This is a genomic window from Sorangium sp. So ce204, from assembly GCF_051526795.1.
Lineage (GTDB): Bacteria > Myxococcota_A > Polyangia > Polyangiales > Polyangiaceae > Sorangium > Sorangium cellulosum_B.
This window is the reverse complement of the sequence record NZ_CP150317.1, coordinates 11032072-11089742: the sequence shown is the minus strand read 5'-3', so window position 1 is coordinate 11089742 and position 57671 is coordinate 11032072. Positions and strand designations below refer to the sequence as shown.

Sequence of the window (57671 nt, the reverse complement as noted above, 5' to 3'; positions counted from 1 at the left end):
GTGGGTGCGGCCCTCGTGGAGCGGACACTTCTGGCAGGTGCGGACCTCCTCCGCGAGGAGCGAGAGCCGCGCCGCGCGCTCCTCCTTCGTGTCCGGCAGCGCTGCGCTCGCGCGTACGGCCGTCTCCGCGCGCTGTGCCGGTGCGGCGCTCACGGCAGGCCGGGGCGACGGCTCGGGACCTCGCTGCGCCTGCGTCGGCGACCACGCGCCCTGCGACTCGAAGCCGCCGCGCTGCTCCGGCCGCGGGGAAACGCCCGCGGCGCTCACGCGCTGCTCCGGATGCGGCAGGGAGGCGCTCGCGGCGCCACCGCGCGGCGGCGGCGGCGAGAACGCCGCGCCGCTGCCCCCTCGCGCCACCGGCGGTGAGGGCGCATCCTGCCCGGAGAAGCCGCGCTCCGGCCGCCGAAGCGCCGGCGTAGCGCCCTCCGACGAAGCCGCGCCCAGCGCCTCGTGGAGCGCTGCAGGGTGGCCCGGCATTCCGTCCGCGCCGGTCATTGCGTGCCATTCCAGGAACGCCCGGACCGAGGCGGTCAGATCGGCGAGCTCTTCGCGCAGCGCTTCGACCATGGTCGTCCTCTCAGTGGCCGCCCTGCTGCGCGAGCCAGCGCTCCGCGTCGAGGGCCGCCATGCAGCCCGTGCCAGCGGCCGTGACGGCCTGGCGGTAGTTCCAGTCCTGCACGTCGCCCGCGGCGAAGACGCCCGGGATGTTGGTGCGCGTCGAGCCCGGCACCGTCTTCAGGTAGCCGTTCGGGTGCGTGTCGAGCTGCCCGACGAAGAGATCGGTCATCGGCGTGTGGCCGATCGCGACGAACATCGCCGCCGCCGGCACGAGGTGGCTGTCGCCCGTCTTCGTGCTCTTCACGCGGACGCCCGTCACCGTGTCGGCCTTCACGTCGAGCACCTCCTCCACCACGTGGCTGTAGAGGATCTTGATCTTCGGGTTCTCGACCACGCGCTGGATCATCGCCTTCGACGCCCGGAACTCGTCGCGGCGGTGCACCAGCGTGACGCTGCTGCAGAGCCCGGACAGGTAGGTGGCCTCCTCCATCGCCGTGTCGCCGCCGCCGACGACCACGACGTCCTGGCCGCGGAAGAGCGCGCCGTCGCAGACGGCGCAGGCGCTGACGCCCTTGTTCTTGAGCTTGTCCTCGCTCTCGAGGCCGAGGTAGTTGGCGCGCGCGCCCGTCGCGATCACCACCGCCTTCGCCAGGTAGAGCGTGTCCTCCACCCACACCTTGAAGGGGTGGCCCGTCAGCTCGACCTTGGTCACGTCCGCCGTCACGATCTCCGTGCCCTGATGGGCGGCCTGATCGCGAAACCGCTGCATCAGCTCCTGGCCGGTGATCTTCTCGGGGAAGCCCGGGTAGTTCTCGACGTCGGTCGTGAACATGAGCTGGCCCCCCGGGATCAGGCCGCCGGCGCTGAAGCCCTCGATGAGGAGCGGCTTCAGGTTGGCGCGCGCCGCGTAGATGGCAGCGGTGAGCCCGGCGGGGCCGGAGCCGATGATGACCAGGTTGCGGACGTTCGATTCACTCATGGTGGAGGCATCTTATAGGCGCGACCGCCTTCCGCGTCGACCGCCCCGGCGGTCCGGCGCGCCTCCGCTGCGTTGCGCGTGCTGCGCTCCGCGCGTCCTGCGCTCCGCTCCACTACGCCGGAGGCACGCCGGAGACACGCCCGAGCAGCCGCCCGCTCAGAAGCGCATGGTTCCGCTCAGACCGAACTCGTCCAGGCTGCTCTCGAAGCGGCCGCCGTTGACGCTCTGGATGCTGCGGTAGCCGCTCAGCGCAGCGCCGGAGACGGCCTTGAGGCGCCCGTTTCCGCCGTTGTCCAGCGCACCGAAGGACGTGTGCTGAAACGCGGCTGAAATGTCGACCGGGCCGACGCGCGCGGTCACGCCGGCCCCGACGCCGATCCGGTAGCCGAGGTGGAAGTCGAGGTTCAGATCGGCGTCGTCCTGCCCCTTGTTCTCGAAGAAGCCGCCGGCGCGCAGCGCGAGGAGGCTCGGGAGCACGACGAAATCGCCGCCGAGCCGGACTCCCAGGACGTCTCGCCAGCGGTGCGGGACGTCGGCGTTGGGCGGCACCGTGCCCACGCTCGTGCCGCGCACGGGGATGCCCTCGCGGAACCGGACCTCGATCGCGTCGACCGCGCTGTTGTTCGCCCAGGTGAAGTCGAGCTCCACGTCGAAGAGGTCATCCGCCATCGGGTCGCGGACGCGGGGCTCGGCGGCGGAGGCGCGGCGCGCGCTCGCCGCGCGCCGCGCGCCGGCGCCGGCGCCGGCGCGGGGCATGTGGTACCGGAGGCCGAGCTTCGCCTCCATGGGGATCCGCATCGTGAGATCGCCGGCGCCCTGCTCCTCGGTGACGTTGCACTCCGGCGCCTCGCCCCTGCACGGCGCCTCGTCCTTCGCCCCTGCCGGCGTCCAGTAGCGGGACTCGATGGTGAGATCGGTCTTCGCGCGCACGGCGTCCTGCCACTTGAACCATGCGCCCAGGTCGAGGTGAGCCGCCGCCGCCCAGCGCGCGCCGAGGACGAAGCCCGGGACGAAGAGGTCGGTCGCCTCCGCGCGCGTGCGCAGATCGCCGTGCGCCTTGAAGTCGTCGCCCCCTTCGCCCGAGAGCGCCTCGCTGAAGTTGACGAAATCGATCGTCGCCGTGCCCCAGATGAAGCCGGCGCCGAGCGAGACCCCCTCCGCGGGGGTGAAGCCGACCGAGAGCGTCGGCATCAACATCAGGGCGTCGAGCGACGTGAGCAGGTACCGCTGGGGCGACGGCTGCGTCATGTCGCCGAAGCTCGGGTGCGTGTACCGGAGCGACTCGGGCCATGCCCGCTCGCCGACGCCGTGCGGGCCGAGCACCGCGACGCCAAGGGCGAGCGCGTCGCTCACGCGCAGGGTCGCCGCGAGCTGCGGGTTCGGGAACAGGCCGCCCTCGGCGCACACCTCGGGGTCGGGGCCCCCGTCGCTGCCGGGCGCCGGGATCGCCGTCGTGGCGCTCGGCGGGACGGGGCGGCCGCCGGGGCCGAGCCTCGTGAAGCACTGGGCCAGCTGGATGAAGTGGACGCCGCCGTGGGCGCCGCTCCGCTGCGAGGCGAGCCCCGCCGGGTTGAAGTAGGCGGCGAGCGGATCGTCCGCCCGCGCGATCCACGCCCCGCCGCGGCCGAGCTGGAGCACCCCGATGTCGGGCGAGTCGAGCCCCGACGACGCGCGCGCGGCGCCGGCGGCCACCATCGCAGCGAACGCGGCGCCCGCGGCGCCGGCAGATCCTCGTCTCATGACCCCCCCGTCCCGGCCGCGCGGCGATCCCCGCCGCTCGGCCTCACTTCACCGGAGACGCCTTCAGCGCCGCCTTGCCGTCCTTCACGTAGACCGTGAAGCGAACACGCGAGCAGTTGTGGCGAGCCACGAGCGCGTCCTTGTTGCGCTGCAGGGTCCCCTTGAACTTCTCGAAGGTGAGCGCGTTCGTGGGCTCCCCGCACTGCTGCTTGACCGACAGGAACTCCTCGTAGACGGCGTTCCACTCGGTGAGCTCGTCCGGATCTCCCGCGCCGTCCTGCGGCGCGGCCGGCGCGGCCGGCGCGCTCATCGGCTCGGGGAGCGGGTTCGGCGCGGCGGGCGCCCCCGGCGCCCTGGGCGGCGGCGGCGGCGGCGGGCGCCGCGGCGGCGGGCGCCCGGGAGCGCCCGCGGGCTCGAGGGCGGAGATCGCCATCCCCGCCGCGTCCGAGACCTCCTCGATCGCCTCGACAGGCTCCACGGAGTCGCGGGCCGGCGGCGGGCCGCTGAGCGGGTGCGAGCCGGGCCGCCGCGTGGGGCCGCGCGGGCTCACCATGGGCTTCGGGTACGAGGGGCGCGAGTCGGGGCGCGGCTCGCCGGGGCCGAGCGGCACCGAGAACGCGCTCATCGCCGGCTGCGTCGGGATCGGGCCGAGCACCTGCTCGAGGTCGGCGGCCTTCCGGGGCGCGCCGCCCTTCGCGGCCACCTTCTCGACGCCGTCGTTGATGTCGGCCGCGATCTTCCTGTAGGCGCCGCGGAAGCGGCTCGGCGCCAGCACGTCGACCTCGCCCTTGGAGAAGCGCGTCGCCTCGCCGCGGAAGACATGGAGCGGCCGCGTGTGCTCCAGGAACGAGAGCACCAGCCCGATCGCGGCCATGGCGAGGACGCCGACCAGGATCAGCGCCGTGGGCACCTCGCTCTTGTCGTCGTTGTTCGCCTTGTCGAGGAAGTTGAGCGGCGAGTCGACCGACGCCGCGAGGCGGCCGACCGCGTAGCCGGCGCCGAGCTCCCACGCCTCGCCGGGCAGCCGCGCGTAGACCACGCCGAGGTGCTGGCCGATGACGCGGACCTCCGAGCGCCCCTTCTCGATGTAGTCCTTGTTGTCGTCGAGCAGCTTCAGATCCTGCGTGATCTGGTCGAGGTTCGCCTTGTCGAACCCCTCGGGCGCGCCGGAGGCGACGCGCGCCCCCTCGGCGTAGAAGCCGACGGCGGCGCCGGTGCGCTTCGTGACGGCGCGGGCGAAGGTGTCGTCGATGATCTTGGCGCCGATCACGGCGCCGACCGGCTCGCCGTTGACGTCCTGCTCGACGGGGCGCGCCACGACGCGGAGGATGCGGCCCTTCCAGACCCACGCGTCATCGCGGATCCAGCCGTGGAGGGCGTCGGCGACCAGCGGGTAGCCGCCGAGCTCCCAGTCCTCGCGGTGCTCGAAGTCCACCGACGCCACCACCCGCCCCGCCGCGTCGACGGCCCACACGTGATCGAACTTGAGCTCCGGGGGCACCTCCGCGGCCGCGGTGCGCAGCGCGGTGCGGGCCTTCTCGCGCACCTCGGCGCCGGGCTTGGCCTCGGCCGACGACTTGGCGAGCGCGGTCCGCAGGGCCGGGTTCAACGCGACCCGGATGAGCGCGCTCGAGCGCTTCCGGGCGTCGTCGTTGAGGAACCACTCGACAGCGCTGGAGTCGGCGCTGAGCGCCTCGCTCATCGCGCGGTGGCTCGAGCGGTTGTAGAGCTGCGCGGCGACGAAGAGGACGAAGACCGCGGCGCCGAGCGCGAGCGCCAGCACCCCGTACCAGAAACGCGACAGCAGCATGGCCTACTTTCCAGCCTCCGCGCTCGGTCCGCCGGCCTGACCCACGACGACCGGCTCCCTGATGAACTGCTCGTCCGGCCCGGGCTTCACGATCGCCTCGATGGCCTTCCCGACCGGCTCGCCGTTGAAGTAGCCCTGCAGCGTGTACGTGCCGGCCTCGATCTCCATGGCGAAGTTGCCCTGACGATCCGGGTAGGCGACGGCCACCGCCCTCGGCTCGACGACGATCCACGACCGGACGCTCGGGGCGAGCTGGTCGCGGAGCTCGTACTTGCCGGGGCCTGGCGGTGTCCAGGCGCGGGTCTTGGCCGCGGCGATCTCGACCGGCTGGAGCCCTTTGTTGCCGACGTCGTAGATCTTGTGCGGGAACGGGTCCTGGTTCTCGAACTGGATCTGCTGGCCCTCGGCGACGACGATCGTCACCGGGGAGGTGCGGCCGCCCGCGATGACGATCGAGCGCGGCGTCTTCTGCGGCGCGCCCTTCTCGCCGAGCGCGGCGATGCACAGCTCCTTCGGCGCGTAGCCGAAGAGCGCGCGGACATCGGCGCGGACGGTCGGGGACGGCTCGCGGAAGGTGTACCGGTTCGCCTTCGGGTCCTTGGCCTCGTTCCAGACCGGGTTCAGGAGCTTGGGCATGCCCGTGGCCCGGCCCTTGATCGTCACCGCCGCCAGGGCGGCCCCGGGCACGGTGAGGATCGCGAGCGTCAAGGCCAGGCGCCGGACGAAGCGCGAGCTGCCGGGGAGGCGGCGCGCGAGGAGGCTTGACGACCCAAACCGCGCTGCGCCGACGAGCGGGCGCTGCTCGTCGTGCTGCGCACCTGCAGATCGAGGGGATCTCGTATCCATCGCAGGCCCGAAGCTACCGGAAGGGGGATGAGAACGGAAACAAAAGCCGGGCCGTGCGCCGCGTGCCCCGCCTGCGCCGCCCTGCGGGCTCCCCGTTCCTCGTGCGGTGTGCTTGGCCTTGTCCGGTGCCGCGAGCGCCGCGGCGCTCGCGGCACCGGACAAGGCGGGGGTAGCCCCGCCGTCAGGTGATGCCGCGGTGCGCCGGTCGCCGCGCGCATGTCGAGGGCATCAAAAAACTGCGGGCCGCTTGGACGGCCCGCAGGGGAGAGATGTTCCGTACCGCCGAGGACGTGGGCCGAAGGACTTGAACCCCTAGCATAGCTGCTAGGTGGGAGCCTAAGTACCGCTTCAGGCTTCCCGGTGAATGGTTCCGGGCCTAGCTCACCACGGTATCGTTGCTGGCTCCCTGGTTCTTGCTTACTCGGGATTCAATTGTCCAGCGCCTCACGAAGTCGGCAGAGGGAACAACCATAGGATAGTTCACTGGGCGGCTCCGTCAACAGCTCTTCCGCACGTTTTCCGTACGTTCTCGTGTTTTGCTCATGTTTTGATGGTCGCGTTCGTTTGATGGTCGCGTTCGCTGGTCGCCGGCGCCTAGCAGGTCGGCGAGCCCGGGTGAGAGAACAGCGCGACGATGGAGGCATGGACGAGGCCGTTCGACGCCATGATGTTGCCTGTGTGGTAGTTCGGTGGACCGCCGTCGAGCGCGGTGATGACGCCGCCCGCGGCGCGTACGATCGCGCTTCCGGCGGCGACGTCCCATGCATGCAGCCGGCGCTCCCAGTACGCATCGTAGGTTCCGTCCGCGACCATGCAGAGATCGATGGCCGCGCTGCCGCAACGACGCACGGCCTGCGCATTGCGCTTGACGGTCATGAAGGCGTCGAAGTTGTTGTCCGGCGCCCTGTCGCGGATCGGCGGGAAGCCGGTCGCCACCATCGCGCGCTCCAGCGACGCCGTTGCGCTGACCGCGCATCGCTCGCCGTTGCGGCGCGCCTCTCCGTCGATCACCGGCGCGCGAACGGCGCCGCGCGGCCGGAAGCCCGTCCAGCGGAGCCCGAGCGCGGGCGCGACGACGGCGCCGGCGACGGGCACGTCGTCCTCCATCAGGCCGACGGACACGCACCAGAACGGATGGCCGTGGACGAAGTTCGTCGTGCCGTCGAGCGGATCCAGGTACCAGACGAGCCCGCCGCGCGGCTCCGCGCGGCGGGCGGCGCTCTGCTCCTCACCGACGACGGCGACGCCGGGCGTGAGCGCGTCGAGCCGCGCGACGAGCAGGTCCTCGCTCGCCCGGTCGAACTCGGTCACGAGATCGTGCGGCCCCTTCTCCTCCACGCGCAGGCCGCGCGGCCCTGCCCGGAACCCGGCCAGGACGAGCGCCGCCGCCTCCTCGGCGACGCGCAGCGCGATCCCGGAGAGCTCGAGCAGCTCGGCGGATCCGCGCGCGCTCATCGCGCCCCCGCCGACAGCGCGCCGCGGAGCTTCTCGTAGATGCCGCCGAACGCCCCGTTGGACAGGAGCGCGATCGTGTCGCCCTCCCGCGCGTCGCGCGCGATGGCGGCGACGATCGCGTCCACCGAGGCCGCCGCCTCCGCGCGCTTGCCCCCGCGCTCGATGTCGCGCACCAGCCTGTCGAGATCGAGCCGCTCGCCGGCGGCGATGTCCGGCCGCCCGAGCGGCGCCAGCACGACGCGGTCGGCCGCCTCGAACGCGCGCGCGTAAGGCTCCTGGTGGAGGGCGCGGCACGCGGTCGCGCTGCGCGGCTCGAACACCGCCCACAGCGCGCCTGCCGGGTGCCTGGACCGGAGCGCGCGCAGCGTCTCGTCCACCGCGGTCGGGTGGTGCGCGAAGTCGTCGTAGACGCGGACCCCGCGCGCCTCGAAGAGGAGGTCCTGCCGGCGCCGGACGCCCGCGAAGCCGGCGAGCGCCGTGGTCGCGGTCGAGAGCGGCACGCCGAATCCCTGCGCCGCGGCCGCGATCGCGGCGATGGCGTTGCGCACGTTGTGGTGCCCCGGCATCTGCAGGGCGAAGCGCCCGGCCAGGACGCCGCCGGCGTACAGATCGAACGACTGGCCGCTCTCGCCGGCCTCCGCGGGCGCGGCGAGCCAGTGCGGCGGCCGCCCGTGCGTGTCGTCGCCCTCGAGCGCGAACCACGCGACCTCTGCGCGCGCCGATCGCGACACGAGCTCGACGACCCGCGGATCGTGCGCGGCCGCCACGACGAGCCCGGTCTCCGGGATCCGCTCGACGAACCCGCGGAACGCCGCCTCGTAGGACGCGGCGTCGGGGTAGATGTCGATGTGATCGTGCTCCATCGACGTGACGACGCCCACCTCGGGCTGGTAGTGCCAGAACTTCGGCGTCTTCTCGAAGAAGGCGGTGTCGTACTCGTCGCCTTCGACGACGAACGGCGTCCTGCGGCGCCCGGCGCCCGCCTCGCCGAGCAGCGGCAGGCCGCGGCGGTCGCTCGCCGAGGAGGCGCTCCGGGGCAGGCGGAAGCTCGCCTCGAAGTTCTTCGGCAGGCCGCCGATGAGGAAGCCAGGGTCCCTGCCCGCCTCGTGGAGGATCCACGCGCACATCGAGCTCGTCGTCGTCTTGCCGTGTGTGCCGGCCACGACGAGCGGGGAGCGGCCGGCGAGCATGTGATCCGCGAGCGCGTGCGCCATCGTGGTCACCCGCATGCCTCCGTCGATCGCGGCGCGGGCCTCGGGGTTCGTCGGGCGGCAGACGTTGCCGATCACGACGAGATCGGGCCGGGGGTCGAGGTGCGCGGGATCGAACCCGGTCAGGAGCCGGACGCCCCACCGCTCGAGGGCCGGCCCCATCGGCGGGTAGAACGAGACGTCGGAGCCCGAGACGTCGTGCCCCGCGGCCTTGAAGAGCCCCGCCAGCGCACCCATGCCGGTGCCCGCGACGGCGACGAAGTGGACGTGCATCGCGGCGCAGTGTGCCCGAGCGCCCCGGGGGGGCAAGGGGGCATCCGCGCGAGAGCTCGCCAGACCGCGCCGATCCCAGCGAGTCGCCGCGCGCCGCGTCCGCGATGTCTGGCGTCGCGCGCGCGATCTCGTCGCGGGGATACCGAAGAGAACGAGCGCGCCTCGACTCGACATCTCACGCGCCGCGCGTTGACCGGTCCTGGCAGACTCCCTGTCTGGACGGCTCGACCGAGGCGGCGAGCTGGCGCTGCGGCTCGCGTCCAGCGTCAAGGCGGATCGACGAGCACGAGCGGCCTCAGCCGCTTCAGCGACCGCCGGCCCAGCCCCTTGACCCGGAGCAGGTCATCGACCTTCCGGAAGCGCTTGAGCTTGGCTCGCAGCGCCAGGATCGCGGCCGCCTTCGCCGGGCCGACGCCGGGGAGGCGCCGGAGGTCCGCCTCGGTCGCGAGGTTCAGCACGACCTTTCCGTCTGCGGTCACGCCGCCGCCCGCGGGCGCGCCCGTCCCGCCATCGCTGGGCGGCGGCGGCTCTACCGCTGCAGCCCCCGCGTCGGCGCCGGGCTCGGAGGTGGCCTGGGGCGGCGGGCTTCCGGCCTGCGGCGGCGGGCTTCCGGCGGAGCCGAGCGGCGCTGGATCGCCGGCGACCATCGCCAGCTCCGCGGTCGGGTCTGTCGGGCGGGCCGGGGTTGCCGGGAGCAGGCTCAGCGCGTGGCCGGAGCCCACGAGCGCCAGCGCGAAGAACCCCGCAATGTAGGCCGCGACCTTGCCGCCCAGCGCGGTCCAGGCCGAGTCCCTCAGCGCCGCCAGCGCCCGCTCTCGCCACGGGCGAATCACCTCGTCGTCCTGCGCCGCATCGGCCGGCCCGGCGGGCGAGCCTGTCCCCTTCGATGTCGCTTGCATCGTGCCGCGTCTCCTTCCGGTCTTCCGGTCTTCCGGTCTCGTGCCAGGGACGTCGCCCTCCGCGCACCCGCGCGCGGCGTTCGTCTCCTCGGCGTCGCCGCCACCGCCAAGCGAGCGGCGTGCCGGCGCGCGTTTGCCTGGAAACCCGAGCAAATCCCGGATGGGAGGCGCTCCGGGGCCTGGCGCCGCCATGGCGGAGGCGCGCGGCGCGGCCGGCGCGGCGCGGTCGACCGCGCCGCCGGGCGACCGAGCGCCGTGTCTCGAGCGAGAAGCTCGGCTACCATCAGCGCCCCGGGCGCCCCGCGACCGGCGGCATCCACCACCGCCGCGAGGCGCTCACCACGAGGTCTTATGCCCCACGATCCCCGTCGCTTCGTTGATCCCGGCCCCGCGGGGCGCTCGCGCCGAGGCTTCCTTGGCGGGCTCGTCGCCGGCGCCGCGGGCGCCGCGCTCCTCGGCCCGCGCGCGGCGTTCGCGGAGGCGCCCCTGAGCCTCGCGGCCTCGCCGCCCCCCGGCTTCACGCCGCTCTCCATTCCGGGGAAGATCGTGAAGGTCACGAAGTCGAACTCGATGCAGCCGAACGGCCTCTGGCCCGACGCGTCCGCGGCGAAGGTGATGCTCGAGCGGGCGATGGCCGAGCTCACCGGGAAGGCCGACCTCGGGGCCGCCTTCGCGCGGTTCGTCCACAAGGACGACCGCGTGGCGATCAAGACCAACGGGATCGCCGGCCAGAAGGGGGCGACCATGGCCACCAACAAGGAGCTCGTGCTCGAGATCGTGCGCGGGGTGATCGCGGCCGGCGTCCCCGCGGAGAACGTGGAGATCTTCGAGCAGTACCCGTCCTTCCTCGCCGGCACCCGCTGCGCCGACCGCAGCGCCAAGCCGGCGGCCGAGTTCCCGGCCGGGATCCGCGCCGCGGTTCACGAGAACAAGGACGCGGTGATGCCGAGCATCTCGGTCTGCGGCATCCCCACCAAGTTCGTGCGCCCGTTCACCCAGGCGACGGCGGTGATCAACGTCTCGCTGATCAAGGACCACTCGATCTGCGGCTATACCGGCTGCCTCAAGAACATCACCCACGGCGCGACCATCAACCCGCACTCCTTCCACGAGCACACCGCGAGCCCGCAGATCGCGGAGCTCTACGGGCAGGACGTCGTGAAGAGCCGTGTCCGCCTGCACATCACGGACGGCTTCAAGCTCATCTACGACCAGGGCCCGCTCGACAAGAACCCGAAGCGGCGCGTCCTCCACGAGTCGGTCTACGCCACGACCGATCCGGTCGCGATGGACGTGATCGGCTGGGGCGTCGTCGAGACGTGGCGCAAGGAGAACGGGCTGCCCACGCTGAAAGAGGCGAGCCGTGAACCTTCGTACATCCGCATCGCGGGCGAGCTCGGTCTTGGCGTCTTCGACAAGAATAAAATCGCGATGCGCGAGGTCGGATTGTAGCGGCGCCGCGGGATCCGCCCGCGTGGCCGCCGCCGATGAGGCCGCTCGCCGAGGCTCGTGTTGCTCATGTCCTGCTCCAGGTCGACTGCGCGCTCGTCCACACGCCGGGGGGCCGCGCCGGTGGTCCCGGTGCTCGCGTCCCTCGCGCTCGTCGCCTGCAGCAGCACCCCCCCGACGAGGCCGCCGGGGTTGCCTCCGACGCCGGCGTCGGTCACCCGCGAGAACCCGGGGGGCGACGCGGCGGACCCCGAGCGGGCCGCGCTGGAGCGGCTGCTGGCCGAGCCGTGGGGGAGGCGGCAGGACCGGTTCAAGACGCTCGACGTACCCCTGGTCGACTGGAAGAGCTGGCGCAGGGTGCGGATCTTGACCTACCCGACGCGCGCGACCTTCCGGTACGGCGACGAGCACTACGCCGCCCTGTCGGTCGTCTACACGACCACCGCGGGGCCGAGCGACCCCGACAGCTGCCTCGACGAGTTCTGGGCGAAGAACGCGCCGCTCGCCGACGGTTATGGCGTGCGGCTCGGGGAGGCGCAGATCATCCGCACGACGCAGGAGATCGACGGTGAGGTGCGGCCGCTCGTGTTCAAGGTCCTCCAGGGCAGCGTCGACTCGGTGCTCGCGAGCGACGAGTACGTCGGCGCGATCGCCGTCTACGAGTCGTGGCCGGGGACATGCCTCGTGGCCGCGATGGCCGTGAAGTCGACCGAGCACCCCGAGCTCGCGCGCCGGGTGCGCGACCGCTGGATCGACGAGGGCGCCCCGAAGCTCAAGTGGACGTCCGGCGTCACCGACGCGCCCACGACCAGCGCGCGGTAACGGCGCCGCCGCGCCCTGGCGATGGCCGGCGATACGAGCGTCAGGGCGGCGTCGCGACGCCCCGCGAGATCACGGTCCTCCGGCCGCCGGGCTCTCCGCGGCCTCGAGCGACCACGGCGCGCCCTGAGCCACGCTGTGGCAAACGACGAAAGCGGCCGCGATGAGCAGGCCGACGGCGACCATCCAGGGGACCCGGAGCGGCGGCAGGACGCGGCTGTCCAGCTCGACCTCGCTGTGCCGGTCGCACGAGGCGGAGGCGGGCTCGACGGCCGCGTCCGTCGCCGCGGGGCTGCCGAGGTCGTTCGCCGGCGCCGCCAGCATGGCGGCCATGGTCGTCTGATCATCCACCGCGCAGCGGAGCGGGGCCGCGACCGCGCCTACCGCGCTCCGCTTCACGATGGCGCTCCGCTCGGACGGCGGCGGGGCGGGGATCGCGCGCAGCGACTCCGACGACGGCGGGGAGGCTGGCACCTGCACGATCGCGGAGAACGCTTCCATCATCTCCTTGCCCGACTGGAACCGCGCCTCGGGATCGAACTCGAACGTCCGGGCGAAGAACGCGTCGATCCCGGGCGGGAGCTCCGGCGCGAGCTTGGACGCCTTCGGGAACGACGTCTGGCAGATGTGCCTGACCAGCTCATTGATGTTGGCGCCCGCGAAGGGACACTGGCCGGTGATCGCGCGGTAGAGGATCACCGCCATCGACCAGAGATCGCTCCTGTAATCGACCTGCCTGGGCGCCATGGTCTGCTCGGGGCTCATGTACCTGGGCGTCCCGAGGACCATGCCTGTCTTCGTGATCCGATCGCGCGAGCAGGACGACTTCGCGACGCCGAAATCGACGACCTTGACCAGATCGTCGCCCGCCGAAGAGGTGATGAAGATGTTCCCCGGCTTCAGATCCCGGTGGATCACCCCCGCGGCGTGGATCGCGTCGAGGGCCTTGCCGAGCTGCGTGAACAAGGCCGTCGCCTGCGCGAGCGGGATCCGCTCCTCGCGCTCGAGGCGGCGATTCAGGTCCTCTCCCTCGAGGTACTCCATGACGATGAACGCGCAGCCGCGATCGACGCCGTAATCGTAGGTCTCGACGACATAGGGGCTCCGGACGCGCGCGGACGCGCGGGCCTCGCGCTCGAAGCGGGCGACGAGCTCCGGCTCCGTCGCCGCGAAGCTCCGGATGAACTTGATGACGACCCGCCGCCTGAGCTTGATATCGAAGCCCAGCCACAGATCACCCATCCCACCGCCTCCGAGCCTGCGCTCGAGACGGTACTTGTCCATGACGGCACGACCTTCAGCAGTCTCCTTCATGGCTCCGCACCTGCCACCCAATGCTCTAGCCTGGGACAAGTGATCACCCGATTCCTGTCGAAGGGCCCACCCCCAATACTACGCCTGATCAAACTATAGAGCAATCCGTCCGGGCGGTGAGCTGAAAACGTCCCGAAACAGAGCGCAGCTCACAATGAATGAGCGTACCGCGCCGGAGCGCGCGTGGCGCGTGTGTGACTCGATGTCACTCGATGTCACTTGATGTGACTTGAGGTGAATCGATGTCCGTCGAGGTGCGGCAGCCTGCGATTACAGGATGTCGAAGGGGTAGGCGCGATCCGCATAAGCTCGCACCGCGATGGCCTTGCGCAGCTCGTCGTCGTTCTTCTGGAAGTCGGCGACGTGCTGCCTCAGCCGCTTCTGCGCCATGCCGGTGAACACGGTCGTGAGATCGATCTCCCGCCGCGCCCCGTCCTCCCCGCGCCGCTCGATGGCCCGGGTCGTGCGCGAGATGCACGCGGCCATGCAGTAGAGATCGATGGCCATCTCCGCGATGCGGCGCTGCGCGTACTGCATCTCCGCGATCTCCCGCCCGTGCTTCCGGAGCATGTCCTCGCTGTGGGTGGCGAGCTCGGCGGTGCAGTCCTCGAAGATCACTGCCTCCCGGCTGAGCAGCGGGTGCGCCTTCGACATCCGCTCGCGCCCGAGCACCGAGCGCGCCTTGCGGAGCGCGAAATCGCTGAGCAGCCCGAAGCCCTTGATGGGCTCTCGCATCGCCTTCGCGACGTCCGCGAGCGCCTTGCCCGGGCCGCTCATCCCGGAGAGCGCCATGAAACAGCGCAGGATCTCGTTCGTCCCCTCGAAGATCATGTTGATCCGCGCGTCGCGCAGGTGCCGCTCGTAGGGGTACTCCTCCATGTAGCCGATGCCGGCCGCGATCTGGAGCGTCTCGTTGACCACGAACCACAGGGTCTCGCTCCCCATGACCTTGCAGATCGCGCTCTCGATCGAGAAGTCGGGGACCTTGGCGTCGACGAGGCTCGCCGTCAGGTACGTGATGGACTCGAGCGCGTACGTGTGCGCCAGCATCGTCGCGATCTTGTCCTTGATGAGCCCGAAGTCGCCGATGCTCCGGCCGAACGCGCGCCGCTCCTGGACCCGGTCGAGCGCCATCCGGATCAGCGTGTTGCACGCGCCCACGCACCCCGCCGAGAGCCCGAGGCGCCCGTTGTTGAGCACCTCGACGGCGACCTTGAAGCCCTTGCCGACCTCGCCCAGCACGTTCTCGCGCGGGACCTTCACGTCGTCGAAGAAGAGCTCCGTCGTCGACGAGCCGCGGATCCCGAGCTTCTGCTCGTTCGGCCCGCTCTTCACGCCCATGCTCCGCTCCACGATGAAGGCGGTGAGCTTCGGCTTCTTGCCCTCCTCGAGCGCCGAGGTCCGGGCGAACACCGTGAAGACGTCGGCGAAGCCGCCGTTCGTGATCCAGATCTTCGACCCGTTCAGGGTGTAGTACGAGCCGTCGGCCGACAGCTCGGCGCGCGTCCTGATCGCCGCGGCGTCGGAGCCGGCGCCCGGCTCCGTCAGGGCGAAGGCCGCCATCCACTCGCCGGTCGCGAGCTTCGGGAGATAGCGCTGCCTCTGCTCCTCCGTCCCGAAGAGCTGGATCGCCTTGAAGCCGATCGACTGGTGCGCGCCGAGCGTGACGGCGATCGACGCGTCGAGCCCGCCGATCTCCTGCATCACGCGCGTATACGCCATGTTGCTGAGGTTGACGCCGCCGTGCTCGGAAGGGATCTGCAGGCCCATCAGGCCGAGCCTCTTCATCTCGGCCAGGACGCCCGGATCGATGGCGTGCTCCCGGTCGATCCGGCCGCTGTCGACGCTCGACGCGAAGAACCGCCGCACGCTGTCGACCATCATCGACGTCGTCTCCCGGTCCTCGGCGGGCATCTCGGGATACGGGAAGATGATGTCCTCGGCGATGATGCCGTGGAAGAGGGCCTTCATGAAGCTCTGCTCGATCGTGGGAGGCATCGGACCGTCCTTTCCTGGAGCAGGCCGCTCGGCCTCCGCGGGAGCGCGCGGCGCGCCCGGCCTGCTCAGTGCGTCTTCCTGGGCGTTCGCACGGACTCCGCTGGGCTCTCGTCCTTCACGGGCCCTCCGGCTTCGCTCACGACGACGGGCGCGACCGCGCCCCGCGCGCTCGAGGAGGGCGGCGGGACGGCGCCCCGGGGGCTCGCGGGGGGCGGCGGGGCAGCGCCCCGGGTGCTCGCGGGGGGCGGCGGGGCAGCGCCCCTGACGCTCGAGGAGGGCGGCGGGGCGGCGCTCCCGTCCCGACCCGGCGCGCTGGACGCGGGGACGGGCGTGGGCGTGCCGGGGCGCGTGGGGTGCGGCGTGACCGTCGGCGGCGCAGGCGTGTGCCCGGCGCGATCGCTCTCGCGCTGCCACGGGTACTTGATGCGCCCGTGGTACATGTTGACCAGCGTCGACGCCATCCGGCTCGTCATGATGCGCAGGTCCTCGATCGTCAGCCCGGATTGATCGAGCTGGCCAGACGCGAGCTTCGAGAACATCACCCGCTGGATCATCTCCTCGAACTTCTTGTGCTCGGGCGGCCAGATGGTCCGCGACGCCGCCTCAATGGAGTCGACGAGCATCAGGATGGCCGTCTCCTTCGTCTGCGGCTTCATGCCGGGATAGCGGAAGTGCTCCTGCGTCAGGTCCTTCGGGTTCCCGTGCTCGACGCACTTGTGCCAGAAATACTCGACGACCTGCGTGCCGTGGTGGGTGTACGCGAACTCGACCACCGGCTCGGGGATGTTGCCCTCGCGCAGGATCTTCGTGCCCATCACGACGTGCGCCATGATCGCGTCGGCGCTCACGTCCGGATCGAGCTCCTCGTGCGGCGATCGCTCGCCGTGCGCGAGGTTCTCGATGAAGTACTTGGGCTGCACCGTCTTGCCGAGGTCGTGGTAGTAGGCGCCCACGCGCGTCAGCAGCGCGTCGGCGCCGATCGCCGCGGCCGAGGCCTCGGCGAGGTTCGCCATCGCGCGCGCGTGCTCCCAGCTGCCCGGCGCCTCCGCCGCCATCTTCTTGAGCAGCGGCTGCTCCAGGTCGGTGAGGTCGAGCAGCTTGTCGCGGGGCACGTGCCCCATCGCCCGCTCGGCCGGCTCCCTCAGGCTCCGACCGAGCACGCCGACGAGCAGCCCCCCGCCGATGCAGGCGAGCACGTTGGAGCCGAGCCAGCGCTTCAGATCGGCGCCGAGATCGATGCTCCCCTCGAACAGCACGGTCAGCGCGATGAACCCGATCGCGCCGGCAATGCCCGCCAGGCTGCCCGCGACGAGCAGCTGCCGCGAGCCCTTGCGCTTGAAGAAGAACATCGTCGCGGCGATGCCGCGCACGAGCAGCACCGACAGGAGCACGACGTCGAACCGGAGCAGCGACGACGCGATGAACGCGACCCCGACCTCGACGAGGAACGCGGTCCGCCGATCGAACGCGATCGCCACCCAGAGCGGGAGCGCCGCGACCGGCATCCAGAACTCGGGCAGCGCCGTGAAGAGCAGGAGGAGCTTCGCGACGATGAGCGAGCCCGTCATCAGGACGAACATGCCCACCTGCGTGCGGAGCAGCCGCACCCGGTTCTGCCCGAAGCGACGCAGGTAGACCGTCAGCATCAGGCAGACGATGAGGTAGATGGCGTACAGGCTCGCGATGCGCGCGCCGAGCCCGGGCCGCCGCATCCGCCGCACCGTCTCGTACGCCATCGCGGCGTCGTGATCCTCGTTGTGCTCCGAGAGCACCGTGCCGCGCGGCACGATCACGCGCCTGTGCTCGTACGAAAGCGTGAAGCTCCCGTCGTGCGTGTCGCGCACGATCCGCGGACCGTACGGGACGCGCAGCGTCACGGGCGCAGGCATGCCCATCTCGGGGCTGAGCGCCGGGATGAAGAGCTCGCCCACGCCGAGCACGGCGAAGCACGCCGCGAAGAGGGCGCTCAAGACGAAGCCGGCGAGGGGACCTGCCCGGATACGCGTGCGCAGCATGGAACCGCTCGGTCTCGTCCGCTGGTGCAGCCTGAGAAACGGTTGACGGGGCACGCTCGCGCGTGTCCCCGCCTCCACCGGACGACCGCGAGGGGCCGCCGATGTCAATGTGTAGGCGGGACCCTAGCAAAGAAGCAAGGCCGAGTCAGCGGCGCGCGGAGCGTGGGGGGGGCCTCGGCGCCGCGCGCGGCGGACTCGGCCTTGCTTTCCCTCGCTTCCCCTCGCTTCCCCTCGCCTGAGGGCCTCCGTTCTCTGCGCACCCTCCGTTCCCTCCGCGCCGTTTCTTCCCCATGGTCCGCGCTGCGTCCCCGCCCGAGCGGGGAGCGGCCGCCGGGAAGCCGGCGCCCGAAGAATGTGGGCGCCGGTGCGCCGTCCAACGCCGGCGCGCGCCCGCCGGCCCAGCCGGCGGTTGGCAGAGCGCGACGCGCCGGACCCCCTCGCGATGTTCCAATTGCTCCTGGAAAACATCGGTTCGAGCAGACAATTGCCGTTCGGCGCAAAAGTTGCTACCCACAGGAAATGTCCCCGCTGCGCATGCTGCTCGAACGCCGCAGGAGCGTGGTGATCATGGGGGTCCTGAACCGCACGCCGGACTCGTTCTCCGACGGCGGTCGCTTTGCGGATGAAGATACGGCTCTCGCGCAGATCGATGCGATGCTCTCCGAGGGGGCAGACATGATCGACATCGGCGCGGAGTCGACGCGGCCGGGCGCGCGGCCCGTGCCGGATGACGAGCAGATCGCGCGCATCGGCGGGAGCGTGCGCGACGCGGTGAAGAGGGGAGCGGTGGTCTCCATCGACACGACCTCCCCCGCCGTCGCGGCGCGCGCGCTCGACGATGGCGCGGCCGTGGTCAACTCGATCTCGCTCGACAGCGCGGCAGAGCTCGGCGCGCTCTGCGCTCAACGCGGGGCGTCGCTCGTGCTCATGCACAGCCGCGGCCCGATGTCGGCGATGGCCGGCTTCTCCGCGTACCCCGACGAGGCCTACAACGACGTCGTGGCCGACGTGGCCCGCGAGTGGTCGAGCGCCGCCGCGCGGGCGCTCGAGGCAGGCTTGCCGGACGGCGAGCTCGTCCTCGATCCGGGCCTCGGCTTCGCGAAGAACGCGCGGCAGTCGCTCGAGCTGTGCGCCAGGCTGCACGAGCTCTGCGCCCTCGGCTTCCCCGTGCTCGTCGGGCCGAGCCGCAAGTCGTTCCTTGCGCGCGCCGCGGCCTCGGAGGCCGCGGGGCCAGGCGGCGGCGGGGAAGCGCCGCTCGCGCCGCCCCCGGACCGCCTCGGCGGCACCGTCGCCGCCGTGATCGCGTGCGCGGCGCGCGGCGCCGCGGCCGTCCGTGTCCACGACGTCCGCCCCGTGCGCCAGGCCCTCGACGTGATGCGCGCGATCGAGCGCGCGGGCGCCGGCGACCGCCGGCGCCCGGACGGCCCCGTCGCCCAGGGGGCGCGCGGCGATGGTTGAAGGGTTCCTCCGCCTCTTCTCGGTGAGGCCGGCGACGCAGGTCATCCGGGACTTCTTCGACATCTTCATCGTCGCCTACGTCGTCTATCGCGCGCTCCTCGTGCTGCGCGGCACCCGCGCGATGCAGATGGGCCTCGGGCTCGGCATCGTCTTCCTCATCTATCTCGGGGCGAAGGTCTTCGGCCTGACCACGCTCCTCAACCTCCTCTCCTGGCTCCTCTCCTCGATCATCCTCATCGTGGTCGTCGTCTTCCAGAACGACATCCGCCGCGCCCTCATCCGCGTGGGCGGCAGCAACTGGTTCACGAGCGGACGCGAGCAGCAGTCGCGCGTCATCGACGAGGTGGTGGCCGCCGCGACCGAGCTCGCCCGCCACCGCATGGGCGCGATCATCGCCTTCGAGCAGGACGCCAACGTGCTGGAGTTCGTGAAGAGCGAGGGGATCCACATCGACTCGGTCGTCACCCGGGAGCTGCTCGTCTCGCTGTTCGTCCCCGAGTCGGTGAACAAGCTGCACGACGGCGCGGTGCTGATCCGCGATCTCAAGATCGCGCGCGCCGGCGTCTTCTTCCCGATGCCGGAGACCAAGATCCTCGACGCCAGCCTCGGCTCCCGCCACCGCGCCGCGCTCGGGATCACCGAGGAGACCGACGCCGTCGTCGTCGTCGTCAGCGAGGAGCGCGGCACGATCAGCTTCTGCTTCAGCGGCAACATCGTCTCGAACCTCGACGGCCAGTCGCTGCGACACGCGCTGCTCGGGCTCTTCGGCCGCTCGTCGCGCAGGCGGCGCTTCGCCAAGAGGGTCGCCCAGGTCGGCCGCGCGAGCCTCCCCACGCCGACGCGCGGCCCCGCCGTGGGCGCGACGCAAGGCGCCGGGCAGGCCCACGAGCCCGGCAAGCCCGCCGCCGCGAAGCCCGCGCCGAGCGAGGCCAAGCCCGCAACGCCGGTCCCGAAGACGTCCTCGATGATCAAGGCGGCCGTGGACCCCGACGCGCGGCCGATGGCGCGGATGTCGACGTCCACGCCGATGCGCTCGGGCGCCGATACGCGCACCGCGACGGGATCCAGCGCCGATACGCGCACCGCGACGGGATCCAGCGCTGACCTGCGCGCCGCGGGCGGGGGCGGCGCCGGGGGGACGGCCGCGCCGCAGGACGCGGATCGCCCGTCCGAGCGCGGCCGGCCGGCCATGGTCGACGCCCCCGCGGCGGCCGCGACCGACTCCCCCGTCCCGTCGCAGCGCACCTTCGTCCCGACCGGGCAGGTCGCGGCGACCGCCGCATCCAAGGGGAGCGCGGAGGGGATGCCCCCGCGAGATGAGCCATGACGCTTGCCGGCATCCGCGAGGCGCTCCGCTCGGCGCTGCTCGACAACCTCGGCCTGAAGCTGCTCTCGATCACCTTCGCGCTGTGCCTCTACGCCTTCATCCACGGCGCGGAGAACGCGCAGCGCACGCTGATGCTCAGCGTCGTCTGGATCCTCCCGCCCGAGTCGAGCAACCGGCAGCTCATGACCCAGATCCCGAACGAGGTGGCGGTCACGGTGCGCGGCTCCCGGACGCAGCTCGACGACCTGCGCGCCGACAGCCTCGGGACGCTGCGGCTCGATCTCCGCAACGGCACGGTGACGCACATCGATCTCGACGCGTCGATGTTCCACGTGCCGGCCGGGCTGATGGTCGAGCAGATGTACCCGTCGACGATCGAGCTCGGCTGGGACGACGTCGTCACCCGGGCCATCCCGGTGCACGTCCCCCGCACCGGGGACGTCGCGCAGGGGTTCCTCGTGAAGGGGATGGTCTCGGTCGAGCCGCCGATGGTCAGCGCCCGCGGCCCGCGCTCGGTCGTCGACGTGATGCAGCTCGCGCGCACGGCGCCGTTCGACGTCAGCGGGCTCACGGAGGGCACCTACCAGCGGCAGCTGGCGCTCGATCGGCCGCCGAAGCTCGTGACGTACAGCTTCGAGAGCGTGATGGCGACGCTCGAGATCGGGCGCGAGCTCGCCACGCGGACGTTCGAGCGCAAGGTCGAGGTGATCGGCATCCCGCGCGCGACGGTCGCGCCGGCCGTGGTGCAGGTGAGGATCACGGGGACGCCGGAGGACGTGGGCGCCGTCAACGCCGACGCGATCGTGGCGCGCGTGGAGCCCAAGGCGGCGAGCCTCGATCTGAGCCAGCCGGGCAGCGACTTCCTCGACGTGCTCGTCGACGTTCCGCGCGTCACCGCGGAGGTCAACCCGTCGAAGGTCATGGTGAAGTGGTGAGCGCGGCGCGCTGACGCTCCGCCGCCGGACGTCAGCGCGAGGGGACCACGAGCTCGCCCCGCGCGAGCCGCGCGGACAGCGCGCTCCCCCGCGCCTTCGTCGCGCCCGGGATCCTCGCCGCGGCCTGGCTCACGGCGAGCGCGTTGCGCCGGCGTCCCGGGACAGCCCGAGCTCGCCGAGCAGCGCGCGCAGCTTCTCGGGCCCGCGCTTCGGATCGGCGAGCTTGACGATGGCGTAGCGCTCCTCCTCGGTCAGCTCCGCCAGGCGGCCGAGCGCGCCCTCGTCGAGCGCGCCGTCCGGGCCGAGCCGCTCGCGCAGCCGCGCGCTGACGCTGTCCCGATCCCAGGCCGCGCGGCGCACCGGCGCGCCCGCGAGGGGGGCGAGGGCGACCCCGGCGCGCTCCGCGAAGCCGCGGAGCACCTCGGCGTAGACGGCGACGTCCTCGTCGGTGTCGGCCGGCAGGTGACACAGGGCGAGCCGCTCCGCGCGCGACAGCGCCTGCCACCCTGCGAGAGAGATCTTGATCTCGGCGAGGTCCAGCTTCCGCCGCACCGAGAGCGGCACACAGTCGAGCGAGGTGTGGACCTCGCCCTCGAGCGCGAACTGCCTGTACATGGTGGCGCCATTCTATACCCGCCGCCCGCGCGCCGGACGCTCCGCGAACCGACGCTCCGCGAACCGACGCTCCGTGAGCGCGGCGCTGCCCGGAATGGGATGCGCGGCGCGGTTGCGCTAGCCTGCCGATGTGCGCCGCTCCGGGCTCCTCACGACGCTGCTCGCGTCGCTCGCGCTCGCGTCGCTGACGCCGAGCGCCCACGGCCAGGCCGCGCCGTCGGCGGCGGCGCCGGTGCCGCTCGACCGCGTCGTCGTGCGCTGGCATGCGCCGGAGACGGGCGGCGTGCGCCGGCCTCAGTTCATCTTCGAGCGGGAGCTCGCCTTCGAGGCCCGCCTCGAGGCGCTCGCCGATCCCGACGCGGAGCCCGGGCTGTACCGGGACAGGCATGTCCGCGCCGCGCTCGACAGGCACATCGCGGAGACGCTGCTCGCCAGCCTGCCGATCTCGCCGGCGCCGACCTCGACGGAGGTGGCGCAGCGGGCCGAGGCCGCCCGGATCGCGCTGGAGCAGCGCGCTCGCGGCCGCGCGCGCCTCCTCGCCGCGGCGGCCGCCGAGGGGATGAGCTCCGACGAGCTCGACGCGCTGCTGCGCCGCCAGGCGCGCGCGAGCTTGTACCTGGATCGCATGGTCGCGCCCATGCTCGAGCCCACCGATTTCGAGCTCAAGATCGTCCTGCGCTCCGGCGCCACGCCGTTCAAGGATCAACGCTACGAGGAGGTCGCCCCGGCGTTGAAGCGCTGGTATGTCGGGCAGCGGCTCGCCCAGGCGCTCGACGCGTACTACCAGAACGCGCGGGCCCGGGTCTCCTTGAGCATCACGCCCGCTCGCTGAGCCGCGCCGAGCGACCGGCCAGCGGCGCGCCACGTCGAGCTGCACGCCTGGGCGGCAGGAGAGCAGAAGTCCATCGAACGGGTCGATTCCACCTCTCGACAGCGAAGGACAGCGCCAGACATCGTGAAGAGGGCTCACGAGCCGTTGTTCATGCAGAGGATGGAGGCCTCTCGTTCAACGACTCAGGCGTTCGGCGCGGCGAGCCGGCGGCATCGCGGCGCGCGCCGCGACCGCGCCCGGAGGCTCGCCAGGCACCAGCCGGCCTCGCCGAAGCAGATGGGATGTCTCGGGGCGACAGCGCAACGCCCTTCCTGGACAAGAACATGTCCACCCACGCTGCACTGCAATCGAGACTGACCCGCTCTGGATCTGCGCCGCTCGTTGCGCCGTTGCAACGCGATGCGTTATCCTGTCGACCAAGGGCGATCTGCCTGCGCGGCCTGTGCTCCGCGGCATGGTCCTGCGCGCGCGCGCAGGATCCGCGCGCTGGCGCGGCGCGTTCGGCGCGCCGGCGAGCGTCAATGACGCTCAGCGGGGCCGACGGCTCGCCCTGGGTTCAACCCAGGAGAGAGACGAGCACCGCGGCGACGCCCCGGCCGGGTGTCGACATGAAAAGCCAGGTTCGAGGTCCCGAAACACGCGGCACACCGCCGCGCGCGGCGGCGCCATCGCGGTGCGAAACCGCAGCTGGCCGGGGCTCGCCAATGCAGCCTTCCTGTCCGTGCCACGTGCGCGGCGCGCACCAAGTAACGCACCAGGGGCACCCGTGAATTCTTCTGGCAACACTTCAGGCAGCGCGAGAGCCAGCGCGAGCCTGTTTTTGGTGCGTTGCATCATTTCAGGCCCCCGTTCCTGGCTCGAGGAAGCGCGCGGGTCCTGCTTAATCAAGTGATTTCGATTACTTAATAATAACGCGCCGCAGAAGATGACAAACTGCCGAAGGGTGTTCGGAGACCTTTGACATGAACAGAACGTTCCTGTTAACTGTGCCCCCCGCGGGCCCCGCATGTGTGGCAGCGGGTGGCTCTTTCCTACAGAGTCAACTTAGATTCTCTTGACAGGCCACTTCCTCTGCCGCGCTTGGCCATCTGGCCGAATCACCTCCCATCACCCCAAGCACACTCCCAGAGAATGGATAGGAGCGTCGTTCGATGACATCACTTATGAGAGACAGGTCGTCGGTCCCCAGCAAGCGAATCGCGGGTCGGCGCGCCGCTGTCCGAGCCCTCGGGCTGCTTTCCGTCTCCGCCCTTTGCCTCACGGCGGCGCCGCGGTCGGCTCACGCGGTGGGGAGCGAGAATTTTGAGTGGCACTGGTACTCACGCCTCGGCATGGCGTGGTCCCCGACCCTCGGGCAGAACATCCAGGGCGCGTCCCTGAACCTGCTCGGGTTCGGCATCGGCGGCCGCTACGAAGAGGGCGATTACTCCGAGCCGTCGTTCGTCGCGCACGTGGTGAAGGGCGCGACGCCGGATGACTTCTACGTCAAGTCCGAGATGACCTTCGCCATCTGGAACCAGTACGGCGGGCCGTTCATGCAGCCGGCCTCGAACGGTGGCCAGTCGATCACGGTGCAGTTCAACCAGGCGTACATCGAGGCCGGCAACTTCCTCGTCCCGGGCCTCAGCGTCTGGGGCGGCGCGAAGTTCTTCCGCGAGCAGTACGCGCCCATCGGCGACTACTTCTACCTCGACGACCTCAGCGGCCAGGGCGGCGGTATCAAGTACGGCGGCCTGCAGCTCGCGATCCTCGGGTATCGGAATTTCGGGGTGGAGGGGACCCCCGGCGCCCTGCCGCCCTTCTACAACTTCGCCACCGGGACCGATCGCTTCCGCACCATCTTCGCCGGTAACTACAAGGCGGAGTTTGGCGGCGAGGCCAAGCACCACGTCAAGGTCCACGGCGAGTTCCACGTCCTGCCGGCCGCGAAGCGGGGCGAGGGGATCGCGGTCCCCGAGCCCTTCGGGAAGGCGGACTTCGGCGGCGTCATCGGCGCGAAGGTCCACCTCGGCCTCGGCCAGGGCAACTTCAGCGACACGGCGGTGCGCTTCGGCACCGGCATCGCCAACGGCGCCGCCGGCGGCGCGAAGACGTACCAGACCTGGGGCGCCCCGAACTCGGACGGCACCTTCTCGGGCTCGTTCGGCATCGAGGCGGTCGAGCACCTCGGCTTCCGGCTCGGCGACGCCGCCGCCCTGGAAGGCCTCGCCACCTTCCACTACACGAAGGCGGCGTACGAGGCGGAGGGCGCCGCTCCCCCCACGTCGGCCGAGAAGCAGATGGACTTCTCGGTCCAGGCGAACGCCACGATCTTCGCGCACAAGAACTTCCACCCCGTCGTCGAGGCCTCGTTCCAGGGACGGAAGGACGGCGAAGGCGACATGGGCACCGCGGTCAAGGTCTCGGTCGTTCCGACCCTCGTGCCGACGGGCGAGCTGAGCGCTGGCGCGCGTCCGCACTTCAAGCTCATCTACTCGCTCGCCATCTACAACGAGGCGGCGAAGAATCAGGTGATGTCCGGCTACCTGGCGAGGACTGGCGCTGGGCAGCCGCTCCCCAACGGGGAGACCACCGGGTCGACCATCGGCCAGTACATCGGCGCCCGCACCGACTGGTACTTCTAGACCGCTCGGCGCTCGAAGCCGCCGCTCCCTTCCGTTCCCTCACCCACCCTCAGGCCAGCGCCCCGGCGCCGCGATCGCGGCGCCGGCGGCGCGCCCTCACGCCGTGTCGCTGCGCGACTCGCTCGCGATCTCCTGCGAAGCAGGCCCGGCGTCGTCGTCCACCGGCCCCTGGGCCTCGTGGTAGTGGTGCGCGAACGAGCGCGCCGCGCGGCGCGCCTTCAGGAACTCCGCGAACGCCGTCAGCGTGTCGAGATCCCGCGGACCGAGCGCCTCGGCGATGTCGCGGAGGTTCTTGCGCAGGCTCTCCACGCTCTTGCCGCGGCGGGGCTCTCGCGTCTCCTCGCGCTCGCGCGCCGGCGGCTCCACCGCAGGGGCCGCCGGGACGACCGGCTCCGGACGAGACGGCACCTCCGGCACCCAGAGCGGGCGAGGGACCGGGTTCAGCGCGTGGGCGCTGAGCCACGCCTCCATGAAGATCCGCAGCCGCTCGCTACGGAACGCGAACCAGCGCTCCCGCTCCGGACCGTAGGACATCAAAACATCCTTGAAGCGACGGAACGCGCCCTTGCCATCGATCGCCTGGCTGAGCTTCGCCTGGAGATCCATGTCTTCCACCATCGGGATGTAGCGCTCCATCCACCGGTACTGCTCGCGCGAGCTCACGGGATCGATCCGGAGGTAGTTCGCGTCTGCCGCGATGCGCGCGTGCATCTGCGGATCCGCCACGCCGTCGACCACCCGCAGCACGTCGCCCGTGCCGAGGTGCAGGTACGAGTGCACCTCTGGGGCGTTGTTCTCGAAGGCGTCCTCCAGCGCCTCCCAGTCGATCGGGATGTCGCGAACGGCCGTCCCGCCGGCTGAAGCATTCTCGGTAGTCGGCATGTCCTCCTCGTCTCCATCGAAAGCAGCGAGGCGGCGGTGGGCTGGCCGCGCGCCTCGGTTCAAGTGCACCAAGTTTGAACGGAAATGCGCCGTCGTCATAGCACTCTACGCTGGTTGGGGGCTTCTGGGCCTAACTCTCGCAACCTAGGGTTGATTCCTTGATCCGGAAGCCCGTTCGGCCGCCGAGCCGCGGCGCGATGACGGCTCGGGAGAGAGCTTCGGAAGACCTGGTTCAAGCGGAAAACAGCGTGGAAATTCAGGGGAATCGGCGAGTGCTCAGCTGCGCTTCGAGCGCGCGCGGGCGACGGCGTCGGCCCAGCGGTGGAGGTGGGCGGATCGAGCCGCTTCGCTCATCTCGACCTGGAAGCTCTGCCCCACACGGGACATCCGGGCCGCGTCCTCCTTCGTGAGGAAGAGGCCGGCGCCTACCCCGGCGAGCATTGCCGCGCCTCGCGCCGTCGTCTCCAGGTCGGTGGGGCGCTCGATAGCGACGTTCGCCACGTCCGCCTGGAACTGCATGAGCAGGTCGTTCGCGGCGGCGCCGCCGTCCACGCGCATCCGGCGCAGCGGGTGGCCCAGGTCGTCGGCCATGGCCCGCACGAGATCCGTCACGGAGAGCGCGATTCCCTCGAGCGTCGCGCGGGCGAGGTGCGCCGCGGTCGTGCCGCGCGTCACCCCGGAGATGATCCCGCGAGCGTCCGGATCCCAGTAGGGCGCGCCGAGGCCCGAGAGCGCCGGGACGAACGTGACGCCCTCGCTCGAGGGCACGCTGCGGGCGAGCGCCTCGATCTCCGCCGCGCTCTTGATGAGGCCCAGGCCGTCGCGGAGCCACTGCACCGCCGCGCCGGCGATAAAGGCGCTTCCCTCGAGCGCAAAGACCACCTCGGGGCCGATCTTCCACCCGACGGAGGTGAGCAGGCCGAAGCGGCTCCTGAGCGGGCGATCGCCGATGTTGGCCAGCGCGAACGCGCCGGTGCCATAGGTGCACTTCGCGTCGCCCGCCGCGAAGCAGGCCTGGCCGAAGAGGGCCGCCTGCTGGTCGCCCGCGATGCCGGCGATCGGGATGCCGTCGGGCAGGTGCGGGAAGCCGCGAGTCGCCGCGATGCGGCCCGCCGAGCCGACGATCTGCGGCAAGAGCGGGCGCGGGATCTGGAGCATCGCGAGCATCGCGTCGTCCCAGCTCAGCGACGCGAGGCCCATGAGCAGGGTGCGCGACGCGTTGGTGACGTCGGTCGCGTGCACCGGCGAGCCGCCGGCCGCGTCGCCCGAGAGCCGCCAGACGAGGAAGCTGTCGATGGTGCCGAAGCAGAGCTCGCCACGCTCGGCGCGCGCGCGCGCGCCGGGCACGTTGTCGAGGAGCCACGCGAGCTTGGTGCCGCTGAAGTACGGATCGAGCACGAGGCCGGTGGTCTGCTCGACCGCCTGCTCGTGGCCCGCGGCGCGGAGCTCGGCGCAGCGCGCTGCCGTGCGGCGGTCCTGCCACACGATCGCGCGGTGGATGGGGCGCCCGGTCGCGCGCTCCCAGACGAGCGTCGTCTCGCGCTGGTTCGTGATGCCGATGGCCTTGATCGCGCTGCCGGCCACGCCCGCGGCCCTGAGCGTCTCGCCCACGGCGTCCTGAACGCTCTGCCAGATCTCCTCCGGGTCGTGCTCGACGAGGCCCGGCTCCGGGAAGTGCTGGCGAAATTCGCGCGTCGCGCGGCCCAGCGTCGCGCCCGACGTGTCCATGAGGAGAGACGTCGTTCCGGTGGTGCCCTGATCGATCGCGAGGAGGTACGCGGAATCCATGCGGCCGACTAACGCGGCGGCATGTGGGCGCATAGCCGTTCCAGGCGACGCCTCCATGAGGTGCAGGGCCCGGTAAGCTAATCATCCGGTCAGGTATCCATGCGACAGCCGACGACAGCCGCCCCGGGCGGTCGAGCTTGGCGCAGGTGCCTCCAGCGGGGCGAGGGCGCATTTTGCGCGGTCCGGCACGGTCGCTCCCCGCGGCCGGCGCTGGACTTCGGCCGGAAAGATTGTCGGTCCGTGCCCGGCTGGGTAATCTGCCAGAACCGATGGCCCGCCTCATCCTGCAGACCGCCGAGGGCCAGCAGGCGATCGATCTGCGACCCGTGAACTCGCTGGGGCGCCACCCGAACAACTCCATCCAGCTGCTCGACAAGATCGTCTCCAAGGAGCACTGCATCATCGAGCAGCGGGGCGATCACTTCGTCCTGCGCGATCTGGGGAGCCTGAACGGCACGTTCATCAACAGCGAGCGTGTCCGGGGCGAAGCGCCGCTGAAGCACGGGGACGAGATCGCCCTGGGGTCCACGCGTGGCCGCTTCGATGATCCGGCCGCCCCGGTGGCGCCGCCCCTCGTCCCGGGCTGGCCGCCCGTGGTCAACCACCAGGGCGCGGCGCCGGCGCAGCCGCCGGGCCACGGGTACCCGCCGCAGCAGCCGCAGTACCAGCGCCAGCCGCCGCAGCCGCCGCTCCCGGGCACGCCGGTGGCGCCGCCGGTGACGCGGCAGCCGTACGTGCCGCCGCCGCCGCTGGGCGCCGGGCCGGGCGGGACCGCGCCGCTGCCGGGGCGCTCGGGGGCGCACGGCGGCTCGTTCGTCGCGCAGGGCACCCGCATCGACGTGAACGATCAGGCCCGGCAGATCGGGACGCAGATCGCCGCGGTCGACAAGGGGTTCTTGGCGTTCGATCGGATCGCCAACGACATGAACCAGCTGCGCGCCGACTACGAGCGGCTGCGCCTGTCGCACGAGCTGTCCCGCGAGATCGCCGCCGAGCGCGACACGACGAAGCTGCTCGAGAAGATCCTCACGAGCGTGTTCAAGTTCATCCGCGCCGACCGCGGGGTGATCTTCCTGCGCAACGAGAACGGCGAGCTCACCCCGCAGGCCATGCAGCGGCGCGACGGGACGACGGCCCCGATCAGCGTGTCGTCGACGATCCTGAACCACGTCGTCCACGAGCGGGCCGCGGTGCTGACCCACGACGCGGCGATGGACTTCGCGGCGTCCAAGGGCAAGAGCATGATCCTGAACAGGATCAGCTCGGCGATCGTCGCCCCGCTGCAGCACAACAGCGAGGTGCTCGGCGTGCTCTGGCTCGACTCGGAGACGCTCGCGCAGTTCCAGCCCAAGGACCTCGAGCTGGTGACGGCCATCGCCTACCAGGCGGCGATGTTCATCGAGATCAACATCCTCGGGAAGAAGATCGAGAACGAGATCGTCACGCGCGAGCAGCTGCGCCGGCTGCTCTCGCCGAACATCGCCGAGCGCGTGCTGAGCGGCCAGCTCGCCGTGAAGCAGGGCGGCCAGCACGTCGAGGAGTGCACCGTCTTCAACAGCGACATCCGCGGCTTCACGCGCATGGCCGAGAGCAAGCGGCCCGAGGAGCTCGTCGAGATGCTGAACCTGTACTTCGAGCGGATGGTCGACACCATCTTCCAGTTCGAAGGCACGCTCGACAAGTTCATGGGCGACGGGATCATGGCGCTCTGGGGCGCGCCGGTCGCCCACCGGGACGATGCGGTCCGCAGCGTGGAGTGCGCCCTGAAGATGGGCGAGGTGCTCGGCGAGTTCAACCGCGAGCGGCTCGAGAAGGGCGAGCTGCCGCTCGCGGTCGGCATCGGGATCCACACCGGCCCGCTCGTCGCCGGGTACATCGGGAGCTCGAAGGCGCTCAGCTACACGGTGATCGGCGACGTGGCGAACACGTCGGCGCGGCTCTGCTCCATCGCGCTGGCCGGACAGATCGTCATCAGCGAGAGCACGTACGCGCAGCTCGGGGGGAGGTTCGAGACCGAGGAGCTCCAGCCCGCCAAGGTGAAGGGCAAGGACAAGCCGGTCACGATCTACAACGTCATCCGGAGCCGGCCGATGTCGCAGGTCCCGGCGAACGCCTTCATCCACGCCGAGCCGACCAACGCCCTCCCCGAATGACCGAGGTGACGCGTCGCCTCGGCCGATCGGCCGGAGCGTGCGCGCGCGTCATCCGGTGGACGATGCAGCGCGGCAGCACAGCGCCGTAGCCGTCCGCCCGCTGCAGCGTTAGGGTCCGGGCCGTGGCTGCTTCGATCCTACCCTTTGAGAAACCTGTCGCAGAGCTCATCGAGAAGGTGCGGGAGCTGCGCGCGCTCGCCGCGGCGGACCCGCGGTTCGAGCCGGAGCTCGCCCAGCTCGAGGACAACACGGGCCGGCTGGCGCGCGAGATCTTCGCGGGCCTCACGCCGATGCAGAAGGTGCTGCTCTCGCGCCACGCGAACCGGCCGTACACGCTCGATTACATCAAGCGGCTGTTCACCGACTGGGTCGAGCTGAAGGGCGATCGACGCTTCGCCGACGACTGCTCCATCGTGGGCGGGCTCGCGACGTACCACGGGCGGAGCGTGGTGGTGGTGGGCCACCAGAAGGGGCGCGGCGCGAAGGAGAACGTGAAGCGCAACTTCGGGATGCCGCACCCGGAGGGCTACCGGAAGGCCATCCGGCTCTACGAGATGGCCGACAGGTTCGGGCTGCCGATCCTGACGTTCATCGACACGATGGGCGCCTACCCGGGCATCGGCGCCGAGGAGCGCGGCCAGAGCGAGGCGATCGGCGCCGCGCTCGCCGCGATGGCGCGGGTCGGGGTGCCGATCGTGGCGACCGTCATCGGCGAGGGGGGCTCGGGCGGCGCGCTGGCGCTCGGGGTCGCCAACCGGGTGCTGGTGCTCGAGTTCAGCTGCTACTCGGTCATCTCGCCGGAGGGCTGCGCGGCCATCCTCTGGAAGGACGGCTCCCGCGCCGACGAGGCCGCGGCCCGGCTCAAGATCACAGCGCCCGATCTGCTGCAGCTCGGCGTCGTGGACACGATCGTCGAGGAGCCGACGGGCGGCGCGCACCAGGATCACGACGACGCCGCGGCGCGCCTCGACAAGGCGCTCTGGGCGACGCTCTCGTCGATGGACGGGCTCGGACCGGAGGAGCTCGTCGACGATCGGTACCGCAGGTTCCGCGGGCTCGGGTCGTTCGTGGGTTAGGCGGCGCGCCGCCCCGGCTGGCTCTCCTCGAGCGCCGGGGCTATACGGCTCGCGGATGGACTACGGCAAGGCGGTGCGGATGCTGCTGCTCGTGGGCACCAGCGCCGCCGCCGGCGGCGCGGTCCTCTGGACACAATCGAGGTTCAACGCCTCGGACCGCAGGGCGGCGCTCGGCATCGTGCAGCAGTACCGCCCCGAGGGCGGCCGGAGCGTGCCGGAGGCGATCGGCGCGCGGCACCCGGGGAAGGCGCCCGCCTGGAGCGCCACCACCGAGTCGGCCTGCCTCCAGCACGTCCGCGTGCGCGCGACGATCGAGGGCGAAGCGCGCGCGCGGTACGACTTCCTCGTCGACATCAACGGGCCCTCGATCCACCCGGGCAACGCCGAGGGCGAGGCGATCCTCGGCGAGCTCACGCTCCGGCCGGCCGAGTCCGCCGCGGCGCCGGGGGCGCCGTGAGCGCCGCGAGCGTCCGGGTTGCGCTGGTGGGCTGCGGGCGGTGGGGGGAGAAGCTCCTCCGCGCGCTGTCGGAGAACGCGCGGGCGCGCGTGGTCGCCGTGGCGGACGTCGACCGCGGCCGCCTCTCGCGGGCGCGCGCGCTCGCCCCGCGGGCGCGGCTCGTGCGCACGATCGACGAGGCGCTGGCCGCGCGCGTGGACGCGGTGATCATCGCGACCCCCGCGGCGAGCCACGCCGAGCTCGCGCTGCGGGCCCTCGAGGCCGGCGCCGACGTCTTCGTGGAGAAGCCGCTGGCCCTCTCCGCCGCGCAGGCCGATCGCTGCGCTTCCCGCGCCGCGGCGCTCGGCCGGATCGGCATGGTCGGCCACCTGCTCCGCTACCACCCCTCCGTGGTGCGCCTCGTCGCGCTCGCGCGCGAGCGGCGCCTCGGCGATCTCGTGAGCTTCAGCGCGGCGCGCCTGTCGATGAGCGCCGGCGCCGCCGGCGCCGGCGGGGCCCGGTCGGCGCTCTGGACGCTCGGGCCGCACGATCTCTCGTTGCTCTCGGCGCTCGACGCGAGCCCGCTCGCCGAGGCGCGGGCCCACCTCGCGCCGTGCGGCGAGCTCGTCACGCTCGAGGCGCGCCTCGAGAGCGGCCTCGCGGCGCGGATCGAGCTCTGCTCGTCGAGCCCGACCAAGGAGCGGCGGCTGCGGCTCGTCGGCAGCGCGGGCGTCGCGGTCTTCGACGACGTGCGCGCGCCCGACCGCATCGTGTTCCTGGACGCGCGCGGCGCCGCGGCGGGCGCGCCGGCCGGCGAGCGCGCCGCGCACCTCGAGCTCGCGCCGGCCGGCCGCGAGCTCGAGGTGCCGTGGCGCGAGCCGCTCTCCGTGGAGATCGAGCACTTCCTCCGCTGCGTCGAGGACCGCGCGCCGCCGCTGACGCCGCTCGACGAGGGCGCCGCGGTCGTGCGGATCCTCGAGCGCGTCGAGGCGACGCTCGCCCCCGTCGATGCGCGGGTGGTCGCCGCAGGGTGACGTGCGCAACGTGCGTGACGTGCGCAACGCGCGCAACGTGCGCAGCCGCGGCCCGCTCCCGCTCCGGCTGGCCCGAGGCGCCGCGGAGGGCGCGGAGAGCGCCGGCGCGGTCGAGCCCGCGGGAGCCCTGGAAACCCCGGAGACACCGCGGGATCCGAGAAAAGCGGAGCGGCGCGCGGCCGACGCGCCGCGGCGCTTTGCAGCGCCGGATCGGCGTGGTACTGCCGTCGGCTGGAAGGGCACGATGCCGCAGGATCCGAAGCTGACTCCCACTCAGGTCAAGGCGCCGCACGGCGCGCGGGTGATGGAGATCCACTGGGCCGACGGCCACCGCAGCGTCCTTCCGCACGAGATCCTGCGCGGGTACTGCCCGTGCGCGAACTGCCAGGGGCATGGCGGCACGATCAACTTCGTGCCCGGCGGCGACCTGAACGTCCGCGAGATCGAGCAGGTCGGCAACTACGCGCTCCAGTTCACGTGGGGCGATCGGCACGACTCGGGCATCTACACCTTCCGGTACCTGCGCTCGCTCTGCCAGTGCGACGAGTGCAAGCCGCAGTTCCAGCCGCCCCGCTCGAAGTGACCACCTCCCGCCGCGCCCCCAAGCCTCAAGCTGCTCCGCCGGCGCGCGCCGAGCGGCAGCTCGATCCGTTCCAGATCGTCGACTCGTCCTTCGTCGCCGGCGCGGGCTCGCTCGCGTCGCTCCCTCCGCCCGTCAGCGCGGAGGTGGCGTTCGCCGGGCGCTCGAACGTCGGCAAGTCGAGCCTCATCAACACGCTCGTCGAGCGCAAAGGGCTCGTCCGGACGAGCTCGAACCCCGGCTCGACGCGGCAGATCAACCTCTACGAGGCGCGGGCCCGCGACGGCGCGGTGTTCCAGCTCGTGGATCTGCCGGGGTACGGCTTCACCCGGCGCTCGAAGTCCGAGCAAGCGGCGTGGGCGTCGCTGATCGAGGGGTACCTGCGCGGGCGCGTCACGCTCGCCGCGGTGCTGCTCCTGGTCGATGCGCGGCGGGGCCTCGAGGAGGACGATCTCGAGCTCATCCGCTTCATCGAGGCATCCCGCGACGTCGCGCGGCGGCCGGTGGAGCTCTTGCTCGTCGCGACGAAGGTCGACAAGGTGCAGCGCTCGTCGGTCCGGCGCGCGCTGGACCAGCTGTCCGCGGCGGCCCCGCGCGCTCCGGCAGCGCGCGGCGGTCTCCGCCGCGCGATCGGGTTCTCGTCGATCACGGGCGAGGGCCGGCGGGATCTGTGGCTCGCGATCCGGCGCGTGACGCAGCTCGGCGGCGCGGCGCCGTCATCGAGCGGCGGCGCCGCGCGCGAGGACGATGACCAGCGGACGACCGACGGCTGACCTCGCAGAGGTGCGAGATGCGCGCAGGAACAGCGCGTCTCGCCGTGGAACAGGGCCGATGGAAGTATTGACCCGCCCTGTGACCCTCCATTAACGTGCGGCTCCTCCGGTTCCGCGGGGGAGTCACCAGAGCCGACTGACACGTCGCGGGGTGGTTGCAGAGCAAGACGCGCGTGCCGGCCCACGTTCTCACCGGCTGCCCCAACGATGCCCGACTACTCCGGCCAGGTCACGCACGTCCACACGGCGCTGACGCCACTCTGGTGGATTCCGCTCCTGCCGATGCTCGGCGCGGTGATCAACGCGCTGTTCGGCCGCGCGTTGCAGCGGAGCGCGTTCGGTCGGGGCGTGTCGAGGCGGCTCCACATCGGGAGCTTCGGCGTCACGCTCGTCGCCGTGGGCGCCATGCTGGGCGCCTTCGCCCTCGGGCTCGCGAGCTTCGTCCAGCTCGTCGGGCTCGCTCCGGGGGAACGCGCGCTCTACAGCTTCGCCTGGCAGATGATCCGCATCGGATCGCTCGACGCGAACTTCGCGTTCGTGATGGATCCGCTGAGCTGCCTCATGACGCTGATCATCACCGGCGTCGGCACGCTCATCCATGTTTACGCCGCCTCGTACATGGAGGCCGAGCCGGCGTACTGGCGATTCTTCACCTACCTGAACCTCTTCGTCTTCTCGATGTTGCTCCTCGTCCTCGGGGACAACTTCATCGTGATGTTCTTCGGCTGGGAGGGCGTCGGCCTCTGCAGCTATCTGCTCATCGGGTTCTGGTACAGCGACTACAAGAAGGCCTCTGCCGGCATGAAGGCCTTCGTCGTGAACCGGATCGGCGACTGGGGCTTCGTGTGCGGCCTCGCGCTCCTCTTCTGGGGTCTCGGCGCCAGGTGGCTCGACGACGGCCGGTTCCTCTCCGATTACCGCGCGCGCTTCATCGCGGTGGCCGCGGAGGCGCGCGGCGATCACGGCGCCTCCGCCGGGGCGAAGGACGGCGCCGGCGGCAAGGCGGGCGAGCGCAGGGCGCAGCCGCTCGCCGGGGCGAAGGGATACCTCACCTTCACCGGTCACCCCGGCGCGCGCGTGTACCTCGGTATCGCCGACGCCGCTCAGCTCGCCTCGGGCCCGCGGCCGTTCGGCGTGTCCCCCTTCATCCGCAAGGAGATCGACGCCGGGGCGCACTCCGTGGTGATCGTGCCGGGAGACGGCGCCGTGATCGCGGGCGACGGCGTCGAGATCGCCGCGATCGAGCGGATGCGCGTCGAGCCGGGCAAGGAGATCGTGGTGGCGACCGTGGGCTCGACGGTCACGTTCCGCGAGATCCACGATCAGCTCGTGATCAAGGACGCGAGCGGCAAGGCGTTCCTCAAGGATGCCCTCGAGTCGAAGACGGTGTGGGGCGGCGTCGCGCTGATCACGCTGGCTTGCCTCTTCCTCTTCGTCGGCGCCGCCGGCAAGAGCGCCCAGATCCCGCTCCACGTGTGGCTGCCGGACGCGATGGCCGGCCCGACCCCCGTCTCCGCGCTGATCCACGCGGCCACCATGGTCACGGCCGGCGTTTACATGATCGCGCGCCTCAGCTTCCTGTTCTCGCTGAGCCCGGTCGCGGGCGGCGTCATCGCGCTGATCGGGGCCTCGACGGCGCTCCTCGCGGCCTCGATCGGCTTCTTCCAGTACGACATCAAGAAGGTGCTGGCCTACAGCACGGTGAGCCAGCTCGGCTTCATGTTCATCGGGGTCGGCGTCGGGGCGTACTGGGCCGCCGTGTTCCACCTGATGACGCACGCCTTCTTCAAGGCGTGCCTGTTCCTCGGCTCCGGCTCGGTGATCCACGGGATGCACGCGGTGGAGCACGACGAGGCCGCGGCCCAGGACATGCGCAACATGGGCGGCCTCCGCCGCGTCATGCCGCTCACGGCGCGGACCTACCAGGCGGCGTGCCTCGCCATCACCGCCGCGCCCATCCCGTTCTTCGCGGGCTTCTGGTCCAAGGACGAGATCCTCTGGAAGGCGTTCGGCACCGAGAACACCGGCCCGATCCCGGGGCTGCTCGTCTACGGGATGGGCCTCGCGGCGGCGCTCGGCACCTCGTTTTACATGTGGCGGAGCTACTTCCTGACGTTCGAGGGGCCCCACGCCCGCAAGGAGATCGAGACCCAGGTCCACGAGTCGCCGCCGGCGATCACCTGGGTGCTCGCGGTGCTGGCGGTCCTGTCGGCGGGCGCGGGCGTCGTGTTCGGCTTCTCCAGCCACTTCGTCGGCGGCCACGGCGAGCCCCTGCTCGAGGCGTGGCTCCATCCGGTGTTCGCTCACGCCGACGTCTCGTTCCGGCGCCACGGGCTGGGGCTCGAGCTCGCGCTCATGGCGCTCTCCGTCGGCGGCGCGATCGTCGCCTTCTCGCGCGCGCGCGCCCGCTACGGCGCGCGTCGCTCCCCGCGCTGGGCCGAGGAGGAGCGGCGGCTCCCGGGCTTCCAGCTGCTCTCGAACAAGTACTACGTCGACGAGATCTACGACGCGACGGTGGTGCGCGCCGCCCTCTCGCTGCGCCTCTTCTTCGCCGAGATGGACCGCTGGATCGTCGACGGCATCGTCAACGGGATCGCGGTCCTGGCCCGGGCCGCCGCCTGGGTCACGGGCGCCATCGATCGGTACCTCGTCGACGGCGTCGTGAACCTCGTCGCCGAGGGCACGCTGAGCGCCGGGGCGAGGCTCCGCTCTCTGCAGACCGGGCGCATCCAGAGCTACGTCTACTTCCTCCTGGGCGGCGTCGCCTTGTTCAGCATCGTTCATTACTTCCTGCGGTGAACGGCCGATGTCGAACCTCTCCCTCGTCAGCATGCGCCGTGGATTCGCCCTCGCGAGATCGGCCAGGTCCACCTCGATGAAGCTCCTGATCCCCCTCCTTGTCGCGCTCTCCGTCGTGCTCGGGGCCGCGCCGCCGGCGCAGGCGCTCGGAGCGCCGAGGGCGCCCGGGCCGCGCGGCCAGATCGCGCTGCGCGCGGAGCCGCCCGGCGCGCCTGTCGAGCTCGCCGCGAGCGGGCCGGATCACGTCGGCTCGTTCACGATCGAGAACCAGGGCGACGGGCCCTTGAAGGTGACGCGGGTGATCGTGCGGACGTCCCCCGAGGACCCGCGCGTCCCGCCGGGCGTCAGCGTGAAGCTCGAGGGCGGCGGCACCGCGGCGACCCTCCCGCCGGGCGCGAGCCGGAAGGTCGTTGTCCGGTGGAAGACCGCGGGCGTGCGCGCGCGGGAGCTCTACGGGCACGTCGTCGTCGAGTCCGACGCGGTGGCGGCCGGCGCGGCCGGCGCGCTGGAGGTAGCGCGGACCGTCGCGATGGGCATCCACGCGGAGCGCGGGAGCAGCCTTGGCTTCGTCGGCGACCACATCCTCTCGATCCTGACGTTCCTGCCGCTGCTCGGCGTGGTCGCGGTCTTCCTCGCGCACCTCTTGCGTTATCGGGACGACAGGAAGCTCCGGCTGATGACCGTCGTGCTGATGGGCGTGAACCTCGTGCTCGCGGCGTGGCTCTACGCGCAGTTCGACCGGGGCTTCACCCGGGCCGACGGGAACGACGGCTACCAGTTCATCGAGCACGGCGTGTGGATCCGCTCGCTGAACGTCGAGTACTTCGTCGGCGTCGACGGCGTGTCGATCTCGATGGTCCTGCTCACGGCGCTGATCTCGTTCGTGGGCGCCCTCGCGAGCTACAGCGTCCACGACCAGCTCAAGGGCTACTTCGCGATGTACAACCTCCTCGTCACGGGGATGTTCGGCGTCTTCATCGCGCTCGACCTGTTCCTCTTCTTCGTCTTCTGGGAGGTGATGCTCCTGCCGATGTACTTCCTCATCGGCATCTGGGGCGGACCGCGGCGCGAGTACGCGGCGATCAAGTTCTTCCTCTACACGCTGGCCGGCAGCGTCTTCATGCTGCTCGCGTTCATCTGGTTCTACCTGAACGCCGGCCACACCTACCTGGTCGACGGCCAGGCCACCGAGCGCATCTTCTCGATCCCGGAGCTCTCGCGGGTCGCCTGGGCGGCGCAGGGTCTCACGATCCTCGGCGTCGCTGCGGTGAAGGTGGTCTGGATCTGGCTCTTCGTCGGGTTCGCCATCAAGATCCCGATGTTCCCGTTCCACACCTGGCTGCCGGACGCCCACGTGGAGGCGCCGACCGCGATCAGCGTGATCCTCGCGGGGGTGCTCCTCAAGATGGGCACCTACGGCATCCTCCGCATCAACTTCACCCTGCTGCCCGAGGCGACGCAGTGGGCCGCGCCGGCCATGGCGGTCTTCGGGGTGGTCAACATCCTCTACGGCGCCTTCTGCGCCATGGCGCAGAGCGACCTGAAGAAGCTCGTGGCCTACTCCTCCGTCAGCCACATGGGCTTCACGCTGCTGGCGCTCGGCGCGATGACGCCGCAGGGCATCCAGGCCTGCCTCGTCCAGATGTTCAACCACGGCCTGATCACCGGGATGCTCTTCACCCTGGTCGGCGTGGTCTACGACCGCGTGCACACGCGCGACATCGACAGGTTCGGCGGCCTCGCCTCGGAGATGCCGCTCTACACCGCGCTCGTCGGCTTCGCGTTCATGGCGTCGCTCGGCCTTCCCGGCCTGTCCGGCTTCTGGGGGGAGGCGATGACGTTCATCGGCGCCTTCCCGCGCTACCGCGCCCTCACGATCCTCGCCGCCGTCGGCGTGATCCTCACCGCGGCCTACCACCTCTGGGCCCTCCAGCGGATGTTCCTCGGCACGTTCCGCGCGTCGTGGCGGCAGAGCAAGTACCTCGAGCCGTTCGGCGGGAAGTTCCCGGAGATCAGCGGGCGGGAGCTCGCGTCGATCGCGCCGCTCGCGGCGCTGGTCCTCGTCCTCGGCTTCTGGCCGCGCCCGCTGCTCAGCCTCATCGATCGCGGGGCCCTCGACGTGCACCGCCTCGTCGACAGGCCGGGGCAGTCCCAGATCGCCGGCGCAAAAGGCGCAGACAGCGCGGGCGGCGCCGCGCACGCCCGCGCGGGCGCCCCGGAGGAGGGCGCCTCGCCGGGCCAGGGCGCCCTCGCCAGCGCCAGGTAAGCCGTGGAACCCCGCACCCTCGACAACGTCGCGAGCCTCGCCTACTTCGCGCCGGAGCTCGTCCTCATCGCGGCGGCCCTGCTGCTCGTCGTGTGGGACCTCGCGTCCCCGGCGCGCCTCAAGCTCGCCGGCCTCGTGATCCTCAGCCTCGCGGCGCTCGCCTGCTCGGGCGGGCTAGGCGCGTACTTCCTCGCGACGGACGCCGCCCCTCGCGCGCTCTTCCACGGGCTGCTCGCGTTCGATCGCTTCTCGAACCTCTTCCGCGTGATCTTCGCGCTCGTCACCGGGGCGATCGTCGTCTTCCTGGTGCCCCCGCGGTCCCCCGGGATCGAGCCCGAGCTCCGCCGCGACTCGGGCGAGCTCTTCACGCTGATCCTCGTGCTCTCGCTCGGCATGAACCTGATGGCGGCGAGCCGCCACCTGCTGCTCATCTACCTGTCGATCGAGCTCGTCAGCGTCATCAGCTTCGTGCTGGCGGGCTTCAAGATCAACGACGCGAAATCGAGCGAGGCGGCGCTGAAGTACGTCATCTTCGGCGGCGTCGCGTCGGGGATCATGCTCTACGGGATGAGCTGGATCTTCGGCATCACCGCGTCGATGCGGCTCGACGAGTGCGCGGCGCGGATCGCCGCGCTCACGGCGCAGCAGGGCAAGGTGCCGGAGGTCGTGTTCGTCGGCACGGCCTTCATGCTCGCGGGCTTCGGCTACAAGATCAGCGCCGCCCCGTTCCACATGTGGACGCCCGACGTGTACGAGGGCGCGCCGACCCCGGTGACCGCGCTCCTCTCGGTGGGGCCGAAGGCGGCCGGCTTCGCGGTGCTGATCCGCTTCTTCTCGGACGCGCTCGGCGCCGGGAGCGCGCCGCCCGGCGTCGCGACGCCGTGGCCGGTGCTCTTCGGCTGCCTCGCGATGGCGACGATGACCGTCGGCAACCTGTCGGCGCTCGAGCAGGAGAACGTGAAGCGCATGCTCGCCTACTCGAGCATCGCGCACGCGGGGTACATGCTGCTCGGCTTCTCGGTGTTCAGCGGCGCCGGCGTCGCCGCGATCGCCTTCTACATCGTCACCTACTGCTTCATGAACCTCGGCGCGTTCATGGTGGTGATGGCCGTGGCCGAGGAGAGCGGCGGAGACGAGACGTTCGCCGCCTTCCGGGGGCTCGGGCGCCGCGCCCCGCTCGTCGCCGCGGCGATGGCCGTGTTCCTCGTCTCGCTCACCGGCCTGCCCCCGACGGCGGGCTTCATCGGCAAATTCTACCTCTTCTCGGCGCTGCTCGCCGCCGGGGGCGCGTGGAGCTGGGTCCTCGCGGTCGTCGGCGTGCTGAACAGCGTGATCTCGCTCTTCTATTACGCGCGCCTGCTCCGCACGATGTATCTCGACAGGAGCGATCGCACCGAGCCCACACCGGTGCGGCCGCTGCTCGGCGCGACGGCGTGCGCGCTCGCGGTTCCGACCGTGCTGCTCGGGGTCTACTGGGGGCCAGTCTACGACGTCGTGGCGCGCTCGGTGGCGATCCTGCGCTGAGCGCTGCGCCACGGCGCCGACGCCGTCCCGATACAGCGCGCGCCGGGCCGAACGCGGCGGTATCGATCTCCCCGCGATCCTTGCTAGTGTGCGCGCGCGTGGCCACGACCCAGGACGCGATCTCTCCAGAGGAACGTTTCGCGCGGGGGGTACGCCTTGTCCCGGGCGGCCTGGACATCGGCGGCAAGCTGGTCCCGCTGTACGCCGGCAGCGTGCACTACTGGCGGCTCGACCCGCAGCACTGGCGCGCTTGCCTCGAGGCCACGCGGTCGCTCGGCGTTCACCTGATCGACATCTATGTGCCGTGGGCCGTTCACGAGACCGGCCCGGGGCAGTTCGATTTCGGCCGGCTCGATCCGCGCCGCGACGTCGGCGCCTTTCTCCGCCTCGCGCACGAGCTCGGCTTTTACGTCATCGCCCGCCCGGGCCCGCACATCAACGCGGAGCTCACCTGCTTCGGCATCCCCGAGCGCGTCATCTGGGACCCGAGCTGCCAGGCACGCTCGGCGCGCAACAACCCGGTCGTGCTCCCGATGTTGCCGTACGGGTTCCCGGTCCCGAGCTACGCGAGCAACGCGTTCCACGACGAGGTCGCCCGCTATTTCAACGCGCTCGCCCCGGTCCTGAAGCCGCACCTCTACCCGGACGGGCCCATCGTTCTCTTGCAGATCGACAACGAGGGCGCGCTCTACTTCCGCGACGGGGCGTACGACCAGGATTACCACCCGGACGCGATCTCCCTGTACCGCGACTTCTTGCGCGAGAAGTACCGGACGATCGAGGCGCTCCAGCGCGCGTATGCGACGAGGAGGGGGGAGCCCGCGCCGGAGGGCGACGCGACCGAGGACGTCGGCGCGGCGCTCGTGCGCGCGATCGGCCGCGAGCGCGCGCAGGCCGAGGAGGGCGATCTGCGGTTCGCCACGATCACGCCGCCGGTCGCGTTCGACGCCGAGACGCCGGCCGATCTCGCGCGCCACCTCGACTGGAGCGAGTTCCACGAGCACCTCCTCGAGACCGCCATGGGGCGCTTCGCGCGGGCGCTCTCCGCGGCGGGCGTCGATGGCCTGCCCACGATGCACAATTTCCCGATGGGACAGGACGCGACGCCGCTCAACCCGGCGCGCATCTCGCGCGTCGTCGACCTCGTCGGCCTCGACTACTACAGCGTCGCGAGCCCGAGCAGCCGGCAGATCCTCGCCCGCCGGACGAGCGAGCTCGCCGTGCGCTGCGAGGCGCTCTCGCTGCCGCCCTTCGCTTGCGAGATGGGCGCCGGCTTCCCGCCGTTCTTCCCGCCGCTCGAGGAGCGCGACAGCGTGTTCGTGATGATGGCCGCGCTCGCGTACGGGCTGCGCGGGTACAACATCTACATGGCGGTCGAGCGCGACCGCTGGATCGGCGCGCCGATCGATCCGCGCGGCCGCCCTCGCCCCTTCGCCGCCTTCTGGCGGAAGCTCTCCGCGGCGCTCGAGGCGACGCGGTTCCACGAGCTCCGCCGCCCGGCGCCGGTGCGCATCGTCACGCCGCGCACGGAGCGCCGGCTCTCCCGCGTGATGCATGCCTTCGGCCCGCTCACCGGGGCGTTCTTCTCGATCATGAACTTCGGCGCCCGCGATCGCTGCCTCGAGGACGACCTCGGGCTCGGTTACCCGCTCGCGGTGGAGTCCGACACGTTCGTTCGTGCGTTCGAGGAGGCGCTCGACGCGCGCGGCGTCCCCTACGCCCACGTCGGCGGCGAGGATCGCGACATCTCGCTCGTCGGGGCGCGCTGGGTCATCTGCGCCACCTCGGGCGGCCTGAGCCCGGAGCTGTTCGCGTGGCTGGAGGCGACGTCCCGGCAGGGGACGCTGATCACGCTCGGCCCCCGCGAGCCCACCTTCGACGGCGCCTTCCGAAAGCTGCCGCGGCCCTACGATCTGAAGCGGCTCCTCGCCCCCGGGCAGAACCTGCCGGCGCTCCTCCAGGACGACCCCGCCGCGGCCGACGCCGCGGTGTCGCGCGCCATCGACGCGCTCGGCCTGCCGGCCTTCGCGTGTGATCCCGACAGCGTCTTTGCGACGCTGCACGAGGACGCGTCGGGCACGCCGCGGGTGCTCTTCTTGCTGAACCCCGGAGACGCGGACGTGGTGGCGCGCGTCACCGTGAGCGCCCAGCGCGCGCGCGATGTGCTGGACGACGCGCACTTCGAGGCGCGGCGCGGGGCGCTCGAGGTGCGGCTCGTGCCTCGCTCCGTGCGGATGCTCGCGCTGGAGTAGCCCCGTCGCCGCGCGCCGCGCGGCGACGGCCAGCGAGGCTCGGTATCCTCCTGACCCGGTGTGCCCCTCGATCAGCGCTCGAACCGCAGCGAGTTGCCCTCTGCGTCGCGGAAGCGGCCCATGCCGATCATGAGGATGTCGATCAGCGACCAGATGCCGAGCCCGCCGCACGTCAAGAGCTTCGCTATGCCGAGCCCGGTCTGTCCCAGATAAAAACGATCTACGCCAAAGTAGCCGAGGAAATAGGAGAGCAGGAACAGCGTGGACTGGCTCTTGGTCGGGTGGCCGACGGGCGCGTCGCGCCTGAGCACGAGCCCCTGGGCGTCTCGCATCGATCCGGTGCCGATCAGGATCGTGTCGATGAGGCTCCAGAAGCCGAGGCCACCACACGTGAACAGCTTGAGGAGCCCGAGCCCCGTCTGGCCCAGGTAGAAGCGATCGACGCCGAAGGTCCCGAGAAACACGGCGAGCATGAAGGCCGTCGCCTGGTCCTTGTCGGAATAGGCCTGCGCCGGGGCGCCGTGAGGCGGCGGCGGGCCCCAGCCGCCTCCTGGCGGCGCGCCGTAGCCGCCTGGGGGCGCACCGTAGCCGCCGGGCGGGCTCGACCCCCAGCCGCCATTCCCCCAGCCGCCGCCTGCGTTGCCCCAGCCTCCGCCTCCGGGCGGAACCCCGCCTCCGCTGTTGCTCATCCTCGTTCCCTCCAGCTGATGCGGCTGTGGAGGCGGCCGTGCGCCCCGCGGTCGTCAGCCGAGCCTGACTGTATCCTGGAACCGCGGCGCCGCGCTTGCGCAACGCGGAAATCGCTGGTGGTTGCCGGAGGCCCACCCTACCTTGGCCCACGAGGGGCCGCTGAGCGCGGCGCAGGAGCGAGCGCACCCGGCGATGCAGCAAGATTTTCAGTCCGATCGATGGCTGTCGTTCGCCCTCCGGGCGGGGCTCATCGCGCTGTTCTTCTGGATGGTGAAGGGGCTGCTCGTCCCCGTCCTGCTCGGCGGTCTTGTCGCGCTCCTCGTCTCCCCGCTCCAGCGCCGCCTCGCGCCTCGACTCGGCCGCTTCCGCCAGTTCGCGCCCGCGATCTCGACGGTGGGCGTGATCATCCTCGTGTGCATCCCGCTCGCGGTGATCATCATCGAGGCCTCCGCCTCGATAAGCCGCTTCTTCGCGCGGGATTGGTCGAACACGATCGAGCGGGTCGAAGGCCTCCTGAACGACGGGAGGATAACGGGGCTCCTCAACAGGGCTGGCCTGTCCGGGGACGATGTCCGCACGTACGTGAGCAACCTGTTCGAGCGGGTGGGCAGCTCGATCGCCGGCTTCGCGGGCGGCATGGTCGCCGCGGTGCCGCAGACGATCGTCGACGCGTTCCTGTTCGTCGTCGGGCTCTACTACCTGCTCCGCGACGGGGGCCTGCTGCTGCGCTGGCTGCTCACGCAGTCGCCGTTCAGGAACGAGGAGACGGACGTCCTCTTCACGTCGATCCAGGACACGGTGCACGGCGCCGTCCTCGGCCTGCTCGCGACGGCGGCCGTCCAGGGGACGCTGACGACGATCGCGCTGTTTGCCTGCAAGGTGCCGGGCGCGTTCCTGTTCGGCCTCCTGGCCACGTTGCTCTCGCTCGTCCCCATGATCGGCACCACGCCGGTCACGCTGGGGGCGGCCATCTACCTGTTCGTCGTCGGGCGCATCGGGGCGGGCATCGGCATGTGCGCCGCGGCGGTGCTCATCGGGCTCTCGGACAACGTGATCCGACCGTGGGTCCAGAGCTCGCATGGCGGGATGCACCCGCTCATCGCGCTCCTCGCCATCTTCGGCGGGCTCGAGCTGTTCGGCGCGGCGGGGATCTTCATCGGCCCGGTCGTCGCCGCGATCGTCCTCTGGGCGGTCGACACGCGCGCGGGCATCTCCAGCTCGGGCCTCCCGCTGGGCCCGCACACGTCGCAGCCGCCCCCCTCGCTGACGTCGCCGACATCGCGACCGCCTCCGACGTCGCGACCGCCTCCGACGTCGCGACCGCCGGCGTGACGCGGCGGCGCGCCGGAGCGCCGCGAGAGGCGCGGTCCGCGCCCTCGAGCGAGGCGCTCACGGCGACAGGCCGTAGCCGCGGGCGAGGGTGAGGGAGAGGAGGTTGCACGCCGCGTGGAACACGACCGGCGCCCCGATGCCGCCTGTGCGCGCCCGCAGCCATCCGAAGAGGAGCGCGGGGAAGAAGACGGCGAGCCGGGCCGGGTGCTGGATCGTGAGCACGTGGCCGATCGCGAAGATCGCCGACGAGAGGAGCCACGCCGGTCCGAGCGTCGCGCCGGCGACGCGGAAGCGCGGCGGGAAGACGCGGTCGAGGGCGCTCTGGAGGTAGCCCCGGAAGAACGCCTCCTCGGGCAGCGCGACGACGAGCAGCTGCGCGGCGATCTCGTCGGCGAGCGAGGGCGGCGGGCGCAGCACGAACGGCGAGGTCGCGCCCCAGTACAGCCGGTAGCCCAGCCAGAAGAGCGGGAAGACGATCGCGGCGACCAGCGCCGCCCAGGCGACGGCGTGGAGCGCGGCGCGGGCGAGGCGCCTCGCCGACAGCGGCACGGGCTCGAGGAGCCCCCCGAGGGACAGGCCGTGGGCGCGGATCGTCGACTCGTCGTACCTCAGCACGAGCCAGGACGTCGCCGCGAAGAACGTGAGGCCGACGAGCGTGCCGGCGTAGCTCTTCGGCGCGGCGTAGGACACCGCCGTCACGGCGGCGGTCGTGATGCCAGCGGCGAGGAGCGCGCGCGCCGCGGTCGGCTCGGGCGGCCGCGGGCGCGCGCGCTCGTCGACGCTCGCGTGCGCGGCGTTCGCGTCTGCCGGCGCGCCAGCTGTCTCGTCGCCGGCAGGTGCGCGGGCGTCTCGGCTCGGTTCGATGGGTGTGGGCGGCTGCAAGGCGTGTTCGTCGCGGAGGGGAGCGCGCGGTGCGGGGGCGTACGTGGGGATCGCGGCGATCAGGGGGCGCGGCCGCGCGCGCTCAGCCTAGCCGCCACGATGTCCCTCCGCGATGGTCTGCGCTCGGAGCGGCGCGATTCGGGGGCTGCACACGGGTCCAGCGACCGCCCATTTTCTAGCCTTCCAGCCCGGCCACGTTAGAGTGCGGCCGCTGTGGCGTTTTCCCGACTTCGCTGTCTGATGAAGCCGTTGGCCTGCGCGCTGCTTGCGTCCATCGCGACGCTCGGTCCGGCGCCCGCGTCGGCCGCGTCGCCGTTCCTCATGACGCCGGCGGCGAGCGTCGCCGAGGCGTCTCCGGCGTACCGCTACGCCAACATGACGAACGAGGAGGCGCTGGCGGAGCTGGATCGCCGGAAGATCCTGTACCTCAAGGTCGACCACGCGCCTGGGGTGCGCGCTCCGATCCGGCTCACGGGTCGGCTGAACGGCGTGAACTTTCATTCGGTGCTCCCGCCCGAGCAGCGCGTGACGAGCATGTTCGAGATCCTGGACGCGCGCCTGGCGCTCGCCCTCGACGATTTCGCGGCCGTGCTCTCGAGGCACGATATCGACGAGGTCGTCCATTACACGATGTATCGACCCAACGTGCCGATGCGCGGCCTCGAGGGCGTGGACGGCGACGGAGAGCACGGGCACCCGATCGCTCATGCCAAGGCCGCTGACAGCGCCGTGCAGCGGGCAGCGGCCGCGGACGGCGCTGCTCGCGAGGAATCGACGAGGCAGGCCTCGCCGGTCGAGCCTGCGCCGCTGGTGGAGCTCGGCAAGAAGGGCGCGCTCGATGGGACATCCAAGGCACCTGAGGAGCGGCCGCGACGCCTGAAGGAGAAGGGGGCCGCGGGGGCCGGGCCCAAAGAGAAGGGGTCCGCGGGGGCCGGGCCGAAGGAGAAGGCCGCAGCGGAGGCCGCGCCGAAGGAGAAGGCCGCAGCGGGGGCCGCGCCGAAGGAGAAGGCCGCAGCGGGGGCCGGGCCGAAGGAGAAGGCCGCAGCGGGGGCCGCGCCGAAGGAGAAGGCCGCAGCGGGGGCCGGGCCGAAGGAGAAGGCCGCAGCGGGGGCCGCGCCGAAGGAGAAGGCCGCCCTGGAAGCCGATCCAGGCGCCGCTTCCAAGGCTCCTGGCCAGCGGACGCGGACGATCGCTGCGCGCAGCGGGCCGGCCAAGAAGGACGCCGGCAAGGCCGGAGCGCGCCGCGCTGCTCGGCGCAAAGCCGCGGGGCCGACCCGGGCGACGACGTCTGCGGTCAAGCGCCGCGGCGACGTCGCGCTGCGCAGCGATGCAGGGCAGAAGCCCCGCGGCACGTGGGCTCCGCCGGGCACGCGGCACCCCGCCGGCCTGGCCATCGACGTCGGTGCGCTCAAGAAGCGCGACGGCACCTGGATCAGCGTCGCGCGCCACTTCCACGGCCGCATCGGGGACAAGACCTGCGGTGAGGGGGCGCCCCAGCCCGAGCTCCCCGAGGCGCGCGAGCTCCGGTCCATCGTGTGCGAAGCGGCGGACCTCGGGATTTTTACCTACGTGCTGACGCCCAATTTCAATGCGGCGCACGCCGACCATTACCATATGGAGATCAAGCCGGGCGTCCGGTGGTTCCTGTATCACTGAGCGAAGGCCGCGCGCCCCTTGTACAGCCCTGAACGGCTCGCCGCGCGCCCCACTGCACATCCGTTGATTGCGCGTTTTTTGATGATCTGAGCGGTTTGTTCGCGCAACTTCCGCCACGAGAGCGACGATTCCCTTCCCGAACGAAGGCGCCGGCGCTCCGCCGCGCGCCCCCGCGAGGGAGGTCGACGGACATGGTGCAAAAGAGAGACGGACAGCCGCTGCCGGGGACTTCCTACCGTGTGCTCCGTCGGATCGGGGCAGGCTCGTGCTCGGAGGTCTTCGAGGTGACCGGGCGCCGCGGCCAGCTGCGCGCGCTCAAGCTGCTCCGCGCCATGCACGAGGGGTCGAGCGAGATCGGAGCGCGCCTGGTCCAGGAGGGGCGCGCTCTCTCCGCGCTGAGCCACCCCCACATCGTGAAGGTCGAGGAGGTCGGCGTGACGAGCGACGGCCGGCCCTTCCTCGTCATGCCGCGCCTCTTCGGCGAGACGATGCGCGAGCGGCTCGACGCGCGCGGACCGCTCGCGACGCCCACCGCCGTGCACATCGCCATCCAGGTGCTCGGCGGGCTCGCGGCGACGCACCGCGCTGGCATCGTCCACCGCGACATCAAGCCGGCGAACGTCTTCCTCGCGCAGGCGAGCTGCGCCGAGCAAGGCGTCGCCGATCTGGAGAGCGCGCCCGGTGTGCCCGAGGCCGAGCACGCCGTGCTCATCGACTTCGGCATCGCGAAGGTGAGCCGCGAGGGGCTGGAGCCGTCGACGGGCTCGAACGTCCTCGGCACGCCGCGCTACCTGTCGCCCGAGCAGATCCGCGGCGAGGAGGTCGATGCTCGCACGGACGTGTACGCGGTGGGCCTCCTGCTCTTCGAGGCGATCACCGGGCGCGGGCCGTTTCCGGTGGTCGACTCGATGGCGGTGATGCGGGCGCACCTCAACACACCGGCGCCGCGGCTTCGCTCGCTCCTCTGGGTGCCTCACGCGCTCGATCATGCGGTCGCGCGCGCGCTCGAGAAGGATCCGGGGCTCCGCTGGCAGACGGCGGACGCGATGGCCGCCGCGCTCGCGGAGGCGCTGGGCGAAGGCGGGGGCAGGGAGACGCCGGCTCACGGCGGAGCAGGGCGCGCCGCGCCGCCGGACGGCGAGCGCAGCGCGCGGGCGCCCCTCGCGGCCGGAGAGGCGCGATGAGCGGCGCGTCCGCCGAGTGCTCCGGGGCGCGCACGCTGCTCTACGCGCGCGCGGTGTCGCTCGCGCCGAGGGCGCCTCTCGCGCGGTCGATCCGCGCGCCGGGCGAGGGCGAGCCGCTCCCCGGCACACCGTATGTCGTGCTGCGCCTGCTCGGCCAGGGCGGCATGGGCGAGGTGTACGAGGTCGAGCACCGGGCGCTCGGCCGCCGGTTTGCGGTGAAGGTGCTGCACCGAAGCCACGCCGGCCGCAGCGATCTCTCGGCGCGCCTGCGCGCCGAGGCGCGCTCGATCGCCCGCCTGCGCCACCCGGGTCTCCCCGACGTGTTCGATCTCGGCGTGACCGACGGTGGCCGCCCCTACTTCGCCATGGAGCTCCTCGAGGGGCGCGATCTCCGGACCGAGCTCGCGCGCCTCGGCGTGGTCGCGGTCCCGACCGCGCTCGACCTGGTCCTGCAGGCCCTGTCCGCGCTGTCGCTCGCGCACGCGGCGGGCATCGTCCACCGCGATCTCAAGCTCGAGAACCTGTTCCTCTGCGACGACGGCACGCTCAAGGTCCTCGACTTCGGCGTCGCGAAGCTCCTCCACGCCAGCGCCTCGCTGACCGCCCCGGACGCCGTCATCGGCACACCCAGGACGATGGCGCCCGAGCAGTGCGCCGCCCAGCCGATCGATCCGCGCGCGGACATCTATGCGATGGGCCTCGTCCTCTACGAGCTCGTCGCCGGGCGAGGCCCCTTCGACGAGCTGCGCGGCCGGGGCGACGCGCTTCGCTTTGCTCACTGCGAGCAGGAGCCTCCTCCTCCCTCGCGCTTCGCGCCGCAGCCGATCCCGGCGGCGCTCGAGCGGCTGATCCTGCGCGCGATCGCGAAGGCGCCCGAGCATCGCTTCCAGACGGCCGCCGACATGGAAGCCGCTGTGCGCCGAGTGCACGTCCGGTTGCACGACGGATCGCAGCCGAGCGCCGGGCCGGTGGTCAGCGCGACCGCGCTCACCCCGACCGCGGCCGACGCCGTCGCGGCCCGCACGCCTGCGTGTGGCGATGCATCCGCCGAGCTGCTTCGCCGACCGCTGCTCGCCGCGTCGGCCGGCGCCGCGCGCCTCTCGCGCCGCCCGAGGGCGCGCTCGACGCGGCGCGCACCTCCGGCGCGGCCCGTCGCCCGTGCGGCGTCGCGCGCCTCCGCGCTCGCCGTCTGCGCGCTCGCCGTCGCGTCGGCCGCGCTCGGGCTCGCGCTGGCGCAGCGCTGGATCGCGGCCAGCGAGCACCCCGCGCCCGCGCCGCCGTCCGCGCCCGCCGCGGCGCAGGCGCGCTCGGCTGTAAGGTAGCCTCGCCGCGCCCGTTCTCTGGTCGACACCGCAAATGCGGAGTGGAGGGACCATGAACCGGATGCGACGAATCGGGCTGGCTTGTTTGGCGATATCGCTCCTCGCGGGCGCCGCCGGCTGCGGCGGCAGCACAGCGGCCCGGCCGGCGGACTCCACGGCAAAGGGGGGACACGCGATCACCGGCGCTCCCGAGCCCTCCAGCGCACAGGGGTTCCAGGACGGCGCCGCGTTCGACGAGCCGGGCGCGCCCGCCGCGCCGCCGTCGCCCGACGCCTCGCCCGCGGCGCCTTCGGCCGAGCTCGAGCGGCCTTCCGCCACGGGCGGCGCCTCGCGCGCCGAGGGGGCCGCGCGCAAGGCGCCGAGCAGCCAGGTCGCGCCGGAGCCCATCGATCGTCCGGGCCTCGGCACCCAGTGGGGTGAGACGCGCGTGTCGCGCATCTCGACCGCGCCGTTCGTCCGGGCCGACGTGAACCGCCCCTTCGTCGTCGCGAGCCTGTTCTACAACGACGCCGAGGGCGCCCGCGCCATGGCGAGCGCGTCCGGCTTCCGCCGCACGTCGCCGCAGGCGTTCACCCTGGCGGGCGGCGCCGTCGCGGTCGGGCTCCGCGGCGAGGGCGGCGGCTTCCTGAGCGGCTTCGTCGCCGGCGAGAAGAGCCACGTCATCGGCGAGGCCGGCCAGCGCTACAGCATCGTGCTGCGCAACCTCACGCCGACCCGGCTCGAGTGTGTCGTCTCCGTCGACGGCCTCGACGTCATGGACGGCCAGGCCGCGACGTTCAGCAAGCGCGGTTACCTGATCGAGCCCCACGGCGAGCTCGAGATCGACGGCTTCCGCCAGTCCGTCGACACGGTCGCTGCGTTCCGCTTCGGCTCGGTCCGCGGCTCCTATGCGAACCAGAAGCACGGCGACACGAGGAACGTCGGCGTGATCGGCGTGGCCCTCTTCAACGAGCGCGGGACGACGCCATGGACGTTCGACGAGGTCCAGCGCCGCCGGGAGGCGAACCCGTTCCCTGGGCAGTTCGCCACGCCGCCCGGCATCTGAGCCTTTCCAGCGGGCATCTCGCGCCTCCTCCGCGCTCCGACAAAATCAAGCTCCCGCTCCGCCGCGCGCCGGGCTAGGCCACGGCACGGTGTCGGACTTATTGAACCCGTCTCAACGTGCGGCCGTCGAGCACGAGCTCGGGCCAATGCTGGTGCTCGCCGGCGCAGGCTCCGGCAAGACCCGGGTGGTGACCACGCGGATCGCCCGCCTCCTCGATCGCGGCATCCCGGCGCGCTCCATGCTGGCGATGACCTTCACCAACAAGGCCGCCGCCGAGATGCACGAGCGCGTCGGCAAGCTCGTCGGCTCCAAGGTCGCGCGCGAGCTCAAGGTCTGCACCTTCCATCGCTTCGGGCTCGACGTGCTCGGCGCGGAGACCCGCGCCCTCGGCCTGCGCGGCGGCTCCTTCGCCATCTTCGACCAGTCCGACGCCCTGGGGGTCATCCGCGAGATCCTCCGCGAGCTCCGCGCCGGCAAGAGCTACGACGTCAGCGCGATCCTCTCGCGCATCTCGAACGCCAAGAACGCGTTCCTCGACGCCGAGACCTGGGCCGAGGCGCAGCGGCAGGGCAAGGGCATCGACGAGTACGACGAGATCTCGATGCTCGTGTACCCGCGCTACATGGCGGCGCTGCGCTCGTTCCAGGCGTTCGACTTCGACGATCTCATCTGCGAGGTGGTCCGCCTGTGGCAGGCGCGCGCCGACGTCCTCGAGCGCTGGCGGATGCGCTACCGCTTCGTGATCGTCGACGAGTACCAGGACACGAACCGCGCCCAGCTGGAGCTCCTGCGCCTGCTCTGCGGCGAGCACCGCAACGTGGTGGTCGTCGGCGACGACGACCAGTCGATCTACGCCTGGCGCGGCGCCGACGTGCGCAACATCCTCGATTTCGAGGAGCACTTCTCCGGCGCGAAGGTCGTCAAGCTCGAGCACAACTACCGCTCCCGCAAGCCGATCCTCGACGTCGCCAACGCGGTGCTCGCCAAGTCCGGCGCCCGGCGGCACAAGAAGTCGCTCATCGCCACCCGCATCGAGGGCGACAAGGTGCGGTCCATCATCTGCGTGGATCCCGACGTCGAGGCGAGCTTCGTGGCCACGGAGGCGCAGCGCCTCCTGGAGCGGGAGGCCGCGCGGCCGAAGGACATCGCCGTGCTGTACCGCTCGAACCTCCAGGCGGCCGCGATCGAGTCGGCCCTCAAGGAGCGGCAGATCCCGATCCGGATGATCGGCGGCCAGCAGTTCTTCGAGCGCAAGGAGGTCAAGGATCTCATCGCCTACCTCCGCGTCGCGCTCAACCCGGGTGACGAGATGTGCCTGCGGCGCATCCTGAACTACCCGGCGCGGGGCATCGGCGACGCCGCGGTGGCCAAGCTCGGCGCCTACGCGACGGCGCACGACGCGTCGCTCTGGACGGCGGTGTCGCGGCCGCACGCCGTCCACGAGCTGACCGCCGCCGCGATCGAGGGCTGCCGCCAGCTGCTCCGGATCATCGAGGCCACGCGCGCGCGGTTCGAGCGCGGCGAGCCCTCCGCGGAGGTCGCCCGCGCGCTCCTCGCCGACGCCGGCTTCAAGGAGGACATCATGGCCGGCTCGTCCACGGCCAACGCCGCGGCGCGCCGCTGGGGCAACATCGAGGGCCTGCTCAACGTCTTCGCGCGCCGCGACGAGAAGGGGAAGGGGGACCGCGCGAGCTTCGCCGAGTTCCTGCGGCTGCTCGCCCTGCGGCAGGACTCCGAGGAAGAGGAGGCCACCGACCGGGTGACGCTCACCACGATGCACGGCGCGAAGGGGCTCGAGTTCCCGTACGTGTTCGTGATCGGCCTGGAGGAGGGGCTGATGCCTCACCAGCGCAGCCTCGACGAGCGCGCCACGGACGCCGCCCCGAGCGGCGCGGAGGGCGGCGACACGGGCGGCCACAGCATCGAGGAGGAGCGGCGGCTCTTCTACGTCGCGGTCACGCGGGCCCGCGATCGGCTCTACCTCACGCGGGCGAAGCACCGCGGCTCGCGCGGCAAGATGGTGCCGAGGACGCCGAGCCGGTTCATGCTCGAGATCCCCCCCGAGCTCCTCGAGGAGCGCGAGGAGCTCGCGCCGGTCGCCCCGGGGATGGAGAAGGTGAAGGCAGGCGCGGCCGGCGTGCTGGCCGCGCTGTCGATGAACCCGTTCGCTGGAGATCCCCCCCTCATCCCGCGCCGCCGCACCTGAGCGGGGCGCGGGACGGCGGGGACTCCGTCAGAGGGCGCCCTCGGCGGCGGCGAAGCCGGCGCGGGTGATCTCCTGCACGCCCTTGCGCGAGACGAAGTCGCGGAAGCTCTCGCCCTCGGCGCGGCCGGCCATATAGAAGCGCGCGATCGCGGCGATGACCTTGGGCGTCTCCTCCTCGGGGATGCGGCCGTCGAGGCGCTCGCCGATGCGCGCGCTCGGGCCGCAGCCGCCGCCCACGCGGAGCGAGTAGTGCGGGCGCTCGACGCCGTCCTTGCCCTTCACCATCAGGCCCGTCATCCCGATGTCCGCGACGTGGTGCTGACCGCACGAGTTCGGGCACCCCGAGATCTTGATGTCGAACTCGCCGAGCGCGCTGACGAAGTCGTCGGCCTCCTGGCGGCTGCCGTTCGGCACCAGGTGATCCCGGATGCGCGCGCCGACCTCCATGCTCTTCGTGATGGCGAGCGTGCAGTAATCGCCGCCCGGGCAGGTCACCACGTCGGTGATGTGCCCCGAGTCCGCCTCGGCGAGGCCGATCTGCGAGAGCTCGCGGTGCAGGTTGAGCAGCTGCCCCTCCGGCACCCAGCGCAGCACGAAGTTCTGCGTGTTCGTCGCCCGCACCTCGCCGTTGCCGTAGCGCCGCGAGAGGTCGGCCAGGCGCCTCAGCTGCTCGCTCGTGATGTCGCCGAGCGGCAGCTTGACCGTCGCCACCCGGTAGCCGGTCTGCGTCTGCGCGATCGTGTTGGTCCGCTTCCAGCGCGCGAACGCGCCGTCGCCGAGCGTCTCCCGCAGCGGCGTGAGCGGGGGCGGAGCGCTCTCCCGGTACCCGGCCACCTGCTCCGCCAGCTCGGCCGCGAGCGCGTCGCCGCGCTCCGCCTTGATGCGAGTGAACTCCTCGTCGAGCCGGCGCAGGAACTCCGCCTCGCCGATCTTGCGCAGCAGGAACTTGAGGCGCGCCTTCTTCCGGTTCTTCCGCTCTCCGTCCCGGTGGAACACGCTCACCACGGCCTCGCACACCGGCAGCAGATCGGACTCCGGGATGAACTCCTTCCAGCGGTGCGCGATCTCGGGCGTCGAGCCGAGCGAGCCGGCCACGTAGACCGCGAAGCCGCGCCCGCGATCGCCGATCTTCGCGAGAAGCCCGACGTCGTTGATCATGATCTGCGCGTGATCGCGCGCGCTCCCCGAGAAGGCCACCTTGAACTTCCGCGGCAGCCTCCGGTTGTGCTCGTGGAAGAGGAAATGCTCGGTGACCGCGTGCGCATAGGGCGTCACGTCGAACACCTCGTCCTCGACCACGCCAGCGAGGTGGGACGCGGTGATGTTGCGCAGCGTGTCCGCGCAGGCGCCGACCGTCGTCACCCCCGCGCGCACGAGCACGCGTTGCAGGTCGATCGTCTCCTCGATCTCCAGGTAGTGGAGCTGGATGTCCTGGCGGGTCGTGACGTGCGCTAGCCCGCGACCCCACCGCTCCGTGACTTCCGCGAGGGCTTCCAGCTGCGCAGCCGTGAGCTGCCCTCCAGGGATCTTGATCCGCTGCATGTGCTTCACGTGCGCGAGCTGCGCGTAGACGCCCATGGCCAGCCGCAAAGGACGGAACTGGTCGGGGGTCAGCTCACCACGTTTGAATTTGGCGACGTTCTCGGCGTGTACGTCGATGGCCGCCGCAAGGCGCTCGACTCGTTGCGACATAACCGATGGTATTCCCTATATTTCCGACGCGTCAAGTGCGACAATTATCACGGCCGGTTCCACGAGGGTTCCAGCCCCCAGCACCATGAAGACCGCTCTGCCGAACTCGACCGAAGCCGTGCACGCGGGCGTACTCCGCCAGCGCCCCTCCCACACCCTCGCGCCTGCGATCGCGCAGACGGCGACCTACACGTTTGCGAACACGGCGGACCTCGAGCGCTATTTCGCCGGAGGCGACGCGGATCCCGAGCGCCAGGAGTACGGCCGTTACGGTAACCCCACCGTGCGTGAGGTCGAGCAGCGCATCGCGGCGCTCGATCGCGCCGAGGACGCCCTGCTCTTCGCGAGCGGGATGGCGGCGGTGACGACCACGGCGTTCGCGCTCCTCAAGGCGGGCGACCACGTCATCCTCTTCCGCGACGTGTACCGCCGCACGCGGCAGTTCGTGATCAACGTGCTCTCCCGGCTCGGCGTCGAGCACACGCTGATCGACCCGGGCGCGTTCGATCAGCTCGAGGCCGCCATCCGGCCGCGGACCCGCTTCGCGCTCAGCGAGTCGCCGACGAACCCCTACCTGCACTGCATCGACCTGTCCCGCTTCGCCGAGATCTGCAAGAAGGCGCGGGTGAAGACGGTCGTCGACGCGACGTTCGCGACCCCCTGCAACTCCGACCCGATCGGCCGCGGCATCGACCTCGTGGTCCACAGCGCCAGCAAGTACCTGTCCGGCCACAACGACGTCCTGGGCGGCGCGGTCTCCGGATCGAGCGCGCTGATCTCGCTGATCCGCGACATGCGGAGCGTCCTTGGGGGCATCATGGATCCCCACGCCGCGGCGCTGATCGGGCGCGGGATGAAGACGCTCGCGCTCCGCGTCGAGCGGCAGAACGCGACAGGGCTCGCCGTGGCGCGCGCGCTCGAGGCGCACCCCGCGGTGGAGCGGGTGTTCTACCCGGGGCTCCCGTCGCACCCGGATCACAAGGTCGCGGCCGAGCAGATGCGCGGCTTCGGCGGCGTCGTGAGCTTCACCGTGCGCGGCGGGCGAGAGGCGGCGTCGCGCGTCGTGGACGGCGCGCGCATCGCCGCGATCGCCCCGAGCTTCGGCGGCGTGGAGACGCTCATCGAGCAGCCCTGCATCATGAGCTTCCACGAGCTCAGCGACGAGCAGCTCGCGGCGATCGGCATCTCCCCCGCGCTGATCCGCCTGTCGGTCGGCATCGAGGAGACCGAGGACGTCGTGAGGGACGTCCTTGGCGCGCTCGACGCGCTCGGCGCGGCCTAGCCCCCGAGCTTCTTCAGCTTCCGCTGCAGCGTCCGCCGGTCGATCCCGAGCAGCTTCGCCGCGGTGGCCACCACGCCGCCCGACTCCCGGAGCGCGGCGCGGATCGCCTCGCGCTCGAGATCGTCGAGCTTCAGGCTCCCCGGCGGCGGCGTCGGCGCCGCCGAGGCCGAGGGCGGGGGCCGCTGGCGATCCCGGAGGCTCGCGGCCTCGCGCAGCAGCTTGTCCGCGTCGACGGGCTTGCTGAGCAGCGTGTCGGCGCCCTCGCGCATCGCCGCCACCGCGAGCGGGATGTCCCCGAACCCGGTCAGCATCACGATCGCCGCGTCGGGCTGGAGCTTGCGGTACTGGGCGAGCGCGCTGAGCCCGTCGCCGCGCGGCATGCGGTAGTCGATGACCACGAGGTCCACCGGCTCGTACTCGAGCGCCACGAGCCCCTCGTCGATCGTCGCCGCCGTCCTCGCCACGACCCCGCGGCGGCGCAGCGCGCCCTGCAGGGTCGTGCGGAACGCGTCGTCGTCGTCCACGAGGAGCGCCGTCTCGATCCGTCGCGTCATCTTCACCTCAGGCGGCCCCGGAGCGCTTCAGCGCGCCGGGGAGATCCGCGTCCATGGGGCCCGTGCCCCCGTCGAGGCGGAGGCGCAAGGTCGCCTTCGCGCCGCCGGTCTCGACGCTCTCCATGCGCAGCACCGCGTTCATGCGGGAGGCCATCATCGAGCTGATGTAGAGCCCGAGCCCCATCCCTCCCTGCTCCATCTTCGTCGTCTGGAACGGCTCCCCGAGCCGCCCGGCGATGTCGGGGTTGAGCCCCGGCCCGCTGTCGGAGACCGCGATCTCGCAGAGGTCGCCGCGCTCGACGACGCTCACCTCGATCCGCTGCTCGGTCGAGTCGGCCGTCGCCTCGGCGGCGTTGGCGAGCAGGTTCACGAGCACCTGGCAGAGCGCCGGCCGCAGCACGTCCGCCAGCACCGGCCGCGGCGTGTCGAACGCGAGCTCGCCGCGGTAGCCCAGCCGCGCGAGCTCGACCTTCGCCAGGTCGCGCACGAAGCGGGTGAGCTCCAGCGGCTCCATCCGCTGATCGAGCCGGATCTGGCCGCGCATCAGCCCGATGATGTCGCTCGCGCGCCGCGCCTCGCCGGCCACGGTCTCGGCCATGCGCGCGGCGTCCTCGGAGCCCGTCTCGCGCGCCACGTCGACGAGGTCCTTGCTCGCGAGGAGGATCGTCGCGAGCGGCGTGCTGAGCTCGTGCGACATCCCGCCGACCATGCGCCCGAGCATCGCCAGCCGCTCGTTCCGCTGGCTCTGCTGCCGGAGCTCCTCGAGCCTGTGCGCGTAGACGACGACGAAGAAGCCGAGGAACAGCGTCAGCGACGTGAGCGACACGAGGTCGCCGAGCCGCCGGATGCGCTCGCCGCCGAGCGGCGCCGCGTCGAGCGGCAGCGGCGTCGCGTACGTGAGCACGGCGATGGCGGCCAGCGTCAACAGGCCCACGAGCACGGTCGTGCGCCGCGGGCAGAGGAGGCCGGAGAGCGCGATGTGGAAGGCGAGGAAGACGGCGAAGGGGTTCGCCAGCCCGCCCGAGAACCAGAGCATCCAGGCGTTCGCGATCACGTCGCCCACGAGCTGGGCGCGCGCGTGATCCTGCGCGGGCTCGCGCGCCGAG

Annotated in this window: 43 protein-coding genes and 1 other RNA gene (2 of these 44 only partly in view); 24 read left to right on the top strand and 20 right to left on the bottom strand. The window is 71.7% G+C overall.

All coding sequences use genetic code 11. From position 1 onward, the window contains the following. The 9 genes from WMF22_RS41795 to WMF22_RS41755 form a co-directional block, all read right to left on the bottom strand. Nucleotides 1-567, bottom strand: partial view of a uracil-DNA glycosylase family protein gene (locus WMF22_RS41795; RefSeq protein ID WP_437295502.1) — the 5' portion only. It extends 495 nt beyond the left edge of the window; only the first 567 of its 1062 coding nucleotides appear in the window; its start codon is at nt 565-567; the stop codon falls past the left edge of the window. A gap of 10 nt (nt 568-577) precedes the next feature. Beyond that, a complete protein-coding gene (gene trxB / locus WMF22_RS41790; protein ID WP_437295501.1) occupies nt 578-1537 on the bottom strand; it encodes a thioredoxin-disulfide reductase in 960 nt (319 codons plus the stop codon). A gap of 156 nt (nt 1538-1693) precedes the next feature. Beyond that, nucleotides 1694-3277 carry an OmpP1/FadL family transporter gene (locus WMF22_RS41785; protein WP_437295500.1) on the bottom strand — a complete coding sequence of 528 codons (1584 nt, stop codon included), beginning with the start codon at nt 3275-3277 and terminating at the stop codon, nt 1694-1696. 43 nt (nt 3278-3320) lie between these two features. Further along, nucleotides 3321-5087: an MXAN_5187 family protein gene (locus WMF22_RS41780; protein ID WP_437295499.1), complete on the bottom strand. Its 1767-nt coding sequence runs from the start codon at nt 5085-5087 to the stop codon at nt 3321-3323. A gap of 3 nt (nt 5088-5090) precedes the next feature. Beyond that, complete coding sequence (locus WMF22_RS41775) at nt 5091-5933, bottom strand: hypothetical protein (protein WP_437295498.1); 843 nt, start codon at nt 5931-5933, stop codon at nt 5091-5093. A 272-nt stretch (nt 5934-6205) separates the two neighbouring features. Then, a non-coding RNA gene (gene ssrS / locus WMF22_RS41770) (6S RNA) lies at nt 6206-6398 on the bottom strand. A gap of 129 nt (nt 6399-6527) precedes the next feature. Further along, complete coding sequence (locus WMF22_RS41765) at nt 6528-7388, bottom strand: inositol monophosphatase family protein (protein WP_438033358.1); 861 nt, start codon at nt 7386-7388, stop codon at nt 6528-6530. Further along, on the bottom strand, nt 7385-8872 hold the full coding sequence (locus tag WMF22_RS41760) for a UDP-N-acetylmuramate--L-alanine ligase (RefSeq protein WP_437295496.1): 1488 nt from the start codon (nt 8870-8872) through the stop codon (nt 7385-7387). Before WMF22_RS41760 ends, WMF22_RS41765 begins: the two co-directional genes overlap by 4 nt. Nucleotides 8873-9138: 266 nt before the next feature. After that, nucleotides 9139-9771 (bottom strand): ComEA family DNA-binding protein, encoded by a 633-nt coding sequence (locus WMF22_RS41755; protein ID WP_437295495.1) that lies wholly within the window; start codon nt 9769-9771, stop codon nt 9139-9141. A gap of 351 nt (nt 9772-10122) precedes the next feature. Between WMF22_RS41755 and WMF22_RS41750 the strand changes: the two genes are divergently transcribed. Beyond that, nucleotides 10123-11223: a DUF362 domain-containing protein gene (locus WMF22_RS41750; protein WP_437295494.1), complete on the top strand. Its 1101-nt coding sequence runs from the start codon at nt 10123-10125 to the stop codon at nt 11221-11223. Between the two features lie 66 nt (nt 11224-11289). Then, nucleotides 11290-12042, top strand: a complete 753-nt coding sequence (locus tag WMF22_RS41745) for a hypothetical protein (RefSeq protein ID WP_438033357.1) — start codon at nt 11290-11292, stop codon at nt 12040-12042. Between the two features lie 69 nt (nt 12043-12111). Here the strand turns inward: WMF22_RS41745 and WMF22_RS41740 are convergent, their stop codons facing one another. The 3 genes from WMF22_RS41740 to WMF22_RS41730 all read right to left on the bottom strand — a co-directional run bounded on the left by WMF22_RS41740 (nt 12112) and on the right by WMF22_RS41730 (nt 17366). Further along, on the bottom strand, nt 12112-13353 hold the full coding sequence (locus WMF22_RS41740; RefSeq protein WP_438033356.1) for a serine/threonine-protein kinase: 1242 nt from the start codon (nt 13351-13353) through the stop codon (nt 12112-12114). Nucleotides 13354-13623: 270 nt separating this feature from the next. After that, entirely contained in the window at nt 13624-15351 is a 1728-nt protein-coding gene (locus WMF22_RS41735) for an acyl-CoA dehydrogenase family protein (RefSeq protein WP_438033355.1), read from the bottom strand. A 65-nt stretch (nt 15352-15416) separates the two neighbouring features. After that, nucleotides 15417-17366 carry an HDIG domain-containing metalloprotein gene (locus WMF22_RS41730; protein WP_438033354.1) on the bottom strand — a complete coding sequence of 650 codons (1950 nt, stop codon included), beginning with the start codon at nt 17364-17366 and terminating at the stop codon, nt 15417-15419. A gap of 534 nt (nt 17367-17900) precedes the next feature. Here WMF22_RS41730 and folP point away from each other — a divergent pair. Genes folP through WMF22_RS41715 form a run of 3 tightly spaced genes read left to right on the top strand, consistent with a single transcriptional unit; the run spans nt 17901 to nt 21086 of the window. Continuing rightward, complete coding sequence (gene folP, locus WMF22_RS41725; protein WP_438033353.1) at nt 17901-18824, top strand: dihydropteroate synthase; 924 nt, start codon at nt 17901-17903, stop codon at nt 18822-18824. Continuing rightward, entirely contained in the window at nt 18817-20151 is a 1335-nt protein-coding gene (gene cdaA / locus WMF22_RS41720; RefSeq protein WP_437295488.1) for a diadenylate cyclase CdaA, read from the top strand. The genes folP and cdaA overlap by 8 nt, the downstream gene beginning before the upstream one ends. Continuing rightward, entirely contained in the window at nt 20148-21086 is a 939-nt protein-coding gene (locus tag WMF22_RS41715) for a CdaR family protein (RefSeq protein ID WP_437295487.1), read from the top strand. The genes cdaA and WMF22_RS41715 overlap by 4 nt, the downstream gene beginning before the upstream one ends. 129 nt (nt 21087-21215) lie before the next feature. On the opposite strand, the gene WMF22_RS41710 is transcribed toward WMF22_RS41715, so the two are convergent. After that, nucleotides 21216-21701 (bottom strand): nitrate reductase associated protein, encoded by a 486-nt coding sequence (locus tag WMF22_RS41710; protein ID WP_437295486.1) that lies wholly within the window; start codon nt 21699-21701, stop codon nt 21216-21218. 130 nt (nt 21702-21831) lie between these two features. Between WMF22_RS41710 and WMF22_RS41705 the strand changes: the two genes are divergently transcribed. Both WMF22_RS41705 and WMF22_RS41700 read left to right on the top strand, forming a co-directional pair. Continuing rightward, a complete protein-coding gene (locus tag WMF22_RS41705; RefSeq protein ID WP_437295485.1) occupies nt 21832-22533 on the top strand; it encodes a hypothetical protein in 702 nt (233 codons plus the stop codon). Nucleotides 22534-23684: 1151 nt separating this feature from the next. Further along, the gene (locus WMF22_RS41700; protein ID WP_437295484.1) at nt 23685-25157 is read left to right on the top strand and encodes a carbohydrate porin; all 1473 of its coding nucleotides are present in this window, start codon (nt 23685-23687) and stop codon (nt 25155-25157) included. A 96-nt stretch (nt 25158-25253) separates the two neighbouring features. On the opposite strand, the gene WMF22_RS41695 is transcribed toward WMF22_RS41700, so the two are convergent. After that, a complete protein-coding gene (locus tag WMF22_RS41695) occupies nt 25254-26039 on the bottom strand; it encodes a UPF0158 family protein (RefSeq protein ID WP_437295483.1) in 786 nt (261 codons plus the stop codon). 276 nt (nt 26040-26315) lie between these two features. After that, nucleotides 26316-27827: a glycerol kinase GlpK gene (gene glpK / locus WMF22_RS41690; protein ID WP_437295482.1), complete on the bottom strand. Its 1512-nt coding sequence runs from the start codon at nt 27825-27827 to the stop codon at nt 26316-26318. 269 nt (nt 27828-28096) lie between these two features. On the opposite strand from glpK, the gene WMF22_RS41685 reads away from it, so the two are divergent. From WMF22_RS41685 to WMF22_RS41640, 10 genes are all read left to right on the top strand, one after another. Continuing rightward, nucleotides 28097-29980: an adenylate/guanylate cyclase domain-containing protein gene (locus WMF22_RS41685; RefSeq protein ID WP_437295481.1), complete on the top strand. Its 1884-nt coding sequence runs from the start codon at nt 28097-28099 to the stop codon at nt 29978-29980. A 122-nt stretch (nt 29981-30102) separates the two neighbouring features. Further along, nucleotides 30103-31056, top strand: a complete 954-nt coding sequence (locus WMF22_RS41680) for an acetyl-CoA carboxylase carboxyltransferase subunit alpha (protein ID WP_437295480.1) — start codon at nt 30103-30105, stop codon at nt 31054-31056. Between the two features lie 55 nt (nt 31057-31111). Beyond that, on the top strand, nt 31112-31513 hold the full coding sequence (locus WMF22_RS41675) for a hypothetical protein (RefSeq protein ID WP_437295479.1): 402 nt from the start codon (nt 31112-31114) through the stop codon (nt 31511-31513). Further along, nucleotides 31510-32526, top strand: coding sequence for a Gfo/Idh/MocA family protein (locus tag WMF22_RS41670; protein WP_438033352.1), 1017 nt, complete (start codon nt 31510-31512; stop codon nt 32524-32526). Before WMF22_RS41675 ends, WMF22_RS41670 begins: the two co-directional genes overlap by 4 nt. A gap of 10 nt (nt 32527-32536) precedes the next feature. Then, nucleotides 32537-33109, top strand: coding sequence for a gamma-butyrobetaine hydroxylase-like domain-containing protein (locus tag WMF22_RS41665; protein ID WP_438033351.1), 573 nt, complete (start codon nt 32537-32539; stop codon nt 33107-33109). Next, the gene (gene yihA / locus WMF22_RS41660) at nt 33106-33879 is read left to right on the top strand and encodes a ribosome biogenesis GTP-binding protein YihA/YsxC (RefSeq protein WP_438033350.1); all 774 of its coding nucleotides are present in this window, start codon (nt 33106-33108) and stop codon (nt 33877-33879) included. The genes WMF22_RS41665 and yihA overlap by 4 nt, the downstream gene beginning before the upstream one ends. A gap of 207 nt (nt 33880-34086) precedes the next feature. Beyond that, nucleotides 34087-36678, top strand: coding sequence for an NADH-quinone oxidoreductase subunit L (locus tag WMF22_RS41655; RefSeq protein WP_437295475.1), 2592 nt, complete (start codon nt 34087-34089; stop codon nt 36676-36678). Nucleotides 36679-36685: 7 nt separating this feature from the next. Then, a complete protein-coding gene (locus tag WMF22_RS41650) occupies nt 36686-38944 on the top strand; it encodes a complex I subunit 4 family protein (RefSeq protein ID WP_438033349.1) in 2259 nt (752 codons plus the stop codon). 3 nt (nt 38945-38947) lie between these two features. Then, on the top strand, nt 38948-40468 hold the full coding sequence (locus WMF22_RS41645; RefSeq protein ID WP_437295473.1) for an NADH-quinone oxidoreductase subunit N: 1521 nt from the start codon (nt 38948-38950) through the stop codon (nt 40466-40468). A gap of 98 nt (nt 40469-40566) precedes the next feature. Then, nucleotides 40567-42720: a beta-galactosidase gene (locus tag WMF22_RS41640; protein ID WP_438033348.1), complete on the top strand. Its 2154-nt coding sequence runs from the start codon at nt 40567-40569 to the stop codon at nt 42718-42720. Between the two features lie 71 nt (nt 42721-42791). Here the strand turns inward: WMF22_RS41640 and WMF22_RS41635 are convergent, their stop codons facing one another. Further along, complete coding sequence (locus WMF22_RS41635; RefSeq protein ID WP_437295471.1) at nt 42792-43409, bottom strand: TM2 domain-containing protein; 618 nt, start codon at nt 43407-43409, stop codon at nt 42792-42794. Nucleotides 43410-43602: 193 nt separating this feature from the next. On the opposite strand from WMF22_RS41635, the gene WMF22_RS41630 reads away from it, so the two are divergent. After that, entirely contained in the window at nt 43603-44742 is a 1140-nt protein-coding gene (locus WMF22_RS41630; protein WP_438033347.1) for an AI-2E family transporter, read from the top strand. A 57-nt stretch (nt 44743-44799) separates the two neighbouring features. Here WMF22_RS41630 and mrtC read toward each other — a convergent pair whose 3' ends face one another. After that, a complete protein-coding gene (gene mrtC / locus WMF22_RS41625; protein WP_437295469.1) occupies nt 44800-45624 on the bottom strand; it encodes a myxosortase MrtC in 825 nt (274 codons plus the stop codon). A gap of 240 nt (nt 45625-45864) precedes the next feature. Between mrtC and WMF22_RS41620 the strand changes: the two genes are divergently transcribed. The 5 genes from WMF22_RS41620 to WMF22_RS41600 all read left to right on the top strand — a co-directional run bounded on the left by WMF22_RS41620 (nt 45865) and on the right by WMF22_RS41600 (nt 53037). Then, nucleotides 45865-47280, top strand: coding sequence for an extensin family protein (locus WMF22_RS41620; RefSeq protein ID WP_438033346.1), 1416 nt, complete (start codon nt 45865-45867; stop codon nt 47278-47280). Between the two features lie 191 nt (nt 47281-47471). Next, complete coding sequence (locus WMF22_RS41615; RefSeq protein ID WP_437295467.1) at nt 47472-48464, top strand: serine/threonine-protein kinase; 993 nt, start codon at nt 47472-47474, stop codon at nt 48462-48464. Next, on the top strand, nt 48461-49786 hold the full coding sequence (locus tag WMF22_RS41610; RefSeq protein ID WP_438033345.1) for a serine/threonine-protein kinase: 1326 nt from the start codon (nt 48461-48463) through the stop codon (nt 49784-49786). The genes WMF22_RS41615 and WMF22_RS41610 overlap by 4 nt, the downstream gene beginning before the upstream one ends. Before the next feature lie 61 nt (nt 49787-49847). Beyond that, on the top strand, nt 49848-50831 hold the full coding sequence (locus tag WMF22_RS41605) for a hypothetical protein (protein ID WP_438033344.1): 984 nt from the start codon (nt 49848-49850) through the stop codon (nt 50829-50831). An 88-nt stretch (nt 50832-50919) separates the two neighbouring features. Continuing rightward, on the top strand, nt 50920-53037 hold the full coding sequence (locus WMF22_RS41600) for an ATP-dependent helicase (protein ID WP_437295464.1): 2118 nt from the start codon (nt 50920-50922) through the stop codon (nt 53035-53037). Between the two features lie 27 nt (nt 53038-53064). Here the strand turns inward: WMF22_RS41600 and WMF22_RS41595 are convergent, their stop codons facing one another. Continuing rightward, nucleotides 53065-54729: a nitrite/sulfite reductase gene (locus WMF22_RS41595; protein WP_438033343.1), complete on the bottom strand. Its 1665-nt coding sequence runs from the start codon at nt 54727-54729 to the stop codon at nt 53065-53067. 85 nt (nt 54730-54814) lie between these two features. Between WMF22_RS41595 and WMF22_RS41590 the strand changes: the two genes are divergently transcribed. Further along, nucleotides 54815-56011, top strand: a complete 1197-nt coding sequence (locus WMF22_RS41590; protein ID WP_437295462.1) for a trans-sulfuration enzyme family protein — start codon at nt 54815-54817, stop codon at nt 56009-56011. Here the strand turns inward: WMF22_RS41590 and WMF22_RS41585 are convergent. Both WMF22_RS41585 and WMF22_RS41580 read right to left on the bottom strand, forming a co-directional pair. After that, nucleotides 56008-56565, bottom strand: a complete 558-nt coding sequence (locus WMF22_RS41585; protein WP_438033342.1) for a response regulator transcription factor — start codon at nt 56563-56565, stop codon at nt 56008-56010. The two genes, WMF22_RS41590 and WMF22_RS41585, sit on opposite strands and share 4 nt — an antisense overlap. A 7-nt stretch (nt 56566-56572) precedes the next feature. After that, nucleotides 56573-57671, bottom strand: partial view of a sensor histidine kinase gene (locus WMF22_RS41580; RefSeq protein WP_438033341.1) — the 3' portion only. It continues 374 nt past the right edge of the window; the window shows 1099 of its 1473 coding nt (coding positions 375-1473); its start codon lies off the right edge, out of view — the gene reads right to left on this strand; it ends in the stop codon at nt 56573-56575.

Excerpts from the sequence above, each read along its gene's own strand:
- WMF22_RS41635 (WP_437295471.1), bottom strand. The coding sequence starts at position 43,409 with ATGAGCAACAGCGGAGGCGGGGTTCCGCCCGGAGGCGGAGGCTGGGGC.
- WMF22_RS41630 (WP_438033347.1), top strand. The coding sequence starts at position 43,603 with ATGCAGCAAGATTTTCAGTCCGATCGATGGCTGTCGTTCGCCCTCCGG.
- cdaA (WP_437295488.1), top strand. The coding sequence starts at position 18,817 with ATGGTTGAAGGGTTCCTCCGCCTCTTCTCGGTGAGGCCGGCGACGCAG.
- WMF22_RS41620 (WP_438033346.1), top strand. The coding sequence starts at position 45,865 with ATGAAGCCGTTGGCCTGCGCGCTGCTTGCGTCCATCGCGACGCTCGGT.
- WMF22_RS41610 (WP_438033345.1), top strand. The coding sequence starts at position 48,461 with ATGAGCGGCGCGTCCGCCGAGTGCTCCGGGGCGCGCACGCTGCTCTAC.
- WMF22_RS41760 (WP_437295496.1), bottom strand. The coding sequence starts at position 8,872 with ATGCACGTCCACTTCGTCGCCGTCGCGGGCACCGGCATGGGTGCGCTG.
- WMF22_RS41650 (WP_438033349.1), top strand. The coding sequence starts at position 36,686 with ATGTCGAACCTCTCCCTCGTCAGCATGCGCCGTGGATTCGCCCTCGCG.
- WMF22_RS41730 (WP_438033354.1), bottom strand. The coding sequence starts at position 17,366 with ATGCTGCGCACGCGTATCCGGGCAGGTCCCCTCGCCGGCTTCGTCTTG.
- WMF22_RS41715 (WP_437295487.1), top strand. The coding sequence starts at position 20,148 with ATGACGCTTGCCGGCATCCGCGAGGCGCTCCGCTCGGCGCTGCTCGAC.
- WMF22_RS41615 (WP_437295467.1), top strand. The coding sequence starts at position 47,472 with ATGGTGCAAAAGAGAGACGGACAGCCGCTGCCGGGGACTTCCTACCGT.
- WMF22_RS41755 (WP_437295495.1), bottom strand. The coding sequence starts at position 9,771 with ATGCAAGCGACATCGAAGGGGACAGGCTCGCCCGCCGGGCCGGCCGAT.
- WMF22_RS41590 (WP_437295462.1), top strand. The coding sequence starts at position 54,815 with ATGAAGACCGCTCTGCCGAACTCGACCGAAGCCGTGCACGCGGGCGTA.
- trxB (WP_437295501.1), bottom strand. The coding sequence starts at position 1,537 with ATGAGTGAATCGAACGTCCGCAACCTGGTCATCATCGGCTCCGGCCCC.
- WMF22_RS41585 (WP_438033342.1), bottom strand. The coding sequence starts at position 56,565 with ATGACGCGACGGATCGAGACGGCGCTCCTCGTGGACGACGACGACGCG.
- WMF22_RS41595 (WP_438033343.1), bottom strand. The coding sequence starts at position 54,729 with ATGTCGCAACGAGTCGAGCGCCTTGCGGCGGCCATCGACGTACACGCC.
- WMF22_RS41675 (WP_437295479.1), top strand. The coding sequence starts at position 31,112 with ATGGACTACGGCAAGGCGGTGCGGATGCTGCTGCTCGTGGGCACCAGC.
- folP (WP_438033353.1), top strand. The coding sequence starts at position 17,901 with ATGCTGCTCGAACGCCGCAGGAGCGTGGTGATCATGGGGGTCCTGAAC.
- WMF22_RS41685 (WP_437295481.1), top strand. The coding sequence starts at position 28,097 with ATGGCCCGCCTCATCCTGCAGACCGCCGAGGGCCAGCAGGCGATCGAT.
- WMF22_RS41735 (WP_438033355.1), bottom strand. The coding sequence starts at position 15,351 with ATGCCTCCCACGATCGAGCAGAGCTTCATGAAGGCCCTCTTCCACGGC.
- WMF22_RS41780 (WP_437295499.1), bottom strand. The coding sequence starts at position 5,087 with ATGCTGCTGTCGCGTTTCTGGTACGGGGTGCTGGCGCTCGCGCTCGGC.
- WMF22_RS41765 (WP_438033358.1), bottom strand. The coding sequence starts at position 7,388 with ATGAGCGCGCGCGGATCCGCCGAGCTGCTCGAGCTCTCCGGGATCGCG.
- WMF22_RS41740 (WP_438033356.1), bottom strand. The coding sequence starts at position 13,353 with ATGAAGGAGACTGCTGAAGGTCGTGCCGTCATGGACAAGTACCGTCTC.
- WMF22_RS41775 (WP_437295498.1), bottom strand. The coding sequence starts at position 5,933 with ATGGATACGAGATCCCCTCGATCTGCAGGTGCGCAGCACGACGAGCAG.
- WMF22_RS41655 (WP_437295475.1), top strand. The coding sequence starts at position 34,087 with ATGCCCGACTACTCCGGCCAGGTCACGCACGTCCACACGGCGCTGACG.
- WMF22_RS41710 (WP_437295486.1), bottom strand. The coding sequence starts at position 21,701 with ATGTACAGGCAGTTCGCGCTCGAGGGCGAGGTCCACACCTCGCTCGAC.
- WMF22_RS41700 (WP_437295484.1), top strand. The coding sequence starts at position 23,685 with ATGACATCACTTATGAGAGACAGGTCGTCGGTCCCCAGCAAGCGAATC.
- glpK (WP_437295482.1), bottom strand. The coding sequence starts at position 27,827 with ATGGATTCCGCGTACCTCCTCGCGATCGATCAGGGCACCACCGGAACG.
- WMF22_RS41750 (WP_437295494.1), top strand. The coding sequence starts at position 10,123 with ATGCCCCACGATCCCCGTCGCTTCGTTGATCCCGGCCCCGCGGGGCGC.
- WMF22_RS41785 (WP_437295500.1), bottom strand. The coding sequence starts at position 3,277 with ATGAGACGAGGATCTGCCGGCGCCGCGGGCGCCGCGTTCGCTGCGATG.
- WMF22_RS41695 (WP_437295483.1), bottom strand. The coding sequence starts at position 26,039 with ATGCCGACTACCGAGAATGCTTCAGCCGGCGGGACGGCCGTTCGCGAC.
- WMF22_RS41745 (WP_438033357.1), top strand. The coding sequence starts at position 11,290 with ATGTCCTGCTCCAGGTCGACTGCGCGCTCGTCCACACGCCGGGGGGCC.
- WMF22_RS41605 (WP_438033344.1), top strand. The coding sequence starts at position 49,848 with ATGCGACGAATCGGGCTGGCTTGTTTGGCGATATCGCTCCTCGCGGGC.